We start from the raw sequence: 55257 nt of genomic DNA on the forward strand, positions 1-55257 counted from the left end.
CCACCGAGCTGCTGCCGGGGGCCGGACTGAAGTAAGCCCTACTGAAGCGGAGCGTACGACGGCGGCCCCACGCCGCCGTCGTACGCCCGCCTTCTCCCCCGCGCCTGGATGCCGTCCCCTCCACGGGTATCCAGAAATGATCACCATGCTTACCATTGTTGGGCAGTTGTTTTCCGCCGCACGAAGCCGAAGGAGCAGCAATGTCACTCAGCAAGGGAACGCACGTGGAGTGGAACACCTCCCAGGGCAAGACGCACGGCAAGGTCGTGGAGAAGAAAACCAGCGACTTCGAACTGGACGGCAACACCCACCGCGCCAGCAAGGATGAACCGCAATACGTTGTGGAGTCGGACAAGACCGGCGCCCGGGCAGCGCACAAGGCGTCGGCACTGACCGAGAAGAAGTAGCGCCGTGGCCGCTTTGCATGAAGTGGTCATCATTGGCGGCGGCAACGCGGGAGTGTCGCTGGCGGCGCGGCTGGAGCGGTACGGGGTTAAGGACCTGGCGCTCATCGAGCCCAAGGACCACCACTTCTACCAGCCACTGTTTTCCCACATTGCCGGCGGCCGCGCACAGGCGAAGGAGGCCGTCCGGAGCCAGGCCTCGGTGATCCCGCCCGGCGTCGAATGGATCCGGGATGCCGCCGTGGACGTGGACGCGAACACCAACACGGTCACGCTGGCATCCGGCTCAACTGTCGGGTACGGGCAGCTGGTGGTTTGCCCTGGGCTGCAGTACGACTGGGACGCCGTGCCGGGCCTGGCTGATGCTGTCCATTCGCCGCACGGCACCACCCACTACGAGTTCGAGCTGGCATCAAAAGCCTGGACCCTCCTTAGCGGCCTGACCTCCGGGACGGCCGTGTTCACCATGCCTGCCGGGCCCATCAAATGCGGCGGAGCCAGCCAGAAGCCCATGTACCTGGCCTGCGACTACTGGCGGCAACAGGGCGTCCTGGACAAGATCCGCGTGGTGATGGTGCAGCCCTACCCCACCGTGTTCGGCGTGCCGGAGGTGGACCGCGAATTGGACCGGAAGATCGCCGAGTACGGCATTGAGCTGCGGACGGACAGCGAACTGGTGTCCGTGGACGCGGCACGCCGGGAGGCGACCATCCGCAATCTCGGCTCGGGCAGCCGGGAAACCCTGCAATATGACGTCCTCAACGCGGTGCCGCCGCAGTCCGCGCCGGACTGGCTGAAAGCCACCGACCTCCCCACCCCGGCGGACAAGGGCGGTTTCGTGGAGGTGGACCGGCAGACCCTCCGCCACCTGCGGTACCCCAACGTCTGGTCCTTGGGGGACGCCGCAGGCACCACCAACTCGAAGTCCGGCGGGGCGCTGCGCAAACAGACCAAGGTCCTGGCCAAGAACCTGGTGGCCACCCGGAAAGGAAAGCCGCCCACGCAGAAGTACAACGGCTATTCGGTCTGCCCGTTCACGGTCTCACGCGACACCGTGGTGTTCGCCGAGTTCGACGACAGGTACCGGCCTATGCCCACCATTCCGCGAATCCCCACCTGGAACGAAAGCAAGGCGTCCTGGGTGGTGGACCGCGACGTCTTCCCGCAGGTCTACTGGAACCTCATCCTCAAGGGCCGGGCGTAGGGATTCCGGCTGTTGCGGCGGGCCTGTCGGCTGACGCTGGCACATCTCCGGCCCTCCGCCCGCCGGCACGCCACTCGTCCGCGAGCACTGCGTAAATCATCTCCGTGGCCCACTGGTCCTTGTAGAACCATTTGTCCACGTGGCGGCCCTCCAGCCGCATGCCCAGGCGCTGGCAGAGCGCGGCGGAGGCCGTGTTGAGCTCATCCAGCCGCGCTTCGATCCGGCGCAGGCCAAGCTCCCCGAAACCAAGGTCCAGGACCGCTGCCGCCGCCTCGGTGGCGTAGCCCTTGCCGCGCGCCTGCGGTGCCATGGACCAGCCCACTTCCGCCTGGCCGCGGCCCGGAAGCCACTTGAGCACCACTTCCCCCAGCAAGCCAGGCTCCCCCGCGGCTTCGATGGCCAGGCAGAGCCAGTCGCCTTCCTTCTCGTAGACGAAGTTGGCGTATTTCCCCACCGACTCCATGGATTTGGTGTAGCTCTTGGCAGGCCCGGGCAGGAACCGGGCGGTCTCCGCCAGCGAGTGGTAGGCGTGGAATGCCTCCAGGTCTCCGGCTTCGAAGCGCCGCAGGACCAGGCGCCCGGTGCGGATGGGCAGCGCGATGTCCGGCATCGGGGCGCTACCGGCCGGAACCTACGACGGCGGCAGTCGCCTCCGCGATGGCGCGCTCCTCGTCAGTGGGAACCACCAGCACGGGGATGGCGGACTGCGGCGTGGAAATAACGCGCGGTTCCTTGGACCGGGCAGCATTCAGCCCGGCGTCGACCTCTATGCCGAGCGCACCCAGGCGGTCGGCGACCAATGCGCGGAACTGGTGGGAGTTCTCGCCGATTCCCGCCGTGAACACCAGCGCCTTGGCCCCGCCGACGGCCACGTGGTAGCCGCCGATGTACTTGGCCAGCCGGTAGGACGTGACGGCCAGCGCCATGGTGGCTTTGGCGTCGCCGTCCTCGGCGGCCTCCACCACGGAGCGCATGTCATTGTTGCCGGCCAGGCCCTTGAGCCCGGACTCCCGGTTGAGCATGGAGTCCAGGTCCTCTGGGGTCCAGCCGGCGCGGCCCAGGAACACCAGGATGGACGGGTCAAGGTCGCCGGAACGGGTCCCCATCACCAGGCCCTCAAGCGGGGTGAATCCCATGGAGGTGTCCACGGAGTGGCCGCCCTGGATCGCCGTGACGGAGGCGCCGTTGCCCAGGTGGGCGATGACGGCGTCGAACTCCTCCACGGGCAGGTCCAGCAACGCGGCAGCGCGGCGGGCAACATACTCGTGCGAGGTGCCGTGGAAGCCGTACCGGCGGATGCCGTGGTTTGTGTAGAGCTCGTCCGGGACGGCGTAGCGCCAGGCGTGCTCGGGAAGGGTCCGGTGGAAGGCGGTGTCGAACACGGCCACCTGCGGCATGTCCGGCCACTTCCTGGTGATGGCCCTGATGCCCAGGACGTTGGCGGGGTTGTGCAGGGGTGCCAGCGGGTTGAGCCGCTCGATGGCGCGGGTGATCTCGTTGTCGATCAGTACCGGCTCGGCGAACCGTTCCCCGCCGTGCACCACCCGGTGGCCCACGGCGCCGAGCTCCAGGTCACCCAGCTCTTCATGGATGGCCACTTCCACCTGTTCCAGCGCCTCCGCATGGTCCCGCGGACCCACGATTTCGCCGTCACCGTCACCACCGTTGCCCATGCCGATCTTCTCGATCAGTCCCTCGGCCAGCACCGTCCCGGCGGCCACATCGCGCACCTGGTATTTGAGCGAGGACGAACCGGAGTTGATGACGAGCACGAGCATGCGGGGCCTCCTGGGGCTTGCTTCTGCAGTTCAACCCCCACTATAGGTGGCGGCACTGACAGGCGGGTTTCCTTGCGCATGCAGCCCGGCTGTGCCTATGGTCGGCGGACAGGCTGCACCACGTCGAGAGGACTTTCCCAATGACGAACGACCCCACTTCAAACGAAGAGAACGATCCCACCAACACCGGATCCAGCAGCACCGCGCCGCTTCAGCCGGGCGGGCCTGAAGGGGCCTCCAGTTCCAAGGACCCTGCGGGTGTGGAGGGCGCCAACCCGGCGCTGGACGATACCGGGGACCTCAAGGCTGCCGAAACCGGGGACGCCCCCGAGGCGCCCGCGGACCGTGAGGGCCTGGACCTGACTCCGCAGGGGCTGTCCGATGAGCCGGCAAAGGAAGAGGACGACGACAGCCTCGCCAAGCCGGACAACAGCTAGGCACAACGAACGCTCCCGACGGCGGCACCCGGCTTTTTCACCAAAGCCGGGTGCCGTCGTCGTACTTTCCCTAGGCCTGGGCCTGGATGGCGGTGATGGCCACCGTGTTGACGATGTCCTCCACCGTGCAGCCGCGGGAGAGATCGTTGACCGGCTTCCGCAGGCCCTGCAGGACGGGCCCGACGGCGACAGCCCCGGAGCTCTGCTGCACCGCCTTGTACGTGTTGTTGCCGGTGTTCAGGTCCGGGAAGATGAACACGGTGGCCTGCCCTGCCACGGATGAACCGGGCATTTTGGATTCGGCGATGGAGGCGTCCACGGCGGCGTCGTACTGGATGGGCCCTTCGACGGCGAGGTCCGGGCGGCGCTCCCGCACCAGCTCGGTGGCCTGCCGCACCTCGTCCACAGCCTCGCCTGAGCCGGAGCCGCCGGTGGAGTAGGACAGCATGGCCACCCTCGGCTCCACCCCGAACTGTGCCGCCGTCTCCGCGGATGCGAGCGCGATGTCCGCCAGCTGCTCCACGTTGGGGTCCGGATTCACTGCGCAGTCGCCGTACACCAGCACCCGGTCCGGCATGAGCATCAGGAACACCGAGGAGACAATCTTCACGCCCTCCCTGGTCTTCACGAATTCCAGGGCCGGCCGGATGGTGTGGGCGGTGGTGTGGGCTGCGCCGGAGACCATGCCGTCCACCACGCCCAGCTGGACCATCATGGTGCCGAAGTAGCTGACGTCCTGCATGATTTCGAGCGCCTTGGCCAGGTCGACACCCTTGTGGGCGCGGAGTTCGGCGTACTTTTCGGCGAACTGCTGCCGCAGCTCAGAGGTTGCCGGGTCCACGATGTTGATCCCGGTGAGGTCGATGCCGCGGGAAGCCGCCAGTTCGCGCACGTCTGTTTCGGGTCCGAGGACCGTGAGGTCGCAGACGTCGCGGCGGTGCAGGATCTCGGCGGCGCGCAGGATGCGGACGTCGGTTCCCTCCGGCAGGACCACGTGGCGACGCTGGGCCCTTGCCCGTTCGATGAGGTCGTGCAGGAACCGCAGCGGGGTCATGCGTTCCGGCCGGGGCAGGTGCAGCCGCTCCATCAGCTCGGCCTCGTCCACGCGCCGGGACCAGAGGCCCAGCGCGGAGGCCACCTTGCGGCGGTGCCCGGACCAGATCTCGCTGCGGACCTCGGACACGCGCCGGGCGGTGGTGTAGGTGTCCGCGCTGGCGGCGAAAACGGGGAAGGGTGCCTGGGCCAGGAGCGGGTAGATGTTGGCGTCCGGGGCGAGCCCGCCGGTGAGGATGAGGGCGGAGGCCACCGGGAACTCCGGCGAAAACGAGGACGCGAGGCACGCCACCATCACATCGGCCCGGTCCCCCGGCACAATCACCAGGGCGCCCTCGTCCAGGACGTTGAGGAAGTTGCCCACGTTCATGGCGGCCACCTTGATGTCCCTTACGTCGCGCTCCATGTCGGCCCGGCCCGCGATCTGCCGGACACCCAGCGCGGCGGCCACCTCGCCGGTGGTGGGGCGGGCGATCTCCTCCAGCTCGGGCAGGACATAGACGGGACGCTTTGAGGCGCCGGGCTTGATGGCGGCGGCGATATCCTCGACGTCGTCCGGGTCCGCCCGGTTCACCAGGATGGCCAGCAGCGAGCATTTCTCGGCGGCGAGTTCCTTGCGGGCAACCTCGACGGCGGCGGCGGCCTCCGCGACGGTCCGCCCCTTGGCACCCACCACGGCAACGATGGGGGCCGCGAGGTTGTTGGCCAGGCGCGCGTTGAGGTCGAATTCGACGGCGGCGTCCTGGCCCGTGAGGTCCGTCCCCTCCACGATCACCACGTCGCAGTGCCGGGCAATGTCGGCGAAGATTTCCACGCAACGGGCATCGATCTCTTCGCGCTGCCCCTCGGCCAGCAGCGTCCGGACTTCCTCGAAGGTGAGGCCGCCGCGGCAGCGTTCATCCTCCAGGGCGAACCGGGATTTCATCAGGGTGACCATGGGGTCCTCGCTGGCCACCGGGCCCTGGACCACGGGCTTGAAGAAGCCGATCCGGTCCGCGTGCCGGTGCAGGGTGTCCGCCAGGCCGAGGGCCACAAGGGACTTGCCCGAGCCCGGGGTGGTTGCGCTGACGTAGATGCCTTTGGCCATGGTCCGCCCTTTGCTGTTCTTGCTGGTGCCGGTCCTCCCATCCTTGCACCTCCGGCGCCCCAAAGAACAAAGGTGCGCGCCGCCGTCGTGCGTTCCTTCCCAGTTAGTTTCCATCCCACCGTGCGGCGCGCCGCGGACGACGGCGTGTCCCCCGCTTTGGCGCCCGGAGCAGCTAAGTAACGGGGCGGGAAGGCCCGCGCCGGGCGGCCCCACCCTTGACACCGGACCCCCTTATGGGATTACCTAATGAACATTCGGTAAATAAAGCTGGAGGCAATGACGCATGGCTGAAGCAACACTCTCCGGGGCCACCCACCCCATCCTGGAAAACGACTATGCCTCCGAGTGGATGGGCATCGAGGTCCTGGCACTCAGCGACGGCCACGCCACCATCCGGATGACCCTCCGGCAGGAAATGCTCAACGGCTTCGGCATGGCACACGGCGGAATGATCTTCGCCTTCGGCGACACCGCCTTCGCCCTCGCGTGCAACCCGATCAGCCCCGCACCAGGCGAGGAAAACACCATCACCGTTGCCTCCGGCGTCGACATCAATTTCCTCAAGCCGGCGTTCCGTGGCCAGGTCCTCACCGCCGTGGCAGACCGCCGGTCCAGCGCCGGCCGCAGCGGCCTCTACGACATCCAGATCTTCGCCACCGACGCCCACACCCCCGGCGCGGAGCCCGGCACCAGCACCCCGGGCGAGCTCATCGCCGAGTTCCGCGGACGCAGCCGCACCATCCCCAAGAAGTAGGAAAACCATGACCCTGCATGCCCCCGAAACCCCTGCCGCCGCGTCCGTGGACACCGCAGCCACCGGCACCGACGCCGTCCTGGACCGCGAGGAGACCATCTCCCGCGACGAGCTCGAAGCGCTCCAGCTCAGCCGCCTCCAGCACACCGTCTCCTACGCCTACGAGCGCGTGCCGCTGTACAAGCGCAAGTTCGACGAAGCCGGCATCCACCCGAACGATCTCCGCGAACTGGCCGACCTCGGCAACTTCCCCTTCACCACCAAGGACGACCTGCGCGCCGAATACCCGTTCGGCATGTTCGCCGTGCCGCAGAACGAAGTAGCCCGCATCCACGCCAGCTCGGGCACCACCGGCCGGCCCACCGTCGTCGGGTACACCAAGCAGGACCTGGCCGACTGGGCAAAGCTCGTGGCCCGCAGCTTCCGCGCCGCCGGCATCCGCCCGGGCATGAAGGTCCACAACGCCTACGGCTACGGCCTGTTCACCGGCGGCCTGGGCGCGCACGCCGGCGCCGAGGCCCTGGGCTGCACCGTGATCCCGATGTCCGGCGGCCAGACCGAACGGCAGATCCAGCTGATCCAGGACTTCAAGCCGGACGCCATCCTGGCCACGCCCACATACCTGCTCACCATCGCCGACGCCATGGCACATATGGGCATCGACCCCGCCTCCACGTCGCTGAAGTTCGCCGTCCTGGGCGCCGAGCCGTGGACGCAGGAGATGCGGCACGAGCTCGAGGTCATGATGAACATCAAGGCCTGCGACATCTACGGCCTGTCCGAGGTGATGGGCCCGGGCGTTGCCGGCGAGGCCGTGGAAACGCAGGACGGCAGCCACATCTGGGAGGACCACTTCCGCCCCGAAATCATCGATCCCTTCAACCCCCTGGCGGGCAAGGAAAACGTCCTGCGCGACGGCGAACACGGCGAACTCGTCTTCACCTCGCTCACCAAGGAAGCCCTGCCGATCATCCGCTACCGCACCAAGGACCTCACCCGGCTCCTGCCCGGCACCGCCCGCCCGGCCCACCGCCGCATGGGACGCATCACCGGGCGCAGCGACGACATGATCATCCTGCGCGGCGTGAACCTCTTCCCGTCCCAGATTGAGGAAATTGCCCTCCGCATCCCCGAGCTCAGCCCGCACTTCCAGCTCGAGCTCACCCGCCCGGAAGGGCAGCGGATGGACCAGCTGACCGTCCGAATCGAACGGCGGGACGCCGTCACCATTGAGCAGAGCACGACGGCGGCACGCGCCTTGAAGGAGCAGATCAAGATCCACGTGGGTTCTTCGTGCACGGTGGACGTGGTGGATCCCGGATCGCTTGAGCGCTCCAACGGCAAGCTCCGCCGCATCTACGACATGCGGCCTAAGGGATAGACGGAGGCAGTAGGCCCGGACCTGCGCCTTCCCGCCTGTCCGGGCCGACCGACCGTTCATGAGAAACTAGCCACTATGCCCAGCCAGACCACCAGCACCAACGGCGCAGCCGCCAACGGATCAGCCAAGCGCGGCCGCCCCGGCTACGACCAGCAATCGGTGCTGCGCATCGCCGTCGACGTCTTCAACCGCCATGGCTACGACGCGACGTCCATGGGGATCCTCGCGGACAACCTGGGCATCTCCAAGTCGGCCATCTACCACCACGTGCCGTCCAAGGGCGATCTGCTGAAGCTCGCCCTGGACCACGCGCTGGGCGGGCTGGAGTCCATCCTGGAACAGCCCGAGGCCACCGCAGGTGCCGCCGATGCCCGGCTGGAGTTCGTGCTGCGGCGCACCGTGGCGGTCCTCGTGGAGCGCCTGCCGTTCGTCACCCTGCTGCTGCGGCTGCGGGGCAACACCGAGATCGAGCGGGACGCGCTGGAACGCCGCCGCACGTTCGACCACAAGGTGGCTGCACTCATTTCCGCCGCCCGGGATGAGGGGTCACTGCGCCAGGACATCGACCCGCGCACGGTTACCCGCCTCCTGTTTGGCATGATCAACTCCATCGTGGAGTGGTACAAGCCCGGCGGTTCCCTGAGCCCCGGGAAGCTCGCGGACGATGTCATCACCATGGCCTTCGACGGCCTACACGGGCAAGCGACCCCCACAGCCTGACCTTCCCTGGCCTTCACTGCCACCGGGCACTCCGCAAGTAATAAGGGTGCTTGGTATTTTCCCTGCTTCGAGGCTACGGTGGTAGAAAGCCACTGATTACAGGGAGGTAGGGAAGATGAGCACCCACAAAGATGAGCCCGACGCAGGATTCATCGTTCCGGATCCGTCCAAGATCCGGGAGGACATCCCCGGGGACGCAGCCGACGAAGCAAACGTCATCCGCTTCAGCGAGGAGCAGGCCCTGATCGAGGAGCAGTCGCACGGCATCCGGCCGGACACCTACAGCGTCCCCGCCGGCGGTCCCACCATGGATGAGGCCCGCGGCAACATGGACCTCTCCGATCAGAGCGAGTCCGGCAAGGGCACCGGCCGCGAGGATGACAGCAGCGATGACGGGCTGCACGGCGGCGCGGAGTCCTGACTCCCCCGCACTAAAACCTGGGCGGCATACCCGCCCGGGCGCGCAGTAACCTACTGGCCCGGCGATGGGCAGCCCTGCCCATCGCCGGGCCAGTTTTTGCGCCGTAAACTCGGTTACACCAACCACATAAATGGCCTTCGCATCTCCGCGGGCCAATAAATCCATACGTTATAGTTATCCGTGTTCGCATCACATCTTCAGGGGGAAATCATGATCAGGAACCGCACTTCTTCGCGCCCATTGACCGCCTTGGGCGTTGCCGCCGTCCTGGGGCTGGGACTGTCCGCTTGTGCTACTGAGGCGCCTGCGGCCTCCGAAACCCGGCCGTCAACCGAAGCGGCCACTTCAGCTTCCGCGTCACCCAGCAGCCCCGCCAGCGCGTCAGCCAGCGCTTCTGCTGCCGCCCCCGCCGGTGCCTCCGCCGGTGCCTCCGGAACCGCGAAGGACCTTACAGCTCCCGGGACAAAGCTCGGCCTGGGCGAAAAGGCAGTCACCCACACCAACACGGGCAAGGATAAGGCTGACGCCAAGTACACGGAAGCCACCTACACCACCAGCGTCACCAAGATCACCGCTGGTGCCGAGGCCGATCTCGCCGCTCTGAAGGACGCCGCGAAGTTCGCCGGGCAGACGCCGTACTACGTCTTCACCGAACACACCTTGGACAGCCTGAGCAAGCCCTCCGCCGGCATCAGCGAACCCCGCCTGAACGCCCAGCTGAAGGATGGGACGGATGCCCAGAAGCTGATCATCATCGGCTCCCTGGACCAGTGCCCCACCAAGCGGTTTGAGACCACCGGCTCGAGTGACAACCTGAGCTACAAGGTGGGCAGCACCATGACATCGTGCCAGGTCTTCCTCGCACCCGCCGGCGACGAGATCGTCTCCGCGGACTACGCCGATTCCGGCTTCAGCTACGCAAGCTCCAGCGACAACCCGTACCGCAAGAACCCGATCGTCTGGTCCAAGTAGGGACCGGCCCGGCCCGCCAGCGGGCCGGGCGACCAACCGACGCAGGGGCGCCCAGATCCGACCGGAGCGCCCCTGCTGCTGTTAATGCTTCCTAGACCTGGTAGTCCGGCTGGCCGTTCAGCCGCTCGTGGACGCAGAGGATGTTGTGCTCGGTGTCCATGAACCACGCGCACTTTTCCGAGTCGGTGGTGCAGATGTGGCTTTCGGTCCGAAGGTTGGGCAGGTTGTAATCCTGGAACCGTACGCCCATGGCTTCCATGTCCCGGACGGTCCGTTCGATGTCCGTCACTTCGAAGCTCAAGGCCGTGTGCTCGGAGTGTTTGCCGTCCGATACGGGCATCAGCTGCAGCATCGGGCCGCCGTCGGTGCCGAGTAATTCGCTTCCATCGTCTGTCATTCCGCGGTGCGGGAGTCCGAGTTTCCCGGTGTAGAAACTGCGGGCGCGGGCTGCGTCATCGACCGGCAGGATGGTTGTGGCTGTGCTCATTTTGAGGGTCATGTGGCCACCTCCTACGAGGCAGAATCTTACGCCGGGGAGCCGCGAAACACCCTCCCCCTTTTGCCCCGCAACCCCCGCAAGCCCCGCCCACCTTGACCACCCAAACGCCCGCTCACTAGTGGCGCTTAAGAACCGAACGCCAGCTCACCTGGGTGAGCTGGCGTTCGGCGGTAAGACACCACGAGTGAGCGCGCGTCGCAGGGGAAGCGACCACAAGTGAGCGCGCGTCGGGGAGGGGGGCTACTTTTCGACGAGGGTGAGGACGTCGTAAGTGGCCACGATCTCGTCGTTCTGGTTGGTGAGGACGGCGTCCCAGGCCACCTCGCCGTATTCGTCCGTTTCACGCGGCGTGATCTTCTTCGCGGTGAGGGTCACCCGGATGGAGTCGCCGGCGGCAACAGGGGTGATGAAGCGCAGGTTCTCCAGCCCGTAGTTGGCCAGGACGGGGCCCGGTGCCGGCTCTACGAACAGCCCGGCGCCCCAGGCCAGCAGGAGGTAGCCGTGCGCCACGATGCCCGGGAAGAACGGGTTGGCCTCGGCGGCCTCCTGGTTGGTGTGGGCGTAGAAGGTGTCCCCGGTGGTGTTGGCGAAGGCCGTGATGTCCTCCAGGGTGACCTGCCGCAGGTCCGAGCGGACGGCATCGCCGATGCGCAGGGTCTGCAGGTGCTTGCGGAACGGGTGCGTCCCCTCAGTGTCCACCGTGAAGTTGCGGTCCGCCCCTGTGTGCCAAACGCCGGTGACGGCGGTGAGCATGTTGGGCGAGCCCTGGATGGCGGTGCGCTGCATGTGGTGCAGGACCGAGCGGATGCCGCCGAGCTCCTCGCCGCCGCCGGCGCGGCCGGGGCCGCCGTGCACCAGGTGCGGGACGGGTGAGCCGTGTCCGGTTGAGGTGCGGGCGTCTTCGCGGTTCAGCATGAGGACGCGGCCGTGGTGCGCGGCAATGCCGGTGACCAGTTCACGCGCCACGTCGGGATCGTTGGTGCAGACGGAGGCCACCAGCGAGCCGCCGCCGCGGGCGGCAAGCCGGACGGCGTCGGCGAGGTCCGTGTAGCCCACCACGGAGGAGACCGGGCCGAAAGCTTCCAGCGAGTGCAGCGCCTCGGCTTCGGGATTGTCCCAGTTGAGGACCACGGGGGCCATGAAGGCGCCGGCGTCCACCACGCCGGTGGTTCCGTCGGCCGAGGTGACCGACGGCGAATCGAGGGTTCCGTACGCAAGCTCACCGCCGGCGTCGAGCATGGACTGCACGGCCACCCGGACGTCCTCAAGCTGTTCCACGGACGCCAGCGCACCCATGGTGACGCCCTCGGCGCGCGGATCGCCCACCACCACGCGTTCCTGAATGCGCTTGCCGATGGCGGCGGAAACCGCGGACACCAGCTCCTGCGGCACGATGGCGCGGCGGATGGCGGTGCACTTCTGGCCCGCCTTGACGGTCATCTCGGTGACCACGGACTTGACGAAGGCTTCGAATTCCGGGGTGCCCTCCACCGCGTCGGGGCCGAGGATGGCGGCGTTGAGGGAGTCGGTTTCGGAGGTGAACCGGACGCCGCCCTCCACCACGTTCGGGTGCGCCTTCAGGGACTTGGCGGTGGCGGCGGACCCGGTGAAGGACACCAGGTCCCGGTAGTCCAGCACGTCCAGCAGTCCGCGGACCGATCCGGAGACCAGCTGCAGCGACCCCTTGGGCAGGATGTTGGACTCCACGATGGCCTTCACCACCGCAGCGGCAACGTAGCCGGTGGGGGTGGCGGGCTTGACGATGGTGGGTACGCCGGCGATAAACGCTGGGGCGAACTTTTCCAGCATGCCCCACACCGGGAAGTTGAAGGCGTTGATCTGCACTGCGACGCCGGGGATGCGGGTGTAGATGTGTTCGCCGGCGAAGGAACCGTCCTTTGACAGCACCTCCATGGGGCCGTCCACCACCACCTGCGAGTTGGGCAGTTCGCGCCGGCCCTTGGAGCCGAAGGTGAAGAGCACGCCGATGCCGCCGTCGATGTCCACCATGGAATCGATCTTGGTGGCGCCGGTCTGGTAGGAGAAGCCGTAGAAGTGTTCGCGGCGGGCGTTCAGGTACTGCGCCAGCTCCTTGAGCTTGAGGGCACGCTGGTGGAAGGTCAGCTTGCCCAACTCGGCCTGGCCGGTGGTCCGGCCGAATTCCACGGCGGCCGCGAGGTCCAGCCCCTCGGTGCTCACCTTGGCCAGGAGCTCGCCCGTGCTGGCGTCGCGGACCGGGGTGGCAGCGGCGGAGCCGGTTTCGGGCGTCCACCAGGAGTCCATAATGAAGCTGGGCACTGTCTCCACGGTATCGAGCGTGGCGTGGGGCGCTGTGGCAGTGGTGGTCATCGTTGACGGGTCCTTCCAAAAAGGGGCAGACAAACGGCTGGTTAATACTGCAATGATTACTGACCGTCCGTTCGGTAATATAAGTACCATACAGGAATGTCCCCGCAGCGCACTAGGAGAGCACATGAGCGACGCCGCCCCGCACCACTCCCCCACAGAGTACGAACTGTGGAAGATCACCCTCGGTGAACTCGACGAGAAGATGGGCGTGAAGATCCTGGAGGAGTCCGTTGAGCGGGTGGTCGCCACCATGCCTGTGGAGGGAAACCGGCAGTCCTTCGGCCTGCTGCATGGCGGTGCTTCGCTGGCAGTGGGTGAGGCGGTGGGCTCCTGGGCGGCGGTTATCCACGCGAGCACCCTGGGCAAGACGGCGGTGGGCATCGATGTCTCCGCAACTCACCACCGCTCCGCCCGGGAAGGCCAGATCACCATCACGGCCACGCCCATCCACCTGGGCGGTACGCTGACCACCCACGAAGTGCTTATCACCAACGAGGCCGGCCAGCGGCTCTGCACCCTCCGCATCACCAACCTGCTGCGGAAGCACAAACACTAGGCACCAAAAAATGTTTCCCGGGCCTGCATCCAAAGACCCCTTTCCCGCGGTATTAAGCGCGTAAGCACAAACAGCCCGGCCACCGGGCATCCTTCAAGGAGTTTGATATGCGCAAAATCAGCTACGCCGCCGGAGCACTTTCACTCGCCGCTTCGTTGGCCTTCGCCGCCCCCGCCCAGGCCGGCGGATGGCACCATGATGACGACCCCGCGCGGCTGTCCGTACTTCATGGCGTTCCCGGCCTGACCGTGGATGTGTGGGTCAACGGCGCCCTCACGCTGGACGACTTCAAGCCCGGCACCCTGGCAGGACCGCTGGAACTGGCGGCCGGCGACTACCAGATCGCCATCACGGCCGCCGACGCCACCAGCGCCGACAACCCGGTCATCGGACCCGTGGACGTGGAGCTCGAACAAGGCGGAAACTACACCGCCGTGGCCCACCTCGATGCCGATGGCGCCCCCACCGCTACGCTCTTCACCAACGACACCAAGGCTCCCCGCAACGACAGCAAAGGCAAGCTGACGGTCCGGCACGTAGCGGCAGCTCCCGCCGTCGACGTCCTGGCCGGTGGGAAAGCGGTCATCGAAGGGCTGAGCAACCCGGACGAGGCCACGCTGAAGCTGAAGGCCGGCACCTACTCGGCGTCGGTGGCTGCAGCCGGCACCACCGATCCCGTGATCGGCCCGGCGGACGTCACCGTTGAGGGCGGGAAGAACACCATCGTTTACGCGTGGGGAAGTCTGGCTGACGGCACCCTGGGCGTGGCAGTGCAGGTGGTTGACGGCACGAACAGGTGGCACGGCCACCACTGACCCCCAGCCAAACCCGCTTTCTACGCCGGAAGGGCGGGGCGCTTTACGCGTCCCGCCCTTCCGCTGTTCATTTAGCCGAGCGCCGGCCCCTGCGCCGCACCAGGATTGTCAGGATGATTCCGACGGCGAGCGCCGCGGCCGCTGCGAGGGCTGCGGGAACCAGCCCCGACGCTCCGGTGTTCGCCAGGTCCGCGGGGGACGTACCGGCATCAAGAGGTACGACGACGAGACCTGCGTCCGCAGGCGGTTGCGGTGCAGCGGGGGCGGGCACAGGCGGGGCCGGGTCAGCGGGGACGGCTGGAACGGGTGCCGGGTCCGCGGGGACGGGCTGGGGCTGTTCCGGTGCGGGCGGTTCCGGGGCAGGAACGCCGGGAACCGGATTGCCGGGGGCAGGCAGCCCCGGCGCAGGCGGCTCCGCTGCTGCCTTGGCAAACTCAAACTCGACGGCGCCCGAGGTGCTGAAGCCGTTGACCGTCTCGGCCGTAAAGCGGAGGGGTCCGTTGCCGTCCGGTGCGGTGAAGCTCCAGTTGCCCGCGGCGTCGACAGGGACCTCCACCGGGTCCTCGCCCTCCACCGTGACCTTGACCGTGGAGCCTGCGGCGACGGCGGAAGCGGGGGCTGCCGGGACGTTGCCGCTGATGGCCTGCCCCGGTTCATAGCTTCCGCCGGGGAGGGGCGAGCTGACAGCCGGCTTGTTGAGGAACAGTTCCAGCTGGTAGCCGGGAAGGACGGCCAGGCTTTCCGAGATTGTGGCGCCGACGGCGAAGTTTGCGGGTACCGGCTCGCCTGGCGCGGGCGGCGCGTCACCGGCGGCGTGCATTCCCACCGCGTAGTTGCCGCTGACGTAGGGGCCTCCGGAGTCGCCCCCGCTGGACTGAACGCCATAGGAGAGGAATCCGCGGAAGGCGCGGAGATCGGTGGGATCTGCGGCGAAGTCAGGGCCGGGCACCACGTAGATTCCCACGGCGTCCACTGTTCCGCAGGACCAGTCTGAGGTCCGGCCCGAGCGGCAGATGGGCATTCCCAGTACCGGATCGGCAGTGCCGATGATCTTCACATCCGGGCCGGGCTGTGAAGGATCACCCCAGGTGCTGGCGGCAGGCAGCGGATCCAGTCCCTCCGGAATGTTGTGGATCACCGAAATGTCCGTGCCCACGTTTCCGGGGTTCTCGGGGTCCGCAGGGTTCTCGATGATGCGGGAGTTGCCGGGGCCGCCAAACTGGCTGAACCCGAACTCGCCCAGCGGGTCCTTCCGGACGAACTGGAACTCCAGGGTTGCCGTTACCGCCTGCCCGTCCGAGGCACAGTGACCTGCGCTGAGGACGGCAGGCAGTCCCGCGGGGTCGAAGGCGGAGAACCCGGTGGAGCAGATCCAGCCGGTATCGGCGATGTAGCCCACTCCGCCGGGAACTTCGGCCTCGGGCTTGAGGGGTGCGCCGCCGTCGAGCTCCACGTTGGCGTACCGGGCCACGAAGTCGGCCGGCGAGACCTTGCCGGAGGCTCCCGCCGCCGTCGTTCCTGCTGTGGTGGTCCCGGCTGCAGTGGTTCCGGCTGCGGTTGTTGCGTCAGCCGCCACCCCACCGGCCTGTCCGGCGGACTCGGGTGCGTTCAGCGCCCCGGTGCGGATGACGAACTTCCCGTCCGCGGCCATGACTGCCTGCAGGCCTTCGGGGCCGACATCGCGCACGTATGCCTGGAAGAGCTGCTCGGTGCTGACCGCCAACTGTGAGCCATTTGCTGCTCCCCCGCCGGAGGGTGCTGCGCCGCCGTCGGTACGCCGGGCCTGCGGGGCCTCCACGGTGAGGTCCGGAAGGGTCCCGGCGAGCGCTGCCACTTTGGCGAGGAACTCCGGGCCGGATCCGGTGACCACCACGTGGCCGTCGGCCAGCCGGATCCCGGCGTAACCGGGGACGTCGCGCAACTGGGCGGCCGCGGCTGCTGCCTGGGCGCCAAGCTCACCGGCCGCGGTGAACTGCTCCCGGGTGAGTCCGAGGTCCCGCTGGACGGCGGCGTCCAGCGGGACCTCCGACAGCCCGGAGACCTGTGTCCCGGCGGCAGGTGTTCCGGCCCCAGGTGTTCCGCCGGCAGGCGTTCCGACTGGTGGCGCATCGGGGGACGCCGTGGATGCGGCCTGACCGTCGGCTGCCCAGGCCGGTGCAGCCACGTAGGCCGACGACGCCAGGATGCCTGCAACGGCACCCAGCGAGAGGTACCTGCGCACTGACGGCGGGGTCATCGGGGCACACCCGCTCCACACAGGGACAGCACGGCGTCGAGTTGGCCGCCGCTGAGTCCGTTCTTCAGGAGGTAGCCACGGCTGTCCAGGGTCCGCACGAAGTCCACAACGGCTTTCCCGCGCTGCTCCAGCAGCGGCGCCAGTTCGTCGTCGGCCAGGTAGCGTTCCCTGTCATGCGGAGGCCCATGGGTCCGGTACCGCTCGTTGATGCCACGCGCTGCCCGCCGGTAGCCCTCGGCGATCTGATGGTCCGAGTCCCCCGCGAGGTCCTGCACCATGGCCGCCACCAGGCCGCTGCGGTCCCGTCCCGCGGCGCAGTGCAGCACCACCGCACCCCGGTCTGCGGCATCAGCCAACGCGCGAAAGACTCCCGCGATCCTGTTCGGGAACAGGCGGGCGTTTTCCGTGTAGTAGGCGGGGTCGTTCAGGTAGGGTCCGGTCAGCGCGGCGAACTGCTGGTGGTTGGCTTCCTCCGTGGGAGCCGACACCACGGCCAGTCCGTGCAGCGCGGCCGCTGGCACCACCGGATCTGTGTCCCGGCGCCGAGCTTCCGCTGCGTTACGGAGATCCACTACTGTGCGGACGCCGTCGTCGTACGCCTGCCGCCAGCCGGCTTCCGTGAGCCATTCCCGCCGGCCCATGCGGTACACGCCGCCGGCAACGTGCCAGGCATTGACAGCACCATCCCAGTCCATGGACCCGCCCGCTTTCTCCATCCGCACAGCTAACCACAAGCACGTGAACCCCGCATGTCACAGACGGGTACCAAGACAAACGGCTTCAGCCCGGTCCTATCCGCGCCGGTCCAGGCGGTATTCCAGGCCGGCGCGGACCATGGGCCATTCGTGTTCCAGGATGGAGAACACCACGGTGTCGCGCAGCAGGCCGTCGCGGGTCCGGGAGTGGCTGCGGAGGACGCCGTCCTGTTTGGCGCCCAGCCGGGCGATTGCTTCGCGGGACTGGTGGTTCAGCCAGTGCGTGCGGAACTCCACGGCCGGGCAGCCAAGCGCCTCGAACGCGTGCTGCAGCAGCAGGAGCTTGGAGTCCGGGTTTGTTCCGCTCCCCTGTACTGATGCCGCGTTCCAGGTGGAGCCGATCTCCACGCGGGGAGTGCCGGCGTCGACGTTCATATAGGTGGTCATCCCGATGACCCGGCCGGGACCGCCGGTTTCCGGGTCGATCAGCCGCGTGGTGAACGGCAGCATGGACCCCTGCTCCTGCAACGCCAGGCGGCGCCGGATTTCGCCCGCCATCTCGGCGGGAGACGGCACGGAGGTGTACCAGAGTTTCCACAGCTCGCCGTCCTCCGCCGCCTGCACCAGCCCGTCGTGGTGGGCTGGGTCGAGGGGCTCGAGGATTACGTACCGGCCGGTCAGGGTAAGGGGCTCAAGGAAAGTCACTGCACCAGCCTAGGACCAAACACCGGGGCCGGTTACGCTGGGGAAGCCCCAGACCGCGAGCAAGGGAGTTAACGTGTCAGGAACCAATCCGGACCCGGAAGACGACAAGATCACAGGCCTGGAACCCGGCGGCGGAGTTCCCCCGGGCGAAACCCCGCCCGGGGAAGGCTCGGTGGCGGGCACTCAGGAACCCCGGCAACCTGGTTCCGGGAGGGGCCAGCAGATCTTTTGGCTTGGAGCCATTGGCGCAGGCGTCCTGCTGTTCCTGCTGTTTTTCATCGGCTACATCGTCGGCTTCTTCGACTAGGCGGCGCACCTCGCGCGGGTTGCCCTAGCTGGGCCAGTCGAAGAAGCCCTTGCCGGTTTTGCGGCCGAGTTCGCCGCGGGCCACCTTGTCGCGGAGGATCTGCGGCGGGGCGAAACGGTCACCAAGGGTGGACTGCAGGTATTCGGCGATGCCCAGCCGCACGTCCAGCCCAACGATGTCGGTGGTGCGCAGCGGACCGGTGGGGTGCTTGTAGCCCAACACCATGGCGTTATCGATGTCCTCGGCCGACGCCACGCCTTCCTCGACCATCCGCATGGCCTCCAGGGCGATGGCCACGCCCAGCCTTGAGGACGCGAAGCCGGGGGCGTCGTTGACGACGACGGCGGTCTTGCCCAGTGCCGCCACCCACCTTTTCGCCGCGTCAGCGAGTCCGGGTGCGGTCTGTTCGCCCAGCACCACTTCGATGAGCGTGGATGCCGGGACCGGGTTGAAGAAGTGCAGCCCCAGGAAGTTCCCGGGCCGCTGCAGTTCCTTCGCGAGCCCGTTCACCGATAGCGAGGACGTGTTCGACGCCAGATACGCCTCCGGCGCCAGCCGCTCCTCGATCCCGCGCAACGAGGAAACCTTCAACTCCCAGTCCTCCGGGACGGCCTCGACCACCAGCTGCCGGTCCTTGAACGCGTCATAGTCCACGCCCACGGTCAGCCGGGAAGCCATCTCATCCAGATTCGCATCCACCACGCCACGCTCGATGCTCTTGGCCGCGGCAGACTCCACCCGCTCCCGGGCAGCCTCGGCAGACTGCTCATCACGCTCCACCACCAGCACCTCGGCGCCCTTGATCAGGAACGCGTGGGCGATGCCCGCGCCCATCCGGCCACCACCCAGGACCCCAACAAAATGGGGCAGGTCAGTGGAAAGGTCAGCGGGCAGGCCAGCAGGAATTGCAGTGTTGCTCATGGGTTTCTACTTTCCGTCAGCGGTGTCGGAGGATGCAGCCTTCTTGGCCGCGTTGCGGTCCAGGAACTTCTGCATGCGGTCGAACTTGGCCTGCGATTCGAAGAGGATGCCCTGGGCCAGCTGGTCGATCAGCGGGTGCGCTTCAGCCGGAGCATGGAACACGGACTTGGTGATCCGGACGGCGAGGGGGTCCTGCCGGGCGATGCGGTCCGCAAGGCTGTGGGCGGCACCCAGAAGCTCCGCGGGGCTATGGATCTCGGTGATGAGGTTGACGGCCAACGCCTCGTCGGCGCCCAGCACCTTGCCCGCAAGGAGGATCTGCTTGGCCACCGGCTCCCCCACCAGCTCCTTGAGCCGCCAGCTTGCACCGGCGGCGGCCAGAATCCCCAGCCCGGTCTCCGGGTTGCCGATCTTCACGTCCGGAGTCCCGATCCGGAAGTCGGCCGCGTAGGCCAACTCCGCGCCGCCACCCAGGCAGTACCCGTCCACGGCTGCGATGACGGGCATGGGCAGCTTGGCGATCCGTACGAAAATGGTGGAGTTGATTCCCTGCAGGGCATCGTCCCGCCGCCGCTCACGGAGCTGGGCGATGTCGGCGCCGGAGGCGAACACCCCGTCCACGCCGGCGATGATCAGGACCTTGGGATTCTGTTCCAGCGCAGCACAGACGGTGTGCAGCTCATCCACCATCTGCTGGTCGATGGCGTTGCGCACCTCTGGGCGGTTCAGCAGGACCACCACACGGTCGCCCTGCTCCTCCACAAGGAGCGCGGAGAACTTTTCGGCCGCCAGATCCACTGCGCCCGGCATCAGATCTTCTCCAGCAGCATGGCCGTGCCCTGGCCGACGCCAACGCACATGGTGGCCAGGCCCATCTTGGCGTCCTCGCGTTCCATGCGGCCGAGCAAGGTGATGGCGATCCGTGAGCCGCTGGAACCGAGCGGATGGCCCAAAGCGATGGCACCGCCGTCGTTATTCACAATGTCCGGGTCCAGGCCCAGCCGGCGGATGCAGGCAAGGGACTGCGTGGCGAAGGCCTCGTTAAGTTCGACGGCGGACAGGTCACCGACGCTCAAGCCGGACCGCTTCAGGATTTTCTGCGTGGCCGGGACCGGGCCGATTCCCATGATCTCGGGCTCGCATCCAGCGGACGCGCCGTCGATAATCCGGGCACGCGGTGTCAGGCCGAGCCGCTCGATGGCCGCTTCGGACGCGATGATGATCGCGGAGGCGCCGTCGTTCAGCGACGAGGAGTTCCCGGCCGTGACCACCGATCCGCCATGCGCCACGGGCTTAAGTTTCGCCAGCACCTCGGCGGTGGTGCCGGCGCGGGGACCCTCGTCGGTGTCCACCACGGTTTCGGCCTTGCGGGTCTTGACGGTGACCGGGACGATCTCGTCCTTGAACCGGCCGGCGTCGATGGCGGCGAGTGCACGTTCGTGGGAGCGGACGGCGAAGGCGTCGGCATCCTCGCGGGAGATGCCGTCCACCCGAGCCACTTCCTCGGCGGTTTCAGGCATGGCATAGGTCATTTTGCCGTCCCGGGACAATGCGCCGTGCTGGAACTGGGGGTTGGTGAAGCGCCACCCGATGGAGGTGTCGAAGATCTGGCCGGGCTTGGCGAAAGCGGCAGTTGGCTTCTCCTGCACCCACGGCGCCCGGCTCATCGACTCGACGCCGCCTGCGATCACGATGTCCGCGGCACCGGCTTTGATCATGTGGCTGGCCTGGATGATGGCACTCAACCCGGACGCGCAAAGCCTGTTGACGGTAATTCCGGGGATGTGCATCGGCAGCCCGGCCAGGAGGACGGCCATCCGCGCGACGTTGCGGTTCTCTTCACCGGCGCCGTTCGCGTTGCCAAGGATCACCTCGTCGATGCTGTCCGGGTCCAGGCCCGCGCGTTGCACGGCTTCACGGACCACCAGCGCGGCCAGGTCATCGGGCCGGACCGCCGAGAGCGCACCTCCGTACCTGCCCACCGGAGTCCGGACTCCGCCTACCAGGAAAGCCTGGGGACCTGCGCTTGCAGCCATGGAAACACCCTTCACGCGATTAACAGCACTGTCACCGGCAGCCGGTATGGCGACATGCGCTACTTACCGACCGTTCGTTCTGTAAATAGTACACGGCGGGCCCGGCCACGCGTAGCCCCACTTAGATAACGGTGATGCCCAGGTGTGCGGCCAGGAGTGGCGCGAGCAGTCCCAGCTGGTATTCGTCCATGACGACGCCGGCCATGTTGCCGATGCCGCTGACGCTGCGGAAATCGGCGCCGCGGAGGTCGAAGTCCTTGAGCCTGGCACCGGTAAGGTCCAGGGCTCCGATGGTGCACCCCTTCAGCGATACCCTCGTTGCCGCTGCCGAGCCAAGGTCCAGTTCGTTGATGATGCAGTCGGTGATGAGCACGTCCGTCAGCTTCGCCCCGCGCAGGTTCAGGTAGTCCAGCTTGCCGCCCTCGATCCGGACGGACTGCCACCCTGATTCGTAGAGTTCGGCCGAACCGAGCCGGGGGTTGGTGATCTCAACGTCCCGCCAGGTGCTGCGGGCGGCCCGGAAGACGGGGGCATACAGCTCGCTGATGACGGTGTCGCGGAATCCGGCGCCCCGGAGTTGGGCTTCGTTGAAGGAAACCCCCTGGAGCTCACACTCGGAGAAGTCGACGCCGGAGAGCTCCAGCCCATCGGCGTCCAGGCGGCTGTAGCGGGCACCCTCGTGGCGCCCGCCGCGGCGGAAGTCCAGGCCGCGGTCCTCGAGGTCCTCTAGCCGGACCGGCGAAAGCCGCGGAGCGGTGACGGCAGCCTTGGGCCGCCTGGTCCCGGACCCGCTCACCGGGCGGATTCCGCTTTGGCCGCGATGTCCGCCAGGTCCTTGGCGAGTGCTTTGCGGCTTGCCGCCATGCCCAGCCTGCCGAACACTGCGACGAGGATCCGGGTGGCCGCCGTGGGCTTGGACATTTTGGCACCAAAGGTCAGCGTCAGGTCCGTTCCGCCGTCGCGGTTGGCCAGGCTGAACCTGGTGCTGTAATCCGCCCCGCCCTGGGCCGCCTTAACGGTGGTGGTGCGGGGCGGTTCCGCACTGTCCACCCACATCTCCACGGTTTCAGACCTGCCGAACATCTTCCGCGTTTCCTTCCACCGGGTGCCCTCGGCGTAGGCACCGTCCGTCAGGAGCTGCACCGCCTCCACCCCGGACAGCGTCCCGGGTGCGTTCCGGATATCCGTGATTACGGCCCACACCCTTTCCGGCGAAGCATTGATGTGCTGGGTCAGGCTGAGGCTTTGGTCCATGACGTCGAGCCTATCGCCGCGGGCGGACAAAGACAGGGCGGCCAACCGCCCGCGGCACTCCCGCTGCCTGCCGGGCTTGAACTAGTAAGCATGCTTCGTGTTAGTGTGAAAGGGCATTGTTTGATCGACGGAAACGAAAGGAGGCCACACCATGGGCCTCGGAGACAAGATCAGTAACGCAGCAGAAGATATGGGCGGTAAGGCCAAGGAAGCTGCTGGCAACGCAACCGACAATGACCGCCTGAAGGCAGAAGGCCAGACCGACCAGGTCAAGGCTGATGCAAAGAAGGTCGGCGAAAATGTCAAGGACGAGTTCAAGCGCAACTAGTCCTTTACCGGGGCGGCCGCAGCGAACGGCGTGCTGAACCGGTAGACAATGGCGGCGGATCCCCCGGATCCGCCGCCATTTTGCTGCCCGGTCCACATCGTTACCTTGTGGGTCACCAGCCACTGCGGGTTGGCGTATGCCCCTGCCTGGACTCGTCCGGCATGGTCATTTCGGCCCGCAGCCCCAGCAACCGGATGGGCCGGTCCGGTTCAATCTTTCCCCTGAGGTCGAGGGCCCGGGCCAGCACCTCCGCGGGGTCCGCCGTTTCGGGAATCTTGCGGGCATACGTTTTGGTGGTGAACGGGGCGTACCGGACCTTGAGCGTCAGCCCCACCACCGGCCGCCCTTCAGCGGAAACATCCTCCAGCACCGCCGCCACCAGTTCCCGGACAGCTTCATCCACCTGCGCAGGCTCAGTGAGGTCGCGCTGGAACGTGGTCTCCCGGCTGTGGCCGCGCGCCACCCACGGGGTGTCATCCACCACCGAGGAACCGTCACCCCGCCCCAACTGCGCGTACCAGGGCCCCATTTTGGGGCCGAATTCGGGGACAAGGACCTCCGGATCCACCGCCGCCAGCTGGGAAACCGTGGTGATCCCCAGCGTTGCCAGCCGGCGCGACACCTTGGTGCCCACTCCCCACAGGTCGATGGTGGGCCGGCTCCCCATGACCTCCAGCCAGTTCTCCGCCGTCAGCCGGAAAACACCGGCCGGTTTGCCGAATGTCGTCGCCACCTTGGCGCGGACCAGGGTGTCGCCGACGCCCACGCTGCAATGCAGCCTGGTGGCCTCGAGTACCGCCTCCTGCAGTTGGCGGGCGTAGGCCTCGGGATCACTGGACTGCACGCCAACGAACGCCTCATCCCAGCCAAGCACCTGCACAACAGCGCCGGGCCGGGAGCGCAACACGCCCATCACCTCCCCTGAGGCCTGGAGGTAGGCCTCCTGGTCCACGGGCAGAATGACGGCGTCAGGAACTTTCCGCGCGGCGATGCGCAGCGGCATCCCGGATCCGACGCCATAGGCCCGGGCTTCGTAGGAGGCGGTGGAGACGACGGCCCGTTCGGTGGGATCGCCACGGCCGCCCACGATCACGGGCTTGCCGGCAAGCTCGGGGCGGCGGAGCACTTCCACGGCCGCGATGAACTGGTCCAGATCCACATGCAGCACCCAGGGTTCGCCCACATGCCCCAGTCTGCCCCGCGCCGCCGCCCTGCACCAGCATTCCCCGCGTGCGGCTAGCCTTGGGCCATGACGAACGTGGACCTGAGCACCGAGAGCGTGGCCGCCGGCGGATCGCCCTCGCTGGGCGGCTATCTGGCCGTACCCGAGGGCGAGGGTCCCTTTCCCGCCGTCGTGGTGATCCATGAAGCGTTCGGCCTGGATGACCAGACCCGCCGGCACGCGGACCGGCTGGCCAAGGCCGGCTACCTTGCCCTGGCGCTGGACCTGTACAGCGACGGCGGGGCGCGGCGGTGCCTGGTGGGAACCATGCGCGCCATGGCAGCCCGCACAGGCCGGCCGTTCACCGACATCGCCACGGCCCGCACCTGGCTTGCGGAATCGGACCTCAGCAACGGCAGGACAGGGGTGATCGGGTTCTGCATGGGCGGCGGGTTCGCCCTGCTGGCCGCCAAGGACGGGTTCCAGGCCGCGGCAGTCAACTACGGACGGCTCCCCAAAGAGCAGGAGGACCTGGTCGATGCCCTGCGCGGCGCCTGCCCCATTGTGGCCAACTACGGTGGTGCGGACAGGTCCCTCAAAGGAGCGTCCGCGCGGCTCGATTCAGCCCTCGACCAGCTGGGCATCGAGCACAGCGTGCAGGAGTTTCCCGGCGCCGGCCACAGCTTCCTCAATGACGAAGAGATGGGCCCGGCACTCCTCCGGCCGCTGATGCGCGTCATGGGAGTGGGACCTGATCCGGACTCCGCCCCCGAGGCGTGGCGGCGGATCGAAGAATACTTTGCGCGGTACCTGAAGGAAGAGGGCCCCGCCACCCCATCAAATTAAGCGACAACGGCGGCCCACCCTCCGAGCCTTTAGGTACTCAGGGGCGGGCCGTCGTCGTGCGTATCCCGGCAGTCCTGCAGCGCTAGCTGAAGAGCTCGCTCTTGGGCGCGTTGTTCTTGACCTTCTGCCAGCCCAGCCACAGGACCACGGCGAAGAACGGAATGGTGGCCAGGGTCCACAGCCCCAGGTAGAACACCTCGCCGTCCTTGCTGGTCATGGTGTCGAAGCCGATGAGGACTGCGATGACGAGCAGGGCGATGAGGCCGGCCCAGCTGGTCCACGGCGACCCGGGCATGGGCAGGGTGGACACGCTGCCCTTCTTCTTCCGCAGCGCGATCTGGCTGGCGAAGATGGAACCCCAGGTGAAGATCACGCCGATGGAGGCCGTGTTCAGGGCGAGGTCGAACGCGTGCGAACCGCCCAGCCAGATGTTCAGGAGGATGCCCACCAGGTAGACGGTGCCGATGGCGAGGATGGCCATGTACGGGACCCGGCGGGTGGACATGCGGGTCAGCCACTGCGGCGCGTGGCCGTTGTTGGCCATGGTGCGGAAGATTCGGCCAATCGAGTAGAGGCCCGAATTGCAGGAGGACAGGGCGGCGGTAATGACGATCATGTTCATGACGTCGCCCATCCAGCCCAGGCCCATCTGGCCGAAGACGGTGACGAACGGGGAAGTCCCGGCCTTGTACTGGTCCGAGGGCAGCAGCATGGCCAGCAGGGAGACAGAGCCGACGTAGAAGACGACGATGCGGACCACGACGGCGCGGATCGCCTTGGGGACTTCGCGTTCCGGGTTCTGCATCTCACCGGCGGTGATGCCCACCAGTTCGATGGCGTTGTAGGCGAAGATGACGGCGTTCAGCACGAGGATCATGACCAGCGCGCCCTTGGGGAACATGCCGCCTTCGTCATGGAAGAGGTTGGCCACGGATGCGTGTCCGTCGCCCACCTTGGCATTGGTGACCACCATGAAGGTGCCCACGGCCAGGAAGATGACAATCGCGGCAACCTTGAGGCAGGAGGCCCAGAATTCGAACTCGCCGAAGGCCTTGACGCTGAAGAGGTTCACAGCCACCAGCAGCACCAGCGCGGCGATGGCGGACAGTTCAACGGGGACGTTGGGGAAGAAGAACTGGAAGTAGAGGCCGATCGCGATGAGTTCGGCGATGCCAGTCATGGCCCAGTTGATGAAGTACATCCAGCCGGACAGGTAGGCGCCCTTGCGGCCGAACATTTCACCGGCGTAGCTGACGAACGAGCCGGAGGTCTGGCGGTACATGATGAGTTCGCCCAGGGCCCGCATCAGCAGGTAGGCGATGACGCCGGCAATGGCGTAGGAGAAGATGAGGGCCGGGCCGGTGGAGGCGAGGCGGCCGCCGGCTCCCATGAAGAGGCCGACGCCGATGGCGCCGCCCATGGCGATCATGGTGACGTGGCGCCTGCCCAGCGTTTTGCTGTAGCCCTCGGCACTGAGGGACGGGTCGACGGCGGTGGATGCTGCCGTGCTGTTCTTGATTTCGGGCGGGGTACTTTGAGGCACAACGGTTCCTTGTGGGTTGGGGGTTGGCCGCATCCGGAAGCGAATGATCCACCTCACATAATTCGGCCTTCCTCCGCTGGGACGACCGTTTGTGAGCGTAAGTCTTCGTCTTGCCGAAGCTTCGCGCGGCCTATCCATCGTACAAGATCCATCCGGGTGCCACGTGACGCGCACTACACCAGCCTTGCTATGGCACCCCGTAAAGATACTTTTCGGTATGCCTAAATTTGCTGTATTCTCGTGTCATTACCGCAACGGCGAGGAGATGACCATGGCAGCACCCACCGTGCAAGTACGGCCAGCCGCAGGCAAGCTGTGGTCACGGCTCCTGCTGCTGGGCCCGGCGTTCGTCGCCGCCATCGCCTACGTGGATCCCGGAAATGTCGCCGCCAACCTGACCGCCGGCGCCAACTACGGCTACCTGCTGGTCTGGGTGCTGGTAATGGCCAACGCCATGGCGGTCCTGGTGCAGTACCAGTCCGCGAAACTGGGCCTCGCCACGGGCCTGAGCCTGCCGGAAATCCTCGGCAAGCGGCTGGGAACCCGCTCCCGGCGCCTCTACTGGGTGCAGGCCGAGGTGGTTGCCGGCGCCACCGACATGGCCGAGGTCATTGGCGGCGCCGTGGCCCTAAACCTGCTGTTCGGGCTGCCGCTCCTGCTGGGCGGCGTCATCATCGGCATCGCCTCCATGCTGCTGCTGGCGCTGCAGACCGCCCGCGGCCAACGGTCCTTCGAGTACGCCGTCCTGGTCCTCCTCGGAGTGATTGCCGTCGGTTTCATGGCCGGCCTGTTCGTCAACCCGCCCGACGCCGGCAGCGCCCTGGGCGGCCTGGTTCCGCGTTTCGAGGGAACGGACACGGTCCTGCTCGCCGCCAGCATGCTCGGCGCCACGGTGATGCCGCACGCCATCTACCTGCACTCTGCGCTGGCACGTGACCGGTTCGGCTTTTCCCCGGACCCGGCCGTGCGGACCCGCCTGATCCGGGCCACCCGGTTCGATGTGCTGGGCGCCCTGCTGCTGGCCGGCATAGTCAACATCTCGATGCTGCTGCTGGCTGCATCCAGCCTGCGCGGCATCGAGGGAACGGACACCATCGCCGGAGCCCACGCCGCCGTCTCCGCCGCTTTGGGACCGGCCATCGGCGTCGTGTTCGCCGTGGGGCTCCTGGCATCCGGCCTGGCCTCCACCTCGGTGGGCTGCTACGCCGGCGCAACCATCATGGGCGGCCTGCTGAAAGTCCGGATTCCGCTGCTGGTCCGGCGGGTCATCACCCTCATCCCCGCCCTGGTGATCCTCGGGGCAGGAATCGAGCCGACGCTCGCCCTGGTCCTCAGCCAGGTGCTGCTGAGTTTCGGCATTCCGTTTGCGCTGATCCCGCTGATCCGGCTCACCGGCAAACGCGAGATCATGGGCATCCACGTTGACTCCCGCGCCCTGAAGATCGCCGGCTGGACCAGCGCCACGCTGATCGTGGGACTGAACTGCGTGCTGATCGCGCTGACCATCGCCGGGCAGTCCTGAAGCCTGATTCAGTAAACGCTCCCGGGGGCATCCGGAAGCTAGGCTGAAACCATGGCCACCACGCACCGCCGCCCGCCCGCACCACAGCCGGAGCTGTACCGCTTCGCTCCCCTCGATTTCGCCGCGCTGGGCACGTATGTGGCCATTGCCGGCGTCTTCACCGTGGCCGGTGAGCTCCTGGCGCCGGCGCTTCAGCAACTGGCACCCTCCCCGGCTGCGGCGTCCTACCTGGTCAACCTGATCTTCTACGGATCCGTGGCGGTCCTCGCGTTCCTGGCGGCCCGGCGGGTGGTGGTGCGGGACCTGAGGGTCCTGGCAACCCGCCCGTGGTTCACCGTGCTGATGGTCCCGGCGGCCGTGATCGTGATGATGATCCTCACGGCCGTGGTGGTGGCTGCCGGCGGGGAGGCCCAGACCTCTGCCAACCAGGCCGGCCTGCAGTCGCTGATGCAGCAGGTCCCGGCCTGGCTGATTGTGCCCGTGCTGGTGGTGGTGGGCCCGTTCGTGGAGGAGTACATCTTCCGGCACCTCCTGATCGGCAAGCTCAGCAGGCGGCTGAACATCTGGCTGTGCTGCGCCCTGTCCGTGGTGGTGTTCGCCGGCATCCATATCGCCGGCCAGGAGGCCATCACCCTGACGGCGCTGCTGCCCTACCTGGCCATGGGCGCCACCCTGGTGTTCGTCTACGTCTGGACCGGCCGGAACGTGATGTTCTCCTATTTCGTCCACGCTGCCAAGAACCTGCTGGCGGTGGTCTTCATCTATGCCATCCCGCCGGAGCTGTTTGAACAGCTCCAGCAGGCGCAGGCCTGATTCCTAGGGCGCTTCGGTGCTCCCCCGCAGCACCAGACGGTGGCTGCCGGCGGTCCGTCCCGTGATGAACACCTTGACCCCGTCCGAGGCGTTGGTCCCCGCCAGGTAGCGGTAGTTTTCGCCCGGGTTGTACGCGGGCGGAGTGTCGGGATCGGCCGGCAGGCCCGGCCCGAACTCGATGGTGTCCGCGCCCAGCCGGTAGCTGCCGGTCCCCTGCACGAGCTGGAAGGCTCCCGGCGTACCTGAAGCCGGGATCACGCCGTCGAGCACGCCCCCGGGCCGGAAGGTCAATTCCAGCGCAAAGGCGGTGTCCGCACCGTCGAAATCCAGCTCCAGAACGGTCTGCCCCTCCTCGGCCCGGACGGCAATCTTCGTGCCCAGCCGGTGGACCACCGTGGGCCTGCCGGGAAAGTCCATGCTGGCGCTGAACCGGCCTTCGTGGCCCAGCGCGTAGACGCCGTCGTCCCGCCTGCGGGCGGCGGGCAGTGGCAGGTAGAAGTTCGCTGAAAGCTCCTCGGACAGCCGGACCGTGGCGCCGTCCCGTACCGTGTGCTGGCTGCGGAACGGGCCCAGGTCGAAGAAGCTGCGGGACAGCCGCACCCCGGCGAGGACCGCTGCTCCCTGCGCGAACCGCAGGAACGTGGGATTGCTGGCCAGCCCGGACACCACGCCCGGGACCAGATTGTCGCAGCCGCCGTACACGGTGGTCACCGCACCCCCGGTCCGGAACCGGTAGGCGCCGCAGGTTTCCAGTACGGCGTCGGCCGGGGTGAGGACGTCCGGGAAAATGGCGTCCGACGGCGGCGCGTCCGGAAGTGCCGCGCCCAGCCAGGGGTCCAGCCGCAGGAGCGCCAGCAGTTTGGCGGGTTCGTGCAGCGGCAGCGTCTCCAGCCAGGCGGCGGCCGCGGCAAAGTCCGGGTTGGCGTCCTGGCCGGCAAGGCGCCGGTAGAGCGGAAGGAAGGGTGCGGCCTCGAAGTCCATCCACTGGTCCTGCCGGCGGGAGAAAACGGATTCCAGGGTTCCGTCCGGGTTGAACCAGGGCAGGAACGCCATGAGGTTCCGGCGGACATGGTCCAGCAGCCCGGGACGGCCCGCATGGTCAGCGATGGCCAGCAGGGACGGGTTGGTCACGGCCGAGGCGTACAGCGCGCTGCGTTCGGAGTACATGCCGTCCGGCAGCTGGTCGATGCCTTCGGCCAGCCATTCGTTGATCCTGTCCGCGATGTCCTGCCGCGGCTGCAGCGCGTTGATCCTGGCCAGGGCGGCGCTCAGTTCCCAGCGGTGGTTGGGGGTGTGGACTCCCCCGGCCACCAGTGCGTCGGTGGCGCGGGAGATGATGCCGGCCAGCCGGGCCTCGGCGTCTGCGAGCGCCTCCCCGGGCGCCTCCAGGGCACGGATGATGCCCAGTGCGATGCACGCATCATTGAGGGTGAAGGCGGAATCCGGCGGCGAACAGAGGTTGGTGCCGTCGAACAGCCCCGTGGGGCCCTGCAGCTGTTCGAGCCGGTCCAGGCACCGGCGTATCGGGTCAACTGTGCCGCCCGCGGCGGAGCCTCCTCCCCCGGCAACGCCCCCGCCGGAACCGACGCCGCCGGCAACACCCCCGCCCGCGCCGTAAAAGGCGGAGCCGGGCTCTGTGGTGACCGCGGCCAAAGCCAGCAGCCTGCCCATGGCGGCGCGGTGCGGAAGGGCCGCGGCGTCGGCGTCGTGCGTGGCAAGGAACGCTGCCACGCTCCTGTCCGCCGCCTCCACCACGCGGGTGCGGAAAGCGGTATCAGCTGTTGTTGTTTCCACGGCCCTAGTCCTTCAGTCCGGCGCTGACATCGGCGTTGAGCACGTACTTCTGGAACACGAAGAACACGAACACCAGCGGCAGGAGGGAAATCACCGAGGCACCCAGCAGCACCGGCCAGTCAATGTTCTCCGCGCCAACGATGCTGCGCAGCGCCACCTGCAGCGTGTACCACTTGGGGTCGTTGAGCACGATCAGAGGCCAGATGTAGTCGTTCCAGCGCCACTGGAAGGAGAAGATGGCCAGCGTGAACAGGATGGGCTTGGACAGCGGGAGCATGATCCGGAAGAAAATGGCCAGCTCGCTGGCGCCGTCGATCCTGGCGGAGTGCAGCAGGTCGTCCGGGACGGTCAGGAAGAACTGCCGGAACATGAAGACGCCGGTGGCCGTCAGCACGGAGGGCACGATGATGCCGGCCAGCGAGTTGTAGAGGCCCAGGTCCCGGATGACCGAGAACGTGGGATTCAGGATGACCTCGGTGGGCAGCATGGTGGTGGCCAGGATGCACACGAAGAACAGCCGGGTGCCCTTGTTGTTGTACTTGGCCAGGGCGTATCCCGTGCAGGCGCTGAAGAAGACCGTGAGGACCGTGGTGACGATGGAAACCGTCGCCGTGTTCAGGAAGTACTGGGCGAAGTCCACCCGCTCCCAGGCGTCCACGAAGCCCTGGAAGGTCCATTCGCGCGGAATCATGGACAGCGGATAGCTGAAGAGTTCGCTGCCCGGCTTGAAGGAGCTGAGCAGGAACCAGAGCAGCGGGAACGCGTAGATCGCGGCGATCAGCCACGTCACCACGGTGAGCGGGACGGATGCCTTGGCGCGGGCCTCCCGGTTTCCGTGTGGCTTCTTCCGCGGGTTCTTCGGGGAATTAGGCGGCGCCGCAGGGGTCTTTGCCGCCCCGATGGCCGCTTCCTCGGCGACGGCGGGAGGCAGGTTGGCAGCTGTTGCCATGGGTCAGCCCTTCTTCCGGTTGAACCGCAGCTGGATCAGCGCGATGGCCAGCAGGACCAGCATCAGCACCATGGAGGCGGCGCTGGCGTAGCCCACCTTGGACTGCTCGAAGCCGGTCTTGTAGATGTACTGCACAATCAGGGTGTTCTCCGTGCCCGGGCCGCCGTTGGTGAGGGCCTGGATCATGGCGAACTCCTTCATCGCATGGATGGTGGAGAGCAGGATGACCATGAACGACGTCGGGGCGATGCCCGGGAGCGTGATGTGCAGGAAGCGCTGCCACGCGTTCGCCCCGTCCAGCTCTGCTGCCTCCAGCAGGGCCTCGGGGATGTTCTTCAGCGCGGCGATGAAGAGGAGCATGTTGAACGCCGTACCGCCCCAGGCCGAGGCGAAGATGACTACCGCGAGGGCCAGGTTGCCGTTGCTGGACCACGGGACGGGGCTGCCGCCCAGCAGGGAGATGACGAAGTTGACGAAGCCGAAGTCCTGGCCGAACAGCCACTTCCAGATCACGCCCACCACGATGGGCGAGATCAGCCAGGGCAGGAAGATCACCATCTTCGCCGCCGTGCGGCCGCGGACGGCCTTGCTGACCAGCAGCGAGGCCACCCCCAGCGAGCACACGTACACCAGGGGCACGGACAGGACCGTGTAGGCGAACGTCCTGCCCAGCGCCGCGTAGAACGTGCTGTCCGCGAGGAGCTTCTGGAAATTGGCCAGGCCGATGAAGTGGAGCTTGCCTACTCCGCGGTAGTCGGTGAACGAGTACAGCATCCCCAGGGCGCCCGGCCAGACGAAGAAGACCAGGAAGAGCACCACGTTGACGCCCACCAGGACCAGCGGGGCGATGACATAGCGGTTGCGGCGCTTCTGCTGCGACTTGCTCCGGACCGCCCCTGTGGGGGGCTTCCCGGGAGCCGCAGCAGTAGTGCTGATGGTTGGGTTGGCCACTGGCTTAGGCGCCGTTGTAGAGCTTCACGATGTTGTCCACCGTGGTTTTGGCATCCTGGCTGCCGGAGAGCATCTTCACGGTCTCTTCGCGCAGCGGGTCCCCGGAGAACGGGGTTTCGGAGTACGCCTCTGCCACCACGCGCTTGATGGCGTTATCGCCCTTGGCGTCGTTCTGGGCGATCTGCTTCTGGTACAGCTCAAAGGACGGCTGCTGGAACTGGTACTCCACCTTGAGGTCCTTGGCCGGCAGGTAGCCGCCCAGCTGTGCGAACTCGGTGTAGTTGGCGTCCTCGTAGAACCAGTCGATGAACTTCTTGGCTTCCTCGTCCGCGCCGGTGTCCTTGAAGGCCACCATGAAGCCGCCGCCAAGGTTGGTGGCGTTGACTTCCTTCTTGGGCAGCGGCACCGAGAGCCACTCGAAGTCCTTGATGTTCTTGTTGAAGTCGGCCACCTGCCAGCTGCCGGAGTAGTACGCGGCCACCTGGCCGCTCTTGAACATGGCGTTGCCGTCCTCGCCGCTGAGCCAGACGGACTTGGGCATGGTCTTGTCGTCGTTAATCCTCTGGAAGTACTCCAGGGTTTCCACGGCCTTGCTGTCGCCTGCGTACTTGCCGTTCTCCTTGGCGAAGGCGGTGCTGCCGAACTCGTACATCATGGCGCGGAGGCGGTGCCCGGAGCGGTCCATGACAAAGCCGTACTTGGCGCCGGCCTTTTCACGGACTTCGGTGACGGCGGCAATGAACTCGTCCCAGGTCCAGGTGCCCTCGATGGCGGTGGGGTATTTGACGCCGGCCTTGTCGAAAAGGCTCTTGTTGACGAACAGGCCCACTGCGGTGAGGTCCGAGGGGATGGCGGGGATGATGCCGTCCGGGGACTCCTGCAGGTACTTTTCGTCGATGCTGTGGGACTTGGCGATGTCCGAGAGGTCCTGCAGCTGGTTGGCCCACAGCGGGTCAAGAGCCGTGACGCGGGCCAGTGCCGGCAGGTCGTTAGCGGTAGCGGCGTTCTTGAGTTTGGTGGTGATGTCCGCGGTGGGCACGTCCACCACCTCGATGGTGATGCCCGTGGCTTCCTTGTACTTCTTGGCCGCCGCCGCGAAAGCGCCGCCCTGGTTGGTGTCACCGGAGAGGACCAGCTGGAGCGTCTTGGACCCGGAGTCCGAGGAGCCGCCCCCGCCGCCGCAGGCAGTCAGGCCGGCAGCAAGTGCTGACAGCCCGAATGCGGTCAGGCCGAACTGGCGGCGGGTGATGCTTGAGATTCTTGTCTTCTCTGACAATGGTCTGTCCTGTCTCTCAGTGCTACTGGCCTTGCAGCAAGGCCTTTGCCGATGGTGAAAGCTAAGCCCATTCCGGCAGCCCTGCCGGCAAGGAAAAGCCTTTCCGGACCCAACTGTGACCCATGTCATGACATATTGTCAAGAGCACTTTTCAGCGTTGTAGATCCTTCTCCATCGTGGGAAAGCGTGCCCCTACCGCTCGGGCGCATGCGCCTTTACCGTTGTGGGATGGGACTGAATATCCAGATTGTCATCGACTGCCGCAGGCCGCACCACCTCGCGGACTGGTGGGCCGAAACCCTCGAATGGTCGGTGGAGCCGCAGGATGCCGGGTTCATCCGCTCCATGATCGAGCAGGGCTTCGCCACCGAGGACCAGACCACCACCCACCACGGGAACCTGGTGTGGAAGGACGGGGCCGCCATCCGCCCGCCCGATGAAATCGAGTCCAAGGCGCCCAGCCGCCGCCTCCTGTTCCAGACCGGCGAGGAGGAAAAGGTGGTCAAGAACCGTGTGCACTGGGACGTCAACCTCGCCGGACGGGACAAGGACGACGTCCGGAGCGAGCTGGAAGCGCGGGGTGCCACGTTCCTGTGGACGGCGCGTCAGGGACCGCATTCCTGGCACACCATGGCGGACCCCGAGGGGAACGAGTTCTGCATCAGCTAAGCACGATTACTAGACTTGGACGGTGAGCAACCAAATTCCCGCCCCGGTGTCCGACGTCTTCGATCCCACCCGCTGGCGGGTGGTAGCCGGTTTCGAGGACTTCCAGGACATGACCTACCACCGCCAGGTGGAGCGGGACGCCGACGGCGGCTGGGTGCGTGACCTGCCCACCGTCCGGATTGCCTTCAACCGTCCCGAGGTACGCAACGCCTTCCGCCCCGGCACCGTGGACGAGCTCTACCGTTCACTGGACCACGCCCGGATGACCCCGGACGTGGCTACCGTACTGCTCACCGGCAACGGCCCCTCCCCCAAGGACGGCGGCCACTCGTTCTGTTCCGGCGGGGACCAGCGGATCCGGGGCCGGGACGGGTACCGGTATGCCGACGGCGAGACGCAGGAAACCATCGACCCCGCCCGCGCCGGCCGGCTGCACATCCTGGAAGTGCAGCGGCTCATTCGCACCATGCCCAAGGTGGTCATCGCGGTGGTCAACGGCTGGGCGGCCGGCGGCGGGCACTCGCTGCATGTGGTGGCAGACCTGACCATCGCCTCCCGGCAGCACGGCAAGTTCAAGCAGACCGACGCCACGGTGGGCAGCTTCGACGCCGGCTATGGCTCGGCGCTGCTGGCCCGGCAGATCGGGCAGAAGGCGGCCCGTGAGATCTTCTTCCTGGCCCGCGAATATTCCGCTGAGGACATGGTCAGGATGGGCGCCGTCAACGAGGCCGTGGACCACGAGCGCCTCGAGGACGTGGCCCTGGAGTACGCCGCAGACATCGCGCGGCAGTCACCGCAGGCCATCCGGATGCTGAAGTTTGCGTTCAACCTGGCCGATGACGGCCTGGCAGGCCAGCAGGTCTTCGCCGGCGAAGCCACCCGGCTGGCCTACATGACGGACGAGGCGGTGGAGGGCAAGGAAGCCTTCCTGCAAAAACGGGACCCCGACTGGTCCGCCTTCCCGCACTACTTCTAAGGCAGGAGCGGCACATGAACAGCACCTCCCCCAACACCAGCCACCTCAACATCGAGCCCGTGCTCAAGGCCCTGGCCGCCGCGCTCCACGGCGAGGGTCCCGCCGTCGAACTTTCCATCGGTGCCGACGGCGCCCTCGTGGTGGGCCACATCGAAACCCCGGGCTGCGACGACGCGGTGGCGGTGGTCCGCACCTCCGGTTCCACCGGTGCGCCCAAGGCCACGGTCCTGACGGTGGAGTCCCTGGCGGCTTCCTCAATGGCCACGGCGCTGGCGCTCAAGGGCGAAGGCCAGTGGCTGCTGGCCCTCCCAGTGCAGTACGTCGCCGGCATCCAGGTCCTGGTGCGCTCGCTGTTCGCCGGGACCCGGCCGTGGGTGATGGACATGTCCGGCGGTTTCACGCCCGAGGCCTTCACCGCCGCCGCCCTGGAGCTCACGGACAAGATCCGGTACACGTCCCTGGTCCCCACCCAGCTGCAGCGGCTCCTGGACGATCCTTCCCCTGACACGCTCGCCGTGCTCCGCCGCTTCAACGCCATCCTGCTGGGCGGCGCCCCCACCCCGCCCGCGCTGCTCGATGCTGCCCGCGGGGCCGGGGTCCGCGTGGTCACCACCTACGGCTCGGCGGAAACCTCCGGGGGCTGCGTCTACGACGGCTACCCACTGGAAGGCGTGTCCGTCCGGGTGGCCCCGGACGGCCGCATCCACCTGGGCGGCGACACGATTGCCGCCGGCTACATCGAGGCCCCGGACGAGGAAACGGGCACCTTCTTCGAAGAGGACGGCGTCCGCTGGTACCGCACCAGCGATATCGGCAGGATTGACGACGACGGCCGCCTCACCGTGCTGGGACGCGCCGACGACATGATCATCACCGGCGGCATGAAGGTTTCCGCCGCGGACGTCCAGGAAAAGCTGGAAAAGTCCGACGGCGTTGCGGCGGCTTTCGTGGCCGGCGTTCCGTCCGAGGAATGGGGCCAGGCCGTGGCCGCCTACGTGGCGCTCGCCACGGAAGGCGCCACGGGCGACGACAACGCGGGTCCTGCCGCCGACGTCGACGGCCTCCGGGACTCCTGGCACCGCGAACTGGGCTTTGCTGCGCCGAAAACCGTCCTCACCGCGCCTGCCCTGAAGATGCTGCCGAACGGGAAACCGGACAGGTTGGCCATGACCGCCGAACTCAGCGCCCTGCACCAGGGAAAGTAGAGTGGACCTGCACTACTGCGGCGCATGCCTGCCTGGCATCCTGCCGCTTACACGAAACAACACGAGGTACTGACCGTGGCAACAGCCGCCCAATGGGTCCAAGGCGCACGCCTGAGGACGCTTCCCGCCGCGATTGCGCCGGTGCTCATCGGCTCCGCCGCCGCCTATGCAATGGATTCATTCCTTCTGCCCAACGCCATCCTGGCAGCGCTGGTGGCCCTCCTGCTCCAGGTGGGCGTGAACTTCGCCAACGACTACTCGGACGGCATCCGCGGAACGGACGATGACCGCGTGGGTCCGCTGCGCCTGGTGGGCTCCGGAGCCGCCAAGCCAGAGCACGTCAAGCGGGCTGCGTTCGTAACCTTCGCCGGCGCCATGGTGTTCGGGCTGGCACTGGTGGTCATCACCCAAAGCTGGTGGCTCATCCTGGTTGGCCTCGGCTGCGTCATGGCCGCCTGGGGCTACACCGGCGGCAAGAACCCTTACGGCTACATGGGCCTGGGCGACGTCTTCGTGTTCGTTTTCTTCGGCCTGGTGGCCACCCTCGGAACCACCTACACCCAGGCCGGGCAGGTCAGCCTGCCAGCAGTCATCGGCGCCATCGGCACCGGGCTGATTGCCACCGCCCTGCTCATGGCCAACAACGTCCGCGACATCCCCACGGACATGCAGGCCGGCAAGAAGACGCTCGCCGTGCGGCTGGGAGACAAGCACGCCCGCGAAAGCTACGTGCTGATGCTTGCCGTCGCCATCCTGCTGGTGGTCATCCTGGCTCCGGGACGGCCGTGGATGCTCATTGTCCTGCTGCTGATCCCGGCCTGCCTCATGCCGGCCTGGCTGATGATCAACGGCCGCAAGCGCAAGAGCCTGATCCCCGTGCTCAAGCAGACCGGGTTGATCAACCTTGGCTACAGCGTCCTGTTCTCACTGGGACTGGTACTCAGCCACGGCTTCTGAGCCGTCTGTTGCCAGCCACGGATAAACCGCCGTGGCTGGCGGGCCGGGTCAGTTGCGGGGCTTGGGGTTCCTGGCGTCATTGTTGATGGCGACGTCCGGGTTGGCATCCAGCAGGGCGTCCTCGGCGTTGGCATCCTGGACCTCGCCCGCGGAGCGCAGCGGCTTGGCCTTGCCGGAGAAACGGTGGTGCAGGTTTGCCGTTGCAGCGTCCCGCTGCTTCTGGAAGAACAGGTAGCTCACGGCGAACGCGATCACTCCGGCGAAGACTACCGACATCAGGGCGCCCAGCTCCAGGAGCATGAAAACGACGAACAACGGCACGAAGAGCGCCAGGCGGATCAGGGAATATTTCAAAAAGGCCACATTCAAGTTTAGCCGTCTCCCGCCCGCAACCCCCTGCGCCTGCGGACGATAGACTTAGTGGCATGCTTCTCCGTGTGGCTTTGGCCGTGGCTGTCCTCGTCATCTTTGTGTATGGCCTCGTGGACGTGATCCGTACCGATGGCCGACTCACCCGCGGAATTTCTAAGCCCGCCTGGATCGTGGTCATGATCATCCTGCCCGTGCTGGGCGCGATTCTTTGGCTCCTCATTGGCCGTCCCCGTGACGCAGCACCGCAGCAGCAGGGTTACCGCCACCCCACCGCCCCGGACGATGATCCGGAGTTCCTCCGCAATCTCGAAGTCCGCCGCCGCAACGAGGCAGAAGCCGCGCGGCTGAAGAAGCTCAAGGACGATCTCGAGGCCAAGGCCAGGGACGCCGACGGTAACAAGGGCAAGCACGAAAACGACCACGATACCGACGGACTGAAGTAGGGCCCATGGCTTACGACCCTGACGGAGAAGAACGGCTGCGCACCACGCCCACCGGAACAGCCCCGCCGTCAGGGCCAGACGCCCAACCTTCGCCGCCGCCCCGGCCAGGCCTGTCCTACGCGGCCCCCGCGCCCATCGCCGTCGTCCCTCCCGTCCCCGGTACCGTGCGGCTTGCCCGGACGCTGTGGCTCCTCAGTTTCGTCGCAGGAATGGCCGTCCTGGTGGGGTCATTCCTCAGCCGCGACGGACATCTTCAGCGGCTGCGCACGGTGGTGGACGGGATGGCCCCCGGCGGGGATGCGGAGGCCGTCAGCACCGCCAGCGCCATCGTGTTCTGGGGCAGCGTGGGGGCACTGCTGCTGGTGATCCTCCTTGAGGCCGCCCTCCTCGGCGCAATCTTGGCGCGGCACGGCTGGGCACGCTGGGCGCTGGTCCCGCTGCTGGCGGTGCATGCCGTGGTGACGCTGCTCGCCACAGCGTTCCTGATGCCGGAAGGCGAAAGCGCCAACTACGTCATGGTGCTCTGGGGAGCCCAGCTGCTCCTCGCACTGGTGGGACTGGTCCTGTTGTTCCTCCCGGCCTCCAGCGGCTGGCTCAAGAGCCGCCGCGCAGTCCGCCGTTAGGCGCTGCGCTGCCGCTGCAGAGCTGATGATTCCGCCAGTACGCCCTCGCAGCTGCGGATCACCACACGGCAGGCATCGATGGCCGAGCGTTCCGTGAGTGGATTCTCGGCAAGGGCCCGCCACCGCAGCAGGCACCGCCGGGCCTCGTCGGAAAGCTCATCCGGAGTGGCTGCCGCCTCCAGGCCCAGCCTCACGTGGGTGGCGGCACCCAGTCCGCCGACGAGGCGTTCCGCGTCAGCGGCAAGATCGGGTTTCAGTGCGACACCCGTGGTGCGCAGTGTTGCCAGCAGCCGCAGTTCGCGGAATTCATGCGCATTGGCCTGCAGCCGTTCAAGGGAGCCGGAGAGTTCCTCCGTTCCTTCGCGCGGACTGGACCGCAGGAGCGCCTCGACCCCTACCAGCGCCGTACGCGCCTTGAGGGCCCCGGCCCGGGCCTGGAACTGCCGCTCCAACAGTTCCAGCAACGGATCCAGGCCGCTGCGCCGGGCAAGTTCGTGGGCCAGCGGGGTGGGTTCATTGAAGCCGTTGCGGATAAGGACCACGGCCAGCCGGATGCCGAACAGTCCGAACCTGGCAAGCAGGGAAGCCCGGGCCTCGGACGTCAGCCGTTCTGGTTCGGAGCCGCGGAGGAACCGGTCCGCCGAGAGCATCATCTTCTCCCGGGCCGCGCGGTCAAGCCCCGCCAGCAGCTGAAGCGAGGCGAAGTCCTGTTGCCGGAGGCTTCGGGCGGTCTGGGCCAGCAGGCCCGCCACCGGGACCACCCCCAGCGCCAGCTTCCGGAGGTTGTGGTCGCGCCGGTACCGTTCGGCGATGTCGCCGGCGGAGAGCAGCGAGTCAATGCGGCCCGCGCCCACCTCATCGGCCCGGGACAGCACGGCCAGCGCGTTGACGGTACCTGACCTCCCCGATTCGGTGTCCTTGAACGATTCCAGGAACCGCAGGTCCGAAGCGTGCATATGCCGCATCAGGTATACGATCGCGTCAGCCTGCGACGGTGCGTCCGCCGGAGTGAGGAAGCCGGTGGCGAGGGCTGACACATCCTCGGACAGCGACGCGATGCCGGGGGTATCGATCAGCGTCATGGTCCGCAGCGTGGGCGAGGGCCACTCGACCTCCAGCCGCTCGGCGTCTTCGGCCCGGACGTCACCCAGGACGAACACCAGCCGCCCGTCCACCCGTTTCAGGGGCAGCGGCCTCGGCTCGCCGTCGCGCGGGTGGAGCATGATGCGGGGCGTGCGGCCGTACCGGTACCAGGTGACGATCCGGGTGCACTCACCGGTGTCCGTGGGCGCGATTTCCTCGCCGATGATGGCGTTCAGGAGCGTTGATTTGCCGGCTTTGACCATGCCGGCGATGGCTATGCGGAGGGGCTCTGCCAGCCGCTGCCCGTACCCCTCCAGCAGGGCCACTGCAGCGGGGTCGTCAGCGTAGACGTCCAGGGCGTCCCGGACCAGGCCCGCTGCCCCGGCAACGGTATCCGCAGTCATCCGGCCGCCGCCGGCGCCAGGGGCCGGGAAGCGGCCACCTCAGCCGCCACCGCGGCCGCTGCCGCGTGCAGGGCGTCCACTTTCTTGAGTTCTGCCTTGATGTCCCTGATCCGCACGTCCTTTTGCAGGGTGAACGTGGTGGCCGCCTTCTGGGCCACGGCCACGGAGTCGGACAGCGACCTGTGGTGTTCCTCAGCGATTTCGGTGAAGTGGTCCCGGATGGACCGCTGCACCAGCCGCAGGCGGTCCTTGAGCTGCTTTCCCACCTGGAACGTCACATCATCGATTTGGCGCCGGACCAGGGCCTTGGCCTCGCCCTGCCGCCGCTTGAGCCGGGCTTCCCGGTCCTCCCGGTAGGCCTTGCGTCCCAGCAGCAGGCCGGCGCCCACGGACAGCGGGTTGATCAGCGCCATGCCGAAGATCCCGGTCAGCAGGCCGAACATCAGCACACCGCCGTAGGAACCGCGCATGCCGATCAGGACTTTCTGCATGGGGTTGATGCGGCCCGGGTCAAGGGCCGGCATCTCCTCCACGGGGTCCAGGGCGTCGCCGGTGTCCGAAACCCGCAGGGCCGGGATCCTTACCTCGTCGGCGGCAAAGTGCTCGGCCACCTGTGAGGCCAGCCAGTGGGCCCGCTCGCTGGTCCACACGAAGGTGTCCGAAATGGCTGCGGCGGAGCATTCCTCCAGCCACTTGGAGAACTCGTTCCAGGTGGGCCCGGGGTCACCCTGGTCAATGGCTGCCTCGGCTTCCCGCTGGATCCGGCGGAGCCGGTCGCGGAGGTCGTACTCCATGTCCGCGATGAGGTCGCTGATGCCGTCGCTGAGCGTGATCTGCCAGCGGGCCGAACGCTTCCGGAGATCATCCGCTTCGGTCTTGGCCAGTTCCAGGCCGGCGATCATCCGGGGCGTGCCGGCGGGATTCTCGAGGGCATCGAGTTCGGACTGCAGGGACAGGCGCAGGTTTTCGGTGACCGAGAGCAGGTCCTGGCTGACGTGCCGGCGCTGGAGCCGCTCCGATTTGCCCACGATTTCATTGCGCAGGTGCCGGACCAGTGCAGGGAACCCGGACTCGCCGTTCAGCTCGGCGTCCTGCAGCCGGCTGGCCTCGAGCCGCAGGTCCGAGGACACGGGGAAGAGCGGGATGTCCGGTGCAACGGCGTCCAGGCGGGACCGGTCCATGTCCGCTACACGCCGCCACTCCGGGTAGAGGTCCGTCTTGGACAGGACACCCACCACGCTGGGGGTGATCCGCATTGCCTGGCGGAGGAAGCGAAGCTCGGGTTCGGTGTATTCCTGGGAGGCGTCGGAGACCAGCAGCATGGCATCGGCCGTTGGGAGCGCCGTGAGGGTGGTGAGCGTGTGGGAGGATCCCATGCCGCCCACACCCGGTGAGTCGATGACCGTCAGCCCGCCGGTGAGGATCTTCCGCGGCAGGTACACCTCCGCTGCCACCAGTTTCTTGCTGTTGCCGGGATTGCCCTGCTCGGAAACGTACGCGGCGATGTCCTCGATGGGGATGGGCTGGCGTTCAACGCTTCCCTCCTCACCGCCGTCGGAATCTGCCTTGGGAACAAGGATGGCTGCCGAGGCCGGTTCGCCGTGGCGGACCACCGTGGGCACCGAGGTGGCAATGTCATCGTCCACCGGGCAGACCGGCGCGTTCACCAGGGCGTTGATCAGCTTGCTCTTGCCCTGCTTGAACTCCCCCACCACAATGACGCGGACACTCGGGTCCCGCAGCCGTCCCGCGGCCTGCTCCAGGCGCTTGCGGAGATCGGCGCGGTCTGCCGTCTGGGCCAGCTGGAGGCCGTGCTCCACCAGCTTGATCAGCTGTCCCGCTGTCATCGGTGTTGGTTTTGCCGGTCCTGCTTCTGCCACAGTGTGTCCTTTGCGTCGGGCTCCGGGTTGGAGTGCGGGCTAAGCCGGGGATAGCCCGGCAGGAGGGTTTCCCCTCCTGCCGGGCGTTTCTGCCCGGACCGGGATCAGAGGATCACAGTGTTGTCCTCCACCTCGACGTCGGTGTTGATCTCGGAGTTGTCCTGGAAGGAGTCCTCCACCTGCAGCGAGTTGTCCTGGAAGGAATCCTCAACCTCCACCGAGTTGTCCTGGAAGGAGTCCTCGATCTCGACGTCGGTGTTGATGGAGTTGTCCGAGTTGTCGGTGGTGCTGACCGAGTTGTCGGAGTTGTCCGTGGTGTTGGCGACGTTGTCCAGGGCGACGTCGATATCCGTGTTGGTGGAGTTGTCCGAGTTGTCCTGGAAGGAGTCCTCGATGTCCACGTCCGTGTTGATGGAGTTATCCGAATTGTCGGTGCTGGTGGTGTTCCCCACGTTGTCCAGGTCGACATCAATGTCGGTGGAGTTATCCGAGTTGTCAGAATTGTCGTTGTACGAGCCGTTGGTGGAGTTGTCCGAGTTGTCGGAATTATCCGAGTTGTCGTTGAACGAGTCGTCCACGTCGAGGTCCACGTCGGTGTTGAAGGAGTCGTCGATGTCCGTCTCTTCGTTGCCGATGTTGACGTCGCCGCCGGCGCGGATGGAGTTGTCGGTGGAGTTATCCGTCGAGTTGTCCGAGTTGTCGTTGTAGGAGTCTTCGATGTTGTTGGAGTCATCGACGTCGGCGTCGTCACCGGCAGCGATGGAGCGGTCGCCGGAGGCGATCACGGAATCGTTGTCGAACCACTGCTTGACGTCGCCGTCGGCCCAGATGTTCTGGTTCACGGACTGGTCAACAATGTTGTCCCGGTCATCCACCGTGGAGGTGTAGGAGTAGTTGTTCACGATGTGGTGCAGCTGCTGGATCGCGTGCCCATGGTCATCGTGGTCATGGTCGTGGTGTCCACCGCTACCGCCGCCGGCCGGGGGCGGGGTCACTGCGCCGGCGCCGCCACCGTTCTGGCCGGTATCGGCGCGGTTGCCGCCGGTGTTGTACTCGCGGTCGAAGCGGGAAGCGTTGACCGTAATGGGGGCGTAGTCCAGCACTACGGGCATTGCGGCATCCACGTCGGCGGAGCATACGCCGCCCAGGCCGTGGTCTTCCAGGACGCGCTCCGGATCATCCAGGAAGTCCTGGGCCGCTTGGCGGTCGCCGAAGAGGCTCATCAGGAACTGGACGAGATCATTTGCGAGTGTCATTTCGTGGTCCTCAATCTTCTCTGTATTGCGGATCACCGGGCATCGTTGCCGGGTTGGAACCAACGTACGGGCCCCGTAGCGGCCCGGGCATCGGGCCGGTTCCCCCTACCGGCCGGTGCCCCGCCGGGGAACAGCGCCACCGTCCGTTAGGGGCATTAGGGGTTTACTGCTGCGGGGGATTTTCGGCCGCCAGGGCGAGCCGCAGCCGGGCCAGGAGGTCCGAACGGTTCTCCGCCCCCAGCCGGCGACGCATCCGGGCAATGTGGTGCTCGGCCGTGCGCGGGGAAATGTAGATGGCCTCGCCGATCTCGCGGTAGGTCTTGCCCTCGAGGACCAGCCGTGCCACCTCTTTTTCCCGCTCGCTCAGGCCCGAGCCGTCCGGGTGCATGCCGTTGCCGGCCTCCGCCGTGGCCGCTGCCCGCGGTTCGCCCGTTCCGGCGCTCCCGTTGCCGGGTGCGTTTGCCTGCGGGTGGAGGTCCCTGGCACAGGACAGCAGACGCACCATGTCCTTGCGTTCCCCAGCGCGCGCGGCCGCGTGTCCGGCGAGCCGGGCACCCTCCCAGGGCATGCCCATCCGGCCCAGTCCCCGTGCCGCCGCTTCCACATCGGCGGGCTGGAAATTACCGGCAAGGACGGAAACCCAGGCTTTGCCGGCGCCGGCCAGCACGGCGGCAAGGTGGCTGTTTTTAGCAGCCCGGGCCAGGGCCGTGGCATGCGGCGCCAGCGCGGCGGGGTTTTCGCTGAGGAGTGCTGCCTGCACTGCGGCCCAGTGGAACGGCACGGCCCACAGCGGCGGGCTTCCCAGCCGTTCGAGCAACTGGTTTGCCTCCTCGAAGTAGTGGGCGATCCGCCTCGTCTCCCGGAGCCGGGCAGCGGTGATCACCAGTTCACCCCACGGCAGCAGGCTGTAGAGGTCAACCGAGATGTGCAGCATCGCCTCGCGGGCACGTTCCCAGGCCAGCACCAGCTCGGCGATTTCGCCGTTGCGCCTGGCCAGTCCCACTTCCAGGGCGGCGCGCAGGAACTCATCGCGTGGAACGAGTGGCCAATGGTTTGCCTTGGACGCCTCATTGATGGAGAGCCGTGCGTCCTCGAGTTTGTCCTGCTGCATGGCAGACCACGCCTGGAGCAGGAAAAGCCTCGGTTTTGCCGCGTTACCGCCCTGGCCAGCAGCGGCGGCTGCCCGGCACACGGTCTCTGCCAGGTAGGGTTCCCCGCTGTGGAGCGCCAGGAGTGCCGCGAGCGCGGCAGGAGTATCCGGGAGCGGCAGCGCAGAGCCGGCCGCGTTCAGCATGTCTGAGGCGTGGATGAGGATGGGAAGGGCCTGTTGCGGATCCTCGGCCAGGGATTCCAGGATTCCCTTGCCCGTTCCGGCCAGCGCAGCCGCCAGCAGCGTGGGCGATTCCGGTGGGGCGTCGGCCCGGAACAGTGCATCCGCGCCGGAACGGTTGCCGCAACCCACCATCGCGACGGCGGCGAGCGGCGCCGAGGACCCCAGCCTGGGAGCACCCAGCCAGCTGTAGGCGTCGGCACTCCGCGCCAGCATTCCCCTGTGCGCCCAGACTGCTGCGGCCACGTCCACCCCACGGCGGACGTCGGGTGGATCTACGCTCACCAGGAGGGTGTCGATGATCCGGGTGGCTGAGTCCAGGTCGCCGTTGGCGGCAGCCGCCTGGGCACGGCGCGCGGCGGTGCCGGTTTCGTCCGCCCCGGCCAGCAGGGCTTCGTCGTAGAGGCTGCACGCCAGGGCCGGATCGTGTTCGAGGGCCTTGTCCGCGGTATGTTCCAGTTCCGCGGCCACGCGCTGGTCCGCCAGCCCGCCGCGGGCAAGCTCCCGGGCGAAGTCGCCCATCGGTTGGCCGTCCGCGGCGTAGAAGGCGACCAGCTCACGCTGAAGTGCATGGACCTTGGACGTGGGCGCTGCCGTCAGCAAGGCGTTGCGGGCGGGCCCTACGACTGTTCCGTCCGTGAGTAATCCTGCCTGCTCCGCCTGGCCGATCAGCACATCGAGGCTTTCCACCTCGCCGGCGTCGATTCTGCGTTCCAGGTCCGCGGGCAGCGGTCCGGGAAGGACGAACCCCACTGACAAGGCAAGGAGCAGTTCCCGGACAGCGGCGTTCTCGCCTTTGAGCTGCAGGGCCATGGCCTCGGCCGCGTGGGGCGGGGGTTCGCTGTGGTTCATTCCTGAATGGTTGAGCCGGGAGCCCAGGAGTTCTGCAGCATCCTGGGGCCGCGGCTGGAAGCTGGCCACCCTAGGCCGCCGGTTCCGTGGTGGGAGCGTCGGAGCCCGCTGCCGGAACCGGCGTGGGGTCCGGAACCGGTGTGGGGTCCGGGACCGGTGTGGGGTCCGGCGCGGGAGCGCTGCTGGGCGCCGGTGTTTCAGGCACCGGCGGGTTCGTCGTGGGGTCCGGAACCGGCGGGTTGGTGGTCGGATCCGGAACCGGCAGGTTAGTCGTGGGATCCGGAACCGGCAGGTTGGTGGTCGGGTCAGGCGCGGGCACCACGGTGGCGGGGTCGGTGGGAACAGGTGCCGGCGTACCCGGCGCCGGATCCACCGTCCCCGCTGCGGTGGTGGGCGTCACGGCAGGAACGGACCCGCTTCCGGAGCCGGTACCGCCTCCGGTGGTCCCGGGCACGGTGCCTGTTCCCGCAGCCGGAGCCGGTCCGCCCGCTGCGGGAGCAGGTGAGCCGTCCGGAGCCTTGGTAGCCGCTGCGGAGGGTTTGCTGGTTGGCGAGGCCTCGACGTTCAGCCCGGGACCGGCGTCGGACTTCTTTTTCTGCACGCCGGCGTCGATGCCTGCCAGCGGCTGCGCGTCACCCGCAGTGCCGGCGGCCGCGGCACCGCCGCCACCGGTCACCGATCCGGTCCCGCCCGCCTGGGCCGGTGGACCGCTGTCGGCGCCGGCCTGGGGAACGAACACCGAGGTGAGGTCACTGAGGCCGCCGGGGCTTTGGGCGGCGGTGGCGGACAGCACGGTGAACAGGGCGGCCGCGGCTGCGATGGCGGTGAGCCGCACCGTCGGCTTCGGCGCGTGCGCCCCGCCGTGGCTGTGGCCCGGGCCGTGGCCCAGCGCTGCAAAGTTGCCGGCCGCCGTCGTACCCTTCCGGGACCAGCTGGCCAGCCGCGGGGGAACGTGTCCGCCGGTGTCCAGCGGCTCGTCGCCGGACGCCGGTGCCGGCAGCTGCGGGGCCTCTGAAACAGGAGCCGCGTTACGCTCGGCGGGCGCGCGGGAAAGCACGGCCGATACCGCTGCGCCGAGGCAGATGGACGACTTAGGATCAGCGTCCACGGCGATAGGGCGGTCCAGCTGTTCGGAGATCAGCTCCGCCACGAGGGGTATCCGTGATGACCCGCCGATCAGCAGGACGGCAGTGAGGTCCGCCGGAGCCAGCTTGAGCTGCGCGAGCGATTCCTCCAGCGCATCCACTGTTTCCCGGACGGGTTCCTCGATCAGGGCTTCGAACTCGGACCGTACCAGCCGGACCTGTTGCTGGTAGCCCGGCAGCAGCACCGGGATGGTGGCCTCGCTGTCCGATGACAGTGCTTCCTTGGCCTCCACGCATTCGCGCCGCAGCCTGGACAGGGCGGCCAGGACGTCCGGGTCCGCGGGGTCCAGGTCCGCCAGTGCTCCCCCGGTGTGTTCGGCGACGTAGCGGAACACGGCGGCGTCGAAGTCTGCGCCGCCGAGGTCGTCAATGCCCTCCGGACGCCCCACCGCTTCAAACCGGTCATCGCCAGCCTTCGTCAGCACGGCGGTATCGAACGTGCCGCCGCCGAGGTCATAGACGGCTATGGTGCTGCCTTCCTCAACCCGCACCTGCGACGCGTAGTGCAGTGCCGCGGCTTCCGGTTCGGTCAGGAGCGTCACGTCAGGCAGGCCCTTGGCCGCCAGCGCTTCCCGGACCGCGGAGGTGCGGTGGCTGCCCCACGCTGCGGGGTGGGTGAGGATGATGTCCGACGGCGCTGCCCCCTCGCGCTCGGCCGCCCGGTCCGCCACCCAGCGGGCTACGGTGGCGAAGACTTCTTCGGGGCGGATGGCCAGGGTGCCCAGGGAAAGGGGCACGGCATCGCCGATGCGGCGCTTGAACTCCCGCACAACGCGTTCCGGGGTGGCGAGTCCGCGGCGTTCCGCAGCCTCCCCCACCAGGACGGGACCCTGCGCAGGGTAGTAGACCACAGAGGGCACTGCGGTGCCCCGAAGGCCCAGCGGCAGGCACTCCGGAACGGGCGGAACTCCCTGGTTGAAACGGACAACCGCGGCTGCGGTGAAACTGGTCCCGACGTCTACGGCGAGAACGTAGGTCATTGCTACCTCGGACAACTGGTGTTTCGCCAGCAAGCTTCATCACAGGCGAACGTCACCAACGTAGCATCACCAACAGGACCCGGAACAGCCCTGTTGGTACATCGAATGGTTATTTGCCGGGTGTCAGAGGCCCGAGTAGGAGTGCAGGCCGTTGAAGAACTGGTTCACGATGGTGAAGTTGAAGACCACGCACAGGTAGCCAACGATCGACAGCCAGGCCGCTCGGGTTCCGGTCCAGCCCCTGGTGGCGCGGGCGTGCAGGTAGCCGGCGTAGACCACCCAGATAACGAAGGTCCAGACTTCCTTGGTGTCCCAGCCCCAGAACCGTCCCCATGCCTTCTCGGCCCAGATGGCGCCGAACATGAGCGTGAAGGTCCAGCCGATGAAGGCGATGGCGTTGATCCGGTAGGACAGGTTTTCCAGGCTCAGGGCTGAGGGGACCAGGCGCATGAAGCCCAGCTTGTCCTCGCCGCCGGCGGCCACGGTCTTCTGCCGGTGCGACTGGACCAGCTGCAGCGCGGACATGGCGAAGGTGAGGGTGAACAGGGCCGAGGACATCACGGCGATGGAGACGTGGATGATCAGCCAGTAGCTCTGCAGTGCGGGGACCAGGTGGCCCACCGGGGTCCAGTACGCCACGGACGCGGCCACCAGCATGATGATGGCCAGGCCCACCACGAAGGTGCCCAGGAAGCGGAGGTCGCGGCGGATCAGGACCAGCAGGAACACGGCAATGGCCACGAAAGCGCCCGTGGTGAGGAACTCGTACATGTTGCCCCACGGCACGCGGCCGGCTCCGAGTGCCCGGGTGACTACGCCGGCGCCGTGGATCAGGGCGCCCAGGACGGTGAGGGCCACCGCAACGCGGGCGGGGGCGCGCCGCGCGGCGGAGTATTTCATGTCGGCGCCGGCGGTGATGATGCCGCCGCCCGCCGGGGTGCCTGATGCCGTGGACGACGACGGACGCTCGGCCCGGCCGGCCGGGCCGCCGACGCTGGACTCGGCACGGTTGCCCGCACCCACTGCGGCGGGAACCTTGGCCGGTTCAACGGCCTGTGCGGCCTTGAGGTCGATGGCCTGGAGGGCCCGGCTGCTCTTGGCCAGGTCCCAGGCGAAGGCAATGAAGGCTACGGTGTACGTGCCCGCCGCCAGCAGCATGAAGAGCTCGCTGTACTGGCCCATGGTTTCGTTGATTCCAAACGGCATTACTGGTCCTTTTCGGGCCCTGCGGGGCTTGCTGGGGTGGGGGTGCCTGCGCCATTATCGCCGAGGCTGCTGGGAGTTTGCTGGGACTGCGTGGAATCGTCCTGCCGGTCGCCGTCCTGCTGCGGATCGGCCGCGAGGCCCCATTCCTGGGCCAGCAGGGTGCGGATGGCGGCAGCTTCCCCGGCCAGGCGGTGGTCTTCGCCGCGGGCCAGGAGGCCGTACTCCACCATGGTCCGGCCGTCGTCGTGCGTGCCGGTGCGCACCCAGGCGCGGCGGCGGTTGACGTACAGGGAGAGGATCAGGCCGGCCACGGCCAGGAGCGCGAAGATCAGGGCGTACAGCTGGCCGGGGTTGTGGTGGATGTCCACGCCGACGTACCGCTTGACGCCGTCGAAGCTGATGGAGCCCTTGCCGTCCGGCAGCGTGTAGGTGGAGCCGGGTGACAGGGTGATGCCGCCGGCGTCTAGGTTGCGGGCGTTCAGCGGCGTGAGGTCCTTGACATCGATCTCGAAGACGTTCTGCGGCGAGCCGGTATCCAGTCCAAGGTCGCCGTAGTAGGAGTTCAGGGACAGCTGCGGGTTGAAGAGATCAGGATCTCCGCTGAAGGACACGCCCTGCTCCGTGACGAAAGCCGTCGGCAGGAAGAAGCCCTGGAACCCGAGCTGGTCCGGCTTGGCGTCGGGGACCTTGATGACCACCGAGGAGTAGTAGTTGTCACCCTGCAGCTTGGCCACCACCGGGCCCTGCATGGCCACGTTGCCGTCGCCGTCGCGGATGGTCACCACCGGGGCGTAGCCGTTGCCGGTCAGGTAGATGCTGGTGCCGCCCAGGGTGATGGGGTCGTTGACCTTCAGCGTCTCCTTCTTGGCGGGCGCGTCAGGGTTTTCCTTGGTGGTAACGGCTGCCGAGAAGTCGATGGGCTGGCCGAACTTACCCTGCGATTCGCGGTCAAAGGTGATGTCGAACTTGTCCAGCTGCACAGAGTAGGGCTGCAGCTGGCTGGACTGGAAGTTGGTGCCCGGCGTGAACTGGTCATAGCCCACCAGGGTGTTCACAAAGGTGTCGCCCTCCACCAGGATCCGCTGGCCGCTGTAGCCAAACAGGCCGCCGATGGCCACGGACACCAGGACCCCAATCAGGGAGGTGTGGAAAATCAGGTTTCCCACTTCTTTGGAGAGCCCGCGTTCTGCGCCCAAAGACGGCCGCGCGCCGTCGTCGTCCCTTACCTCAACGCGGTAGCCGCGCTTCCGAAGCAGCCCGGCGGCGCCGTGGATGGCGTCCGACGCCGGGATCCCGGCGTCGGCGGGAATGACCAGCGTGCCGTACTCGGGGAGGCGGGAGAGCCGCTTGGGCGTCCGGGGCGGCTGGGAGCGCATGGCCTTGTAGTGGGCGATGGCGCGGGGCACTACGCAGCCGATCAGGGAGATGAACAGCAGCAGGTAGATGGCGGAGAACCATACCGAGGAATAGACATCGAACAGCTGCAGGGCATCCAGCAGTTTGCCGTAGTCCGGGTTGTTACTGATGTAGTCCGTAACCTTCGAGGGGTTGGCCGGGCGCTGCGGAAACAGCGATCCCGGAACCGCGGCCACGGCCAGGAGCAGCAGCAGGAACAGCGCTGTGCGCATGCTGGTCAGCTGGGTCCAGGCGAACCGCAGCATCTCCTTGGGGCCAAGCGCGGGCAGCGCGGCCTCAGCCTTTGCCGCTGACACCTTGTCCGCATCCGGGGCGGGGGACTTCTTCTTTACGTTCACACGCTCGCTCATCAGATCGGCAACTTCACGTCGGTTTGGAACCAGTACTGCAGCTCGGTCACCCAGGTCCCCCAGACGCCGGTGGCCATCAGCACACCCAGCACCACCAGGATGCCGCCGCCGGTCCGCTGGATGGCGAGCCGGTGCTTGCGGAAAAATGCCATGACACCCATCCCGCGGCGCACAGCGAGCGCGATCAGCAGGAACGGGATGCCCAGGCCAAGGCTGTAGACGAACGCCAGGAAGGCGCCCTTCGCTGCTGACGAGCCGCCGGAGAGGCTGAGCAGCTGGACAGCGGAGTAGGTAGGCCCGATGCACGGCGCCCACCCCAGGCCGAAGGTCAGGCCCAGCAGCGGCGCACCCCACAGGCCGGCAGGCGGCTTGGCGTGGATCTTGGCGTCACGCTGCAGCCAGCCCAGGCCACCCATGAACACCACCCCCATGATGATGACCAGCACGCCCAGCAGCTGGGTGATCCAGGCGTTCTGTGAGCCGGTAATCAGGGTGCCCAGCTGCCCGAAGGCCCCGCCCAGCAGGACGAAGATCACGGAGAAACCCAGTACGAACAGCCCGATGCCCGCGAACATCCGGCCCCGCCGCTGCTTCTGCAGGTCAACGCCGCTGAGCCCGGTGACGTAGCCCAGGTAACCCGGGACCAGGGGCAGCACGCAGGGAGAGAGGAAGGAGACCAGGCCGGCCAGCAGCGCCACGGGGATGGCGAGCAGGATCGATCCGTTCAGGATGGTTTCGGCGAAGGGGCTGTTCACGGGACCGCGCCGCCGCTACTCAGCCACGGCGGCGGTGATCAGGGCGTTCAGGGTGCCCTTCTGGATTTCGCCCAGGACGCGGGAAGCCACGCGCCCCTGCTTGTCCAGGACCAGGGTGGTGGGTACCGCGCCGGGAGGAACCAACCCGGAGACGGACAGCAGCACGCCGCCGTCCTTGTCGTCGAAGCTGGGGTAGGTGAGGTTGAACGTCTTGTCGAACGCTTCCGCGGTTGCCTTCTCATCGCGGAGGTTGACGCCGTAGAACTGCACGCCCTGGTCCTTGAACTCCTGGTGGAGCTCCTCGAGGATGGGGGCTTCCACCCGGCACGGGGCGCAGGCGGCGAACCAGAAGTTCAGGATGGTCACCTTGCCCTGGAAGTCTGCCGGGGTCACCGTGGTGCCGTTGAAGAGGGTGCCGTTGACCTGGATGGCGTCCTTGCGGTCCGCGGCGGCGAACTCTGTGACGGAGCCGTCGCCGGCAACGTAGTTCTTGTTGTCGCCGGCCCTGGCCTGCTTCGCCAGGGCGTCTTCCTGGGCGCAGCCCGAAAGGCCCATGGTGAGCGCGGTCAGGACGAAGCCGCCGGCAGCCAGCACGCTGCGGCGGGAGGTCAGGTTGTTGTGGGTCACTGCTTAGGCTCCAGGGGTGCTGGCGGCACCGGGAAGAAGGGACGCCGCCGGTTCGCTGTACTTGACGCGCAGGAGGCTGCCGTCGTCGTCGAACACCAGGGACGTGATGGAGGTGAGGGTGCATTCGCGTTTCCGCGGGTCATGCCAGAGCGGCTTGCCCTCCGCGCTGAGGCGGGTGGCCCAGATGGGCAGCTGGTGGCTGACCATGATGGCTTCGGGGCCGTTGGTGCCGTAGTCGCCGCCGGCAAAGTCGATGGCGCGCAGGCGTGCGTCCTGGACCGCTTCCATGACGCGGGTTGCCTGCTGCTTGTAGGGCTCGCCCCAGGACGGCCGCAGCGGGTTGACCAGCCGCGGCCAGTGCTTCGGCCGGCGCAGTTCGGCCTTGGTGACCTTCATCCCCTCGAAGTAGTTTTCGGCTTCGATGATGCGGGCGTCGGTGTGGATCTGAAGGCGCAACGCTTCTGCCGTGGGGGCCGCCGTTTCCTGGGCCCGGTCCAGCGGAGAGGCAGCAAGATAGGTGATCCTGGCGCCGGCTTCCACCTGTTCCCGGAAGTGCCCGGCGAGCATGCGGGCCATCTCCCGCCCCAGTTCCGAGAGGTGGAATTCGGGCAGCCGTCCGTACAGAACGCCGTCGGGATTATGGACCTCGCCGTGGCGGAGCAGATGGACAGTGGCTTGGGGCATGTTTACCAGTTTCTCAAAGATGGCCTGCGATCCGAAATCTTCTACAAAGAGTAGAACTGAAGTTTTTGAAGAAATGTTCCAAAGGCGGGAACAAAAGATGCAAATGCATGTTTATACTGGATGCAGCAAGTTAGTTGAGACTTCAACCGATGAAGCTTCAACGGCAGAACCCCTCAGGCACGCAGACACAAGGAGCAACATCATGGCACTTCCCGCAGACGTCACCACCGGCACCTGGACCCTCGACAACTCCCACAGCGAAATCGGCTTCACCGTCCGGCACGCCGGCATCAGCAAGGTACGCGGGCAGTTCACCGACGCCACCGCCACGCTCGAGCTCGCCGAGGACGTGGCCCAGTCCAAGATCGCCGCCACCATCAACACCGCCAGCTTCGACTCCGGCGACGCCAACCGCGACGGCCACGTCAAGGGCGAGGACTTCTTCGACGTGGAGAAGTTCCCGGAAATGTCCTTCGTGTCCAACGGCCTGGTGGCCAAGGGCAACAGCTACGAACTGACCGGCGACCTCACCATCAAGGGCGTCACCCGCCCCGTGACCCTCGAAACCGAATTCAACGGCGTGGCCGTTGATCCCTTCGGCAACACCCGCGCCGGAGTCTCCGCAGAGACCACCATCAGCCGCAAGGACTTCGGCCTGACCTGGAACGCCGTCCTCGAGACCGGTGGCGTACTGGTCAGCGACAAGGTTGCCATCAACCTGGAACTGGCGTTCATCGCCCCCGCCGCATAAGCACCGAATCCTTCGGGCGAAACCCCGGCGCCGCCCCCAGGGCGGGCCGGGGTTTCCAGTTTAAGCAGCGTCCCTTACGCAGCGCCCGGCCCGGCACATGCGGCGCGGGAGCGCCAGGCCCGGCCACGCACGACGACGGCGATACAGTGAACGCCATGAGCAACTCCCCCACCGCTCCCCGCAGCGGGGCTGCCGCGATGTTTTCCCTCGCCGGGCTGCCCCTTGAACTCAAGGTCTCCTTCTGGATCTGGTTTGTGGGCGGTGTCCTGTCCATGCTGGGCGGCCTGCTGGGCATGCTGGCTTCGCTGGTCCTGTTCGCCGCCGCACCGGCGGCCGCCATGGGTGTGGTGGTGCTGATGCTGCTGGCCGCCGCGGTGGGGGTGGCCCAGATGGTGTTCGCGCTCAAGATGAAGGCAGGACGGTCCTGGGCACGGGTGGCCCTCACTGTGCTGGCGGCCATCACCCTTGGCCTCGCTGTGGTGAACGGCTCCGCCGGTACCGGCCAGGCCGGGAACTGGGTGGCGTTCGTGGTGGCGCTGGCTGCAACCGTCCTGATGTGGTTACCGAAGGCGCAGGCCTGGTTCCGCGGAAGTCCGCGCCGGAATACCTCTTCCGAATGATCCCCAAGGGCAGCGGCCGGGGGTACGGTGGTCTTAAGTCATGCTGGGGGTAGGGGCACTGGACCGATCCTCGGCAACCCACCTGTAACCCGACATGAATAGAGGACCGCTCATGAGCACTCCCCCTGTCCCGCCGCCGGGATCAAACGATCCCCGCTCCGGCAGTTCAAACACCGGCAACCCGGACACCAACGGCGATGCCGGCAACCAGCCGCCGCGCTTTGGCGAAAACGCCCCGCAGTATGGCCAGAACGCACCCCAGTACGGCCAGAATGCGCCGCAGCAGGGCCAGGACCAGCCGCAGTACGGCCAGAACGCACCCCAGTACGGGCAAAACGCGCCGCAGCAGGGCCAGCAGTTCAGTTCGCAGCCGCCGGCCACGCCGCAATACGGCCAGAACGCGCCCCAGCAGGGCCAGCAGTACGGCCAGGGTTACGGACAGCAGTTCGGGCAGAACGCCCCGGGCGGCCAGCAGTTCGGCCAGTCGCCGTACGGCCAGTCCCCCTACCCGTCCGAGCAGCCCCAGCCGGCCGGCAGCAACGGCGTTCCCCAGCTGGTCAACATCTCGTTCTGGCTCCTTCTCGCGGCAGCAGCCATTTTCGTGATTTCCATGCTGACGGGCCTCGGCCAGCTGAACGACCCCGCGTTCCGCCAGACGTTCGAAGACCAGATGGAGTCGAGCGGCGCCGCGGGCGTGACGTACGACGACGTCCAGGGCTTCATCGGCGGCACCCTCGTGGCGTTCGCCATCCTCGGCGCCGGCTTGTACTTCCTGGTGGCGTTCTTTGTCCGCAAGGGCAAGAACTGGGCACGCATCCTGGGAACGGTCTTCGCGGGCCTGTCGGTCTTCGGGCTGTTCGGCATCCCCACGTTCGGCACGCTCGGCACCGTCCTGGGCATCGCGG

55 protein-coding genes (2 of these 55 only partly in view) are annotated in these 55257 nt (G+C 67.1%); 25 read left to right on the top strand and 30 right to left on the bottom strand.

What is annotated here, in order from left to right:
* The 3 genes from BLT71_RS17125 to BLT71_RS17135 form a co-directional block, all read left to right on the top strand.
* Window positions 1-35, top strand: the end of a protein-coding gene (locus BLT71_RS17125) for a S9 family peptidase (RefSeq protein ID WP_172829999.1). Its footprint begins 2203 nt before the window's first position; only the last 35 of its 2238 coding nucleotides appear in the window; the start codon falls outside the window, past its left edge; it ends in the stop codon at window positions 33-35.
* Between the two features lie 165 nt (window positions 36-200).
* Window positions 201-407, top strand: a complete 207-nt coding sequence (locus BLT71_RS17130) for a hypervirulence associated TUDOR domain-containing protein (protein ID WP_091722674.1) — start codon at window positions 201-203, stop codon at window positions 405-407.
* 4 nt (window positions 408-411) lie between these two features.
* A complete protein-coding gene (locus BLT71_RS17135) occupies window positions 412-1608 on the top strand; it encodes an NAD(P)/FAD-dependent oxidoreductase (RefSeq protein ID WP_091722677.1) in 1197 nt (398 codons plus the stop codon).
* On the opposite strand, the gene BLT71_RS17140 is transcribed toward BLT71_RS17135, so the two are convergent.
* Together BLT71_RS17140 and BLT71_RS17145 are read right to left on the bottom strand one after the other, a co-directional pair.
* The gene (locus BLT71_RS17140) at window positions 1592-2218 is read right to left on the bottom strand and encodes a GNAT family N-acetyltransferase (RefSeq protein ID WP_231994344.1); all 627 of its coding nucleotides are present in this window, start codon (window positions 2216-2218) and stop codon (window positions 1592-1594) included. The genes BLT71_RS17135 and BLT71_RS17140 overlap by 17 nt on opposite strands.
* A 7-nt stretch (window positions 2219-2225) precedes the next feature.
* Window positions 2226-3386 carry an acetate kinase gene (locus BLT71_RS17145; RefSeq protein ID WP_091722680.1) on the bottom strand — a complete coding sequence of 387 codons (1161 nt, stop codon included), beginning with the start codon at window positions 3384-3386 and terminating at the stop codon, window positions 2226-2228.
* 140 nt (window positions 3387-3526) lie between these two features.
* Between BLT71_RS17145 and BLT71_RS17150 the strand changes: the two genes are divergently transcribed.
* Complete coding sequence (locus tag BLT71_RS17150; protein WP_091722683.1) at window positions 3527-3823, top strand: hypothetical protein; 297 nt, start codon at window positions 3527-3529, stop codon at window positions 3821-3823.
* A 70-nt stretch (window positions 3824-3893) separates the two neighbouring features.
* Here BLT71_RS17150 and pta read toward each other — a convergent pair whose 3' ends face one another.
* Window positions 3894-5963: a phosphate acetyltransferase gene (gene pta, locus BLT71_RS17155; protein WP_091722685.1), complete on the bottom strand. Its 2070-nt coding sequence runs from the start codon at window positions 5961-5963 to the stop codon at window positions 3894-3896.
* Between the two features lie 283 nt (window positions 5964-6246).
* Here pta and BLT71_RS17160 point away from each other — a divergent pair, with 283 nt between their 5' ends.
* The 5 genes from BLT71_RS17160 (at window position 6247) to BLT71_RS20440 (ending at window position 10211) form a co-directional block, all read left to right on the top strand.
* Window positions 6247-6717, top strand: coding sequence for a hotdog fold thioesterase (locus BLT71_RS17160; RefSeq protein WP_091722687.1), 471 nt, complete (start codon window positions 6247-6249; stop codon window positions 6715-6717).
* Between the two features lie 7 nt (window positions 6718-6724).
* Window positions 6725-8098: a phenylacetate--CoA ligase PaaK gene (gene paaK, locus BLT71_RS17165; RefSeq protein ID WP_172830000.1), complete on the top strand. Its 1374-nt coding sequence runs from the start codon at window positions 6725-6727 to the stop codon at window positions 8096-8098.
* A 75-nt stretch (window positions 8099-8173) separates the two neighbouring features.
* On the top strand, window positions 8174-8818 hold the full coding sequence (locus BLT71_RS17170; protein ID WP_091722690.1) for a TetR/AcrR family transcriptional regulator: 645 nt from the start codon (window positions 8174-8176) through the stop codon (window positions 8816-8818).
* 115 nt (window positions 8819-8933) lie between these two features.
* A complete protein-coding gene (locus tag BLT71_RS17175) occupies window positions 8934-9239 on the top strand; it encodes a hypothetical protein (protein ID WP_091722692.1) in 306 nt (101 codons plus the stop codon).
* Window positions 9240-9449: 210 nt separating this feature from the next.
* The gene (locus BLT71_RS20440) at window positions 9450-10211 is read left to right on the top strand and encodes a hypothetical protein (RefSeq protein ID WP_157693498.1); all 762 of its coding nucleotides are present in this window, start codon (window positions 9450-9452) and stop codon (window positions 10209-10211) included.
* Window positions 10212-10302: 91 nt separating this feature from the next.
* Here the strand turns inward: BLT71_RS20440 and BLT71_RS17190 are convergent, their stop codons facing one another.
* The gene (locus tag BLT71_RS17190; protein ID WP_091722700.1) at window positions 10303-10710 is read right to left on the bottom strand and encodes a VOC family protein; all 408 of its coding nucleotides are present in this window, start codon (window positions 10708-10710) and stop codon (window positions 10303-10305) included.
* A 240-nt stretch (window positions 10711-10950) separates the two neighbouring features.
* Window positions 10951-13059, bottom strand: coding sequence for a phenylacetic acid degradation bifunctional protein PaaZ (gene paaZ / locus BLT71_RS17195; RefSeq protein WP_091722703.1), 2109 nt, complete (start codon window positions 13057-13059; stop codon window positions 10951-10953).
* Window positions 13060-13183: 124 nt separating this feature from the next.
* On the opposite strand from paaZ, the gene BLT71_RS17200 reads away from it, so the two are divergent.
* A complete protein-coding gene (locus BLT71_RS17200; RefSeq protein WP_091722706.1) occupies window positions 13184-13615 on the top strand; it encodes a PaaI family thioesterase in 432 nt (143 codons plus the stop codon).
* 107 nt (window positions 13616-13722) lie between these two features.
* A complete protein-coding gene (locus BLT71_RS17205) occupies window positions 13723-14430 on the top strand; it encodes a DUF4397 domain-containing protein (protein ID WP_091722708.1) in 708 nt (235 codons plus the stop codon).
* A gap of 67 nt (window positions 14431-14497) precedes the next feature.
* Here BLT71_RS17205 and BLT71_RS17210 read toward each other — a convergent pair whose 3' ends face one another.
* From BLT71_RS17210 to BLT71_RS17220, 3 genes are all read right to left on the bottom strand, one after another.
* Window positions 14498-16666 (bottom strand): S1 family peptidase, encoded by a 2169-nt coding sequence (locus BLT71_RS17210; RefSeq protein ID WP_091722711.1) that lies wholly within the window; start codon window positions 16664-16666, stop codon window positions 14498-14500.
* The gene (locus tag BLT71_RS17215) at window positions 16663-17382 is read right to left on the bottom strand and encodes a tyrosine-protein phosphatase (RefSeq protein ID WP_231994346.1); all 720 of its coding nucleotides are present in this window, start codon (window positions 17380-17382) and stop codon (window positions 16663-16665) included. Before BLT71_RS17215 ends, BLT71_RS17210 begins: the two co-directional genes overlap by 4 nt.
* A gap of 75 nt (window positions 17383-17457) precedes the next feature.
* Entirely contained in the window at window positions 17458-18066 is a 609-nt protein-coding gene (locus BLT71_RS17220; protein WP_091722716.1) for a GNAT family N-acetyltransferase, read from the bottom strand.
* 73 nt (window positions 18067-18139) lie between these two features.
* Between BLT71_RS17220 and BLT71_RS17225 the strand changes: the two genes are divergently transcribed.
* The gene (locus BLT71_RS17225) at window positions 18140-18373 is read left to right on the top strand and encodes a DUF6480 family protein (protein WP_091722719.1); all 234 of its coding nucleotides are present in this window, start codon (window positions 18140-18142) and stop codon (window positions 18371-18373) included.
* 24 nt (window positions 18374-18397) lie between these two features.
* Here BLT71_RS17225 and BLT71_RS17230 read toward each other — a convergent pair whose 3' ends face one another.
* From BLT71_RS17230 to BLT71_RS17250, 5 genes are all read right to left on the bottom strand, one after another.
* Window positions 18398-19294 (bottom strand): 3-hydroxyacyl-CoA dehydrogenase family protein, encoded by an 897-nt coding sequence (locus BLT71_RS17230; RefSeq protein WP_091722721.1) that lies wholly within the window; start codon window positions 19292-19294, stop codon window positions 18398-18400.
* A 6-nt stretch (window positions 19295-19300) separates the two neighbouring features.
* Window positions 19301-20104, bottom strand: coding sequence for an enoyl-CoA hydratase/isomerase family protein (locus tag BLT71_RS17235; protein ID WP_091722724.1), 804 nt, complete (start codon window positions 20102-20104; stop codon window positions 19301-19303).
* Window positions 20104-21330 carry a thiolase family protein gene (locus BLT71_RS17240; RefSeq protein ID WP_091722726.1) on the bottom strand — a complete coding sequence of 409 codons (1227 nt, stop codon included), beginning with the start codon at window positions 21328-21330 and terminating at the stop codon, window positions 20104-20106. The genes BLT71_RS17235 and BLT71_RS17240 overlap by 1 nt, the downstream gene beginning before the upstream one ends.
* 121 nt (window positions 21331-21451) lie before the next feature.
* A complete protein-coding gene (locus BLT71_RS17245) occupies window positions 21452-22126 on the bottom strand; it encodes a pentapeptide repeat-containing protein (protein ID WP_091722729.1) in 675 nt (224 codons plus the stop codon).
* The gene (locus tag BLT71_RS17250) at window positions 22123-22584 is read right to left on the bottom strand and encodes an SRPBCC family protein (RefSeq protein WP_091722731.1); all 462 of its coding nucleotides are present in this window, start codon (window positions 22582-22584) and stop codon (window positions 22123-22125) included. The genes BLT71_RS17245 and BLT71_RS17250 overlap by 4 nt, the downstream gene beginning before the upstream one ends.
* 151 nt (window positions 22585-22735) lie before the next feature.
* Here BLT71_RS17250 and BLT71_RS17255 point away from each other — a divergent pair, with 151 nt between their 5' ends.
* On the top strand, window positions 22736-22912 hold the full coding sequence (locus tag BLT71_RS17255) for a CsbD family protein (protein ID WP_045729318.1): 177 nt from the start codon (window positions 22736-22738) through the stop codon (window positions 22910-22912).
* Between the two features lie 112 nt (window positions 22913-23024).
* On the opposite strand, the gene BLT71_RS17260 is transcribed toward BLT71_RS17255, so the two are convergent.
* Window positions 23025-24095 (bottom strand): DNA polymerase IV, encoded by a 1071-nt coding sequence (locus BLT71_RS17260; protein ID WP_456153999.1) that lies wholly within the window; start codon window positions 24093-24095, stop codon window positions 23025-23027.
* Between the two features lie 66 nt (window positions 24096-24161).
* On the opposite strand from BLT71_RS17260, the gene BLT71_RS17265 reads away from it, so the two are divergent.
* Window positions 24162-24920 (top strand): dienelactone hydrolase family protein, encoded by a 759-nt coding sequence (locus tag BLT71_RS17265; protein WP_091722734.1) that lies wholly within the window; start codon window positions 24162-24164, stop codon window positions 24918-24920.
* Window positions 24921-25002: 82 nt separating this feature from the next.
* Here the strand turns inward: BLT71_RS17265 and BLT71_RS17270 are convergent, their stop codons facing one another.
* Window positions 25003-26463 carry an amino acid permease gene (locus tag BLT71_RS17270; RefSeq protein ID WP_091722736.1) on the bottom strand — a complete coding sequence of 487 codons (1461 nt, stop codon included), beginning with the start codon at window positions 26461-26463 and terminating at the stop codon, window positions 25003-25005.
* Between the two features lie 271 nt (window positions 26464-26734).
* On the opposite strand from BLT71_RS17270, the gene BLT71_RS17275 reads away from it, so the two are divergent.
* Both BLT71_RS17275 and BLT71_RS17280 read left to right on the top strand, forming a co-directional pair.
* Window positions 26735-27985, top strand: coding sequence for an Nramp family divalent metal transporter (locus BLT71_RS17275; protein WP_091724123.1), 1251 nt, complete (start codon window positions 26735-26737; stop codon window positions 27983-27985).
* 51 nt (window positions 27986-28036) lie between these two features.
* Complete coding sequence (locus tag BLT71_RS17280) at window positions 28037-28798, top strand: CPBP family intramembrane glutamic endopeptidase (protein WP_091722739.1); 762 nt, start codon at window positions 28037-28039, stop codon at window positions 28796-28798.
* A 3-nt stretch (window positions 28799-28801) separates the two neighbouring features.
* On the opposite strand, the gene BLT71_RS17285 is transcribed toward BLT71_RS17280, so the two are convergent.
* From BLT71_RS17285 to BLT71_RS17300, 4 genes are read right to left on the bottom strand one after another with little or no spacing between them, the layout of a single operon-like run.
* Complete coding sequence (locus tag BLT71_RS17285; RefSeq protein WP_091722741.1) at window positions 28802-30592, bottom strand: hypothetical protein; 1791 nt, start codon at window positions 30590-30592, stop codon at window positions 28802-28804.
* Between the two features lie 4 nt (window positions 30593-30596).
* Window positions 30597-31541: a carbohydrate ABC transporter permease gene (locus BLT71_RS17290; RefSeq protein ID WP_091722744.1), complete on the bottom strand. Its 945-nt coding sequence runs from the start codon at window positions 31539-31541 to the stop codon at window positions 30597-30599.
* Window positions 31542-31544: 3 nt separating this feature from the next.
* Entirely contained in the window at window positions 31545-32492 is a 948-nt protein-coding gene (locus BLT71_RS17295; RefSeq protein WP_172830001.1) for a carbohydrate ABC transporter permease, read from the bottom strand.
* 4 nt (window positions 32493-32496) lie between these two features.
* Window positions 32497-33768 (bottom strand): ABC transporter substrate-binding protein, encoded by a 1272-nt coding sequence (locus BLT71_RS17300; protein ID WP_091722746.1) that lies wholly within the window; start codon window positions 33766-33768, stop codon window positions 32497-32499.
* Between the two features lie 228 nt (window positions 33769-33996).
* Between BLT71_RS17300 and BLT71_RS17305 the strand changes: the two genes are divergently transcribed.
* From BLT71_RS17305 to BLT71_RS17320, 4 genes are all read left to right on the top strand, one after another.
* Window positions 33997-34437: a VOC family protein gene (locus tag BLT71_RS17305; protein WP_091722748.1), complete on the top strand. Its 441-nt coding sequence runs from the start codon at window positions 33997-33999 to the stop codon at window positions 34435-34437.
* Between the two features lie 22 nt (window positions 34438-34459).
* On the top strand, window positions 34460-35413 hold the full coding sequence (locus BLT71_RS17310; protein ID WP_091722751.1) for a 1,4-dihydroxy-2-naphthoyl-CoA synthase: 954 nt from the start codon (window positions 34460-34462) through the stop codon (window positions 35411-35413).
* Between the two features lie 14 nt (window positions 35414-35427).
* Window positions 35428-36618, top strand: coding sequence for an AMP-binding protein (locus BLT71_RS17315; RefSeq protein WP_091722754.1), 1191 nt, complete (start codon window positions 35428-35430; stop codon window positions 36616-36618).
* A gap of 75 nt (window positions 36619-36693) precedes the next feature.
* Window positions 36694-37575, top strand: a complete 882-nt coding sequence (locus tag BLT71_RS17320) for a 1,4-dihydroxy-2-naphthoate polyprenyltransferase (RefSeq protein ID WP_091724127.1) — start codon at window positions 36694-36696, stop codon at window positions 37573-37575.
* 48 nt (window positions 37576-37623) lie between these two features.
* Here the strand turns inward: BLT71_RS17320 and BLT71_RS17325 are convergent, their stop codons facing one another.
* On the bottom strand, window positions 37624-37938 hold the full coding sequence (locus BLT71_RS17325) for a DUF4229 domain-containing protein (RefSeq protein ID WP_091722756.1): 315 nt from the start codon (window positions 37936-37938) through the stop codon (window positions 37624-37626).
* A gap of 62 nt (window positions 37939-38000) precedes the next feature.
* Between BLT71_RS17325 and BLT71_RS17330 the strand changes: the two genes are divergently transcribed.
* Window positions 38001-38390, top strand: a complete 390-nt coding sequence (locus BLT71_RS17330; protein ID WP_091722759.1) for a PLD nuclease N-terminal domain-containing protein — start codon at window positions 38001-38003, stop codon at window positions 38388-38390.
* A gap of 5 nt (window positions 38391-38395) precedes the next feature.
* Window positions 38396-39013 (top strand): hypothetical protein, encoded by a 618-nt coding sequence (locus tag BLT71_RS17335; RefSeq protein WP_091722760.1) that lies wholly within the window; start codon window positions 38396-38398, stop codon window positions 39011-39013.
* Here the strand turns inward: BLT71_RS17335 and BLT71_RS17340 are convergent.
* From BLT71_RS17340 to BLT71_RS17385, 10 genes are all read right to left on the bottom strand, one after another.
* A complete protein-coding gene (locus BLT71_RS17340; protein ID WP_091722763.1) occupies window positions 39010-40500 on the bottom strand; it encodes a dynamin family protein in 1491 nt (496 codons plus the stop codon). The genes BLT71_RS17335 and BLT71_RS17340 overlap by 4 nt on opposite strands.
* Window positions 40497-42347, bottom strand: coding sequence for a dynamin family protein (locus BLT71_RS17345; protein WP_091722765.1), 1851 nt, complete (start codon window positions 42345-42347; stop codon window positions 40497-40499). The genes BLT71_RS17340 and BLT71_RS17345 overlap by 4 nt, the downstream gene beginning before the upstream one ends.
* 137 nt (window positions 42348-42484) lie before the next feature.
* A complete protein-coding gene (locus tag BLT71_RS17350; protein WP_091724129.1) occupies window positions 42485-43636 on the bottom strand; it encodes an IniB N-terminal domain-containing protein in 1152 nt (383 codons plus the stop codon).
* Window positions 43637-43799: 163 nt separating this feature from the next.
* Entirely contained in the window at window positions 43800-45818 is a 2019-nt protein-coding gene (locus BLT71_RS17355) for a LuxR C-terminal-related transcriptional regulator (protein WP_231994347.1), read from the bottom strand.
* A 70-nt stretch (window positions 45819-45888) separates the two neighbouring features.
* Window positions 45889-47943 (bottom strand): Hsp70 family protein, encoded by a 2055-nt coding sequence (locus tag BLT71_RS17360; RefSeq protein ID WP_091722771.1) that lies wholly within the window; start codon window positions 47941-47943, stop codon window positions 45889-45891.
* Window positions 47944-48066: 123 nt separating this feature from the next.
* Window positions 48067-49149 carry a c-type cytochrome biogenesis protein CcsB gene (gene ccsB / locus BLT71_RS17365; protein WP_091722773.1) on the bottom strand — a complete coding sequence of 361 codons (1083 nt, stop codon included), beginning with the start codon at window positions 49147-49149 and terminating at the stop codon, window positions 48067-48069.
* Window positions 49149-50915 carry a cytochrome c biogenesis protein ResB gene (gene resB, locus BLT71_RS17370; protein ID WP_091722776.1) on the bottom strand — a complete coding sequence of 589 codons (1767 nt, stop codon included), beginning with the start codon at window positions 50913-50915 and terminating at the stop codon, window positions 49149-49151. Before resB ends, ccsB begins: the two co-directional genes overlap by 1 nt.
* Window positions 50915-51670: a cytochrome c biogenesis CcdA family protein gene (locus tag BLT71_RS17375; protein WP_091722779.1), complete on the bottom strand. Its 756-nt coding sequence runs from the start codon at window positions 51668-51670 to the stop codon at window positions 50915-50917. Before BLT71_RS17375 ends, resB begins: the two co-directional genes overlap by 1 nt.
* 15 nt (window positions 51671-51685) lie before the next feature.
* Entirely contained in the window at window positions 51686-52264 is a 579-nt protein-coding gene (locus tag BLT71_RS17380) for a TlpA family protein disulfide reductase (protein ID WP_091724130.1), read from the bottom strand.
* Between the two features lie 36 nt (window positions 52265-52300).
* Window positions 52301-52981: a histidine phosphatase family protein gene (locus BLT71_RS17385; RefSeq protein WP_091722782.1), complete on the bottom strand. Its 681-nt coding sequence runs from the start codon at window positions 52979-52981 to the stop codon at window positions 52301-52303.
* A gap of 202 nt (window positions 52982-53183) precedes the next feature.
* Between BLT71_RS17385 and BLT71_RS17390 the strand changes: the two genes are divergently transcribed.
* The 3 genes from BLT71_RS17390 to BLT71_RS17400 all read left to right on the top strand — a co-directional run.
* On the top strand, window positions 53184-53732 hold the full coding sequence (locus BLT71_RS17390) for a YceI family protein (RefSeq protein WP_015938250.1): 549 nt from the start codon (window positions 53184-53186) through the stop codon (window positions 53730-53732).
* 155 nt (window positions 53733-53887) lie between these two features.
* Complete coding sequence (locus tag BLT71_RS17395; protein ID WP_091724132.1) at window positions 53888-54352, top strand: hypothetical protein; 465 nt, start codon at window positions 53888-53890, stop codon at window positions 54350-54352.
* Between the two features lie 112 nt (window positions 54353-54464).
* On the top strand, window positions 54465-55257 hold the 5' portion of the coding sequence (locus BLT71_RS17400; RefSeq protein ID WP_091722784.1) for a Yip1 family protein. Its footprint extends 104 nt past the window's final position; the window shows 793 of its 897 coding nt (coding positions 1-793); its start codon is at window positions 54465-54467; the stop codon falls past the right edge of the window.

The sequence above is a fragment of the Pseudarthrobacter equi genome, from assembly GCF_900105535.1.
Taxonomy (GTDB): Bacteria; Actinomycetota; Actinomycetes; order Actinomycetales; family Micrococcaceae; genus Arthrobacter; species Arthrobacter equi.

Bases quoted from the DNA above. Each gene is read 5' to 3' on its own strand.
- BLT71_RS17130 (WP_091722674.1), top strand. From the start codon at position 201: ATGTCACTCAGCAAGGGAACGCACGTGGAGTGGAACACCTCCCAGGGC.
- BLT71_RS17145 (WP_091722680.1), bottom strand. From the start codon at position 3,386: ATGCTCGTGCTCGTCATCAACTCCGGTTCGTCCTCGCTCAAATACCAG.
- BLT71_RS17255 (WP_045729318.1), top strand. From the start codon at position 22,736: ATGGGCCTCGGAGACAAGATCAGTAACGCAGCAGAAGATATGGGCGGT.
- BLT71_RS20440 (WP_157693498.1), top strand. From the start codon at position 9,450: ATGATCAGGAACCGCACTTCTTCGCGCCCATTGACCGCCTTGGGCGTT.
- BLT71_RS17170 (WP_091722690.1), top strand. From the start codon at position 8,174: ATGCCCAGCCAGACCACCAGCACCAACGGCGCAGCCGCCAACGGATCA.
- BLT71_RS17280 (WP_091722739.1), top strand. From the start codon at position 28,037: ATGGCCACCACGCACCGCCGCCCGCCCGCACCACAGCCGGAGCTGTAC.
- BLT71_RS17190 (WP_091722700.1), bottom strand. From the start codon at position 10,710: ATGACCCTCAAAATGAGCACAGCCACAACCATCCTGCCGGTCGATGAC.
- BLT71_RS17340 (WP_091722763.1), bottom strand. From the start codon at position 40,500: ATGACTGCGGATACCGTTGCCGGGGCAGCGGGCCTGGTCCGGGACGCC.
- paaK (WP_172830000.1), top strand. From the start codon at position 6,725: ATGACCCTGCATGCCCCCGAAACCCCTGCCGCCGCGTCCGTGGACACC.
- BLT71_RS17230 (WP_091722721.1), bottom strand. From the start codon at position 19,294: ATGAGCAACACTGCAATTCCTGCTGGCCTGCCCGCTGACCTTTCCACT.
- BLT71_RS17395 (WP_091724132.1), top strand. From the start codon at position 53,888: ATGAGCAACTCCCCCACCGCTCCCCGCAGCGGGGCTGCCGCGATGTTT.
- pta (WP_091722685.1), bottom strand. From the start codon at position 5,963: ATGGCCAAAGGCATCTACGTCAGCGCAACCACCCCGGGCTCGGGCAAG.
- BLT71_RS17200 (WP_091722706.1), top strand. From the start codon at position 13,184: ATGAGCGACGCCGCCCCGCACCACTCCCCCACAGAGTACGAACTGTGG.
- BLT71_RS17215 (WP_231994346.1), bottom strand. From the start codon at position 17,382: ATGGAGAAAGCGGGCGGGTCCATGGACTGGGATGGTGCTGTCAATGCC.
- BLT71_RS17385 (WP_091722782.1), bottom strand. From the start codon at position 52,981: ATGCCCCAAGCCACTGTCCATCTGCTCCGCCACGGCGAGGTCCATAAT.
- paaZ (WP_091722703.1), bottom strand. From the start codon at position 13,059: ATGACCACCACTGCCACAGCGCCCCACGCCACGCTCGATACCGTGGAG.
- BLT71_RS17350 (WP_091724129.1), bottom strand. From the start codon at position 43,636: ATGACACTCGCAAATGATCTCGTCCAGTTCCTGATGAGCCTCTTCGGC.
- BLT71_RS17175 (WP_091722692.1), top strand. From the start codon at position 8,934: ATGAGCACCCACAAAGATGAGCCCGACGCAGGATTCATCGTTCCGGAT.
- ccsB (WP_091722773.1), bottom strand. From the start codon at position 49,149: ATGCCGTTTGGAATCAACGAAACCATGGGCCAGTACAGCGAGCTCTTC.
- BLT71_RS17160 (WP_091722687.1), top strand. From the start codon at position 6,247: ATGGCTGAAGCAACACTCTCCGGGGCCACCCACCCCATCCTGGAAAAC.
- BLT71_RS17360 (WP_091722771.1), bottom strand. From the start codon at position 47,943: ATGACCTACGTTCTCGCCGTAGACGTCGGGACCAGTTTCACCGCAGCC.
- BLT71_RS17345 (WP_091722765.1), bottom strand. From the start codon at position 42,347: ATGACAGCGGGACAGCTGATCAAGCTGGTGGAGCACGGCCTCCAGCTG.
- resB (WP_091722776.1), bottom strand. From the start codon at position 50,915: ATGAGCGAGCGTGTGAACGTAAAGAAGAAGTCCCCCGCCCCGGATGCG.
- BLT71_RS17335 (WP_091722760.1), top strand. From the start codon at position 38,396: ATGGCTTACGACCCTGACGGAGAAGAACGGCTGCGCACCACGCCCACC.
- BLT71_RS17210 (WP_091722711.1), bottom strand. From the start codon at position 16,666: ATGACCCCGCCGTCAGTGCGCAGGTACCTCTCGCTGGGTGCCGTTGCA.
- BLT71_RS17265 (WP_091722734.1), top strand. From the start codon at position 24,162: ATGACGAACGTGGACCTGAGCACCGAGAGCGTGGCCGCCGGCGGATCG.
- BLT71_RS17355 (WP_231994347.1), bottom strand. From the start codon at position 45,818: ATGAACCACAGCGAACCCCCGCCCCACGCGGCCGAGGCCATGGCCCTG.
- BLT71_RS17315 (WP_091722754.1), top strand. From the start codon at position 35,428: ATGAACAGCACCTCCCCCAACACCAGCCACCTCAACATCGAGCCCGTG.
- BLT71_RS17305 (WP_091722748.1), top strand. From the start codon at position 33,997: ATGGGACTGAATATCCAGATTGTCATCGACTGCCGCAGGCCGCACCAC.
- BLT71_RS17290 (WP_091722744.1), bottom strand. From the start codon at position 31,541: ATGGCAACAGCTGCCAACCTGCCTCCCGCCGTCGCCGAGGAAGCGGCC.
- BLT71_RS17140 (WP_231994344.1), bottom strand. From the start codon at position 2,218: ATGCCGGACATCGCGCTGCCCATCCGCACCGGGCGCCTGGTCCTGCGG.
- BLT71_RS17205 (WP_091722708.1), top strand. From the start codon at position 13,723: ATGCGCAAAATCAGCTACGCCGCCGGAGCACTTTCACTCGCCGCTTCG.
- BLT71_RS17150 (WP_091722683.1), top strand. From the start codon at position 3,527: ATGACGAACGACCCCACTTCAAACGAAGAGAACGATCCCACCAACACC.
- BLT71_RS17275 (WP_091724123.1), top strand. From the start codon at position 26,735: ATGGCAGCACCCACCGTGCAAGTACGGCCAGCCGCAGGCAAGCTGTGG.
- BLT71_RS17330 (WP_091722759.1), top strand. From the start codon at position 38,001: ATGCTTCTCCGTGTGGCTTTGGCCGTGGCTGTCCTCGTCATCTTTGTG.
- BLT71_RS17390 (WP_015938250.1), top strand. From the start codon at position 53,184: ATGGCACTTCCCGCAGACGTCACCACCGGCACCTGGACCCTCGACAAC.
- BLT71_RS17235 (WP_091722724.1), bottom strand. From the start codon at position 20,104: ATGCCGGGCGCAGTGGATCTGGCGGCCGAAAAGTTCTCCGCGCTCCTT.
- BLT71_RS17240 (WP_091722726.1), bottom strand. From the start codon at position 21,330: ATGGCTGCAAGCGCAGGTCCCCAGGCTTTCCTGGTAGGCGGAGTCCGG.
- BLT71_RS17250 (WP_091722731.1), bottom strand. From the start codon at position 22,584: ATGGACCAAAGCCTCAGCCTGACCCAGCACATCAATGCTTCGCCGGAA.